This is a genomic window from Corynebacterium tuberculostearicum (genome assembly GCF_046097465.1).
In the GTDB taxonomy this organism is placed as follows: Bacteria; Actinomycetota; Actinomycetes; order Mycobacteriales; family Mycobacteriaceae; genus Corynebacterium; species Corynebacterium tuberculostearicum_I.
Genome location: NZ_CP175799.1, coordinates 2,464,081 through 2,521,751, shown reverse-complemented (window position 1 = coordinate 2,521,751; position 57,671 = coordinate 2,464,081). Strand labels below are relative to the sequence as shown.

Annotated in this window: 48 protein-coding genes (2 of these 48 only partly in view); 31 read left to right on the top strand and 17 right to left on the bottom strand. The window is 60.5% G+C overall.

Annotation, left to right across the window (positions count from 1 at the left end; translation table 11 throughout):
• On the bottom strand, nt 1-619 hold the 5' portion of the coding sequence (locus tag ACKFRX_RS11775; protein ID WP_408927941.1) for an MFS transporter. It extends 533 nt beyond the left edge of the window; the window shows 619 of its 1,152 coding nt (coding positions 1-619); its start codon is at nt 617-619; the stop codon falls past the left edge of the window.
• Nucleotides 620-690: 71 nt separating this feature from the next.
• On the opposite strand from ACKFRX_RS11775, the gene ACKFRX_RS11770 reads away from it, so the two are divergent.
• On the top strand, nt 691-1,545 hold the full coding sequence (locus ACKFRX_RS11770) for a LysR family transcriptional regulator (RefSeq protein WP_408927940.1): 855 nt from the start codon (nt 691-693) through the stop codon (nt 1,543-1,545).
• A 42-nt stretch (nt 1,546-1,587) separates the two neighbouring features.
• Here the strand turns inward: ACKFRX_RS11770 and ACKFRX_RS11765 are convergent, their stop codons facing one another.
• Complete coding sequence (locus ACKFRX_RS11765) at nt 1,588-2,190, bottom strand: superoxide dismutase (protein ID WP_408921755.1); 603 nt, start codon at nt 2,188-2,190, stop codon at nt 1,588-1,590.
• Nucleotides 2,191-2,354: 164 nt separating this feature from the next.
• Between ACKFRX_RS11765 and msrA the strand changes: the two genes are divergently transcribed.
• Nucleotides 2,355-3,002: a peptide-methionine (S)-S-oxide reductase MsrA gene (gene msrA / locus ACKFRX_RS11760; RefSeq protein WP_408927939.1), complete on the top strand. Its 648-nt coding sequence runs from the start codon at nt 2,355-2,357 to the stop codon at nt 3,000-3,002.
• Here the strand turns inward: msrA and ACKFRX_RS11755 are convergent.
• Nucleotides 2,999-4,741 carry an alpha/beta-hydrolase family protein gene (locus ACKFRX_RS11755; RefSeq protein WP_408927938.1) on the bottom strand — a complete coding sequence of 581 codons (1,743 nt, stop codon included), beginning with the start codon at nt 4,739-4,741 and terminating at the stop codon, nt 2,999-3,001. The two genes, msrA and ACKFRX_RS11755, sit on opposite strands and share 4 nt — an antisense overlap.
• An 87-nt stretch (nt 4,742-4,828) precedes the next feature.
• Here ACKFRX_RS11755 and ACKFRX_RS11750 point away from each other — a divergent pair, with 87 nt between their 5' ends.
• The 3 genes from ACKFRX_RS11750 to ACKFRX_RS11740 are packed head-to-tail and all read left to right on the top strand — an operon-like array spanning nt 4,829 to nt 7,421.
• A complete protein-coding gene (locus ACKFRX_RS11750) occupies nt 4,829-5,776 on the top strand; it encodes an L-lactate dehydrogenase (RefSeq protein ID WP_299140379.1) in 948 nt (315 codons plus the stop codon).
• Entirely contained in the window at nt 5,776-6,480 is a 705-nt protein-coding gene (locus tag ACKFRX_RS11745) for a glycerophosphodiester phosphodiesterase family protein (protein ID WP_408927937.1), read from the top strand. The genes ACKFRX_RS11750 and ACKFRX_RS11745 overlap by 1 nt, the downstream gene beginning before the upstream one ends.
• Nucleotides 6,481-6,500: 20 nt before the next feature.
• The gene (locus tag ACKFRX_RS11740; RefSeq protein ID WP_408927936.1) at nt 6,501-7,421 is read left to right on the top strand and encodes a DUF5926 family protein; all 921 of its coding nucleotides are present in this window, start codon (nt 6,501-6,503) and stop codon (nt 7,419-7,421) included.
• A 50-nt stretch (nt 7,422-7,471) separates the two neighbouring features.
• Here the strand turns inward: ACKFRX_RS11740 and ACKFRX_RS11735 are convergent, their stop codons facing one another.
• From ACKFRX_RS11735 to ACKFRX_RS11725, 3 genes are all read right to left on the bottom strand, one after another.
• Nucleotides 7,472-8,716 carry an LCP family protein gene (locus tag ACKFRX_RS11735; protein ID WP_408927935.1) on the bottom strand — a complete coding sequence of 415 codons (1,245 nt, stop codon included), beginning with the start codon at nt 8,714-8,716 and terminating at the stop codon, nt 7,472-7,474.
• 63 nt (nt 8,717-8,779) lie between these two features.
• Entirely contained in the window at nt 8,780-9,478 is a 699-nt protein-coding gene (locus ACKFRX_RS11730) for a CPBP family intramembrane glutamic endopeptidase (RefSeq protein ID WP_408927934.1), read from the bottom strand.
• Nucleotides 9,475-10,611 carry an amidase gene (locus tag ACKFRX_RS11725; protein ID WP_408927933.1) on the bottom strand — a complete coding sequence of 379 codons (1,137 nt, stop codon included), beginning with the start codon at nt 10,609-10,611 and terminating at the stop codon, nt 9,475-9,477. Before ACKFRX_RS11725 ends, ACKFRX_RS11730 begins: the two co-directional genes overlap by 4 nt.
• Nucleotides 10,612-10,644: 33 nt before the next feature.
• On the opposite strand from ACKFRX_RS11725, the gene pheA reads away from it, so the two are divergent.
• Both pheA and ACKFRX_RS11715 read left to right on the top strand, forming a co-directional pair.
• Nucleotides 10,645-11,541 (top strand): prephenate dehydratase, encoded by an 897-nt coding sequence (pheA, locus tag ACKFRX_RS11720; RefSeq protein ID WP_408927932.1) that lies wholly within the window; start codon nt 10,645-10,647, stop codon nt 11,539-11,541.
• Nucleotides 11,542-11,550: 9 nt separating this feature from the next.
• On the top strand, nt 11,551-12,204 hold the full coding sequence (locus ACKFRX_RS11715; RefSeq protein ID WP_408923179.1) for a histidine phosphatase family protein: 654 nt from the start codon (nt 11,551-11,553) through the stop codon (nt 12,202-12,204).
• Here the strand turns inward: ACKFRX_RS11715 and ACKFRX_RS11710 are convergent.
• The 3 genes from ACKFRX_RS11710 to ACKFRX_RS11700 are packed head-to-tail and all read right to left on the bottom strand — an operon-like array spanning nt 12,201 to nt 14,407.
• A complete protein-coding gene (locus ACKFRX_RS11710) occupies nt 12,201-12,548 on the bottom strand; it encodes a metallopeptidase family protein (RefSeq protein WP_005325385.1) in 348 nt (115 codons plus the stop codon). The two genes, ACKFRX_RS11715 and ACKFRX_RS11710, sit on opposite strands and share 4 nt — an antisense overlap.
• Nucleotides 12,548-13,621 (bottom strand): septum formation family protein, encoded by a 1,074-nt coding sequence (locus ACKFRX_RS11705; protein WP_005327041.1) that lies wholly within the window; start codon nt 13,619-13,621, stop codon nt 12,548-12,550. Before ACKFRX_RS11705 ends, ACKFRX_RS11710 begins: the two co-directional genes overlap by 1 nt.
• Nucleotides 13,622-13,657: 36 nt before the next feature.
• Entirely contained in the window at nt 13,658-14,407 is a 750-nt protein-coding gene (locus ACKFRX_RS11700; protein WP_005325388.1) for a GntR family transcriptional regulator, read from the bottom strand.
• A gap of 65 nt (nt 14,408-14,472) precedes the next feature.
• Here ACKFRX_RS11700 and serS point away from each other — a divergent pair, with 65 nt between their 5' ends.
• The 6 genes from serS (at nt 14,473) to ACKFRX_RS11670 (ending at nt 22,559) form a co-directional block, all read left to right on the top strand.
• Nucleotides 14,473-15,729, top strand: coding sequence for a serine--tRNA ligase (gene serS / locus ACKFRX_RS11695; RefSeq protein WP_408927931.1), 1,257 nt, complete (start codon nt 14,473-14,475; stop codon nt 15,727-15,729).
• Between the two features lie 23 nt (nt 15,730-15,752).
• Nucleotides 15,753-17,366 (top strand): lysophospholipid acyltransferase family protein, encoded by a 1,614-nt coding sequence (locus ACKFRX_RS11690; protein ID WP_408927930.1) that lies wholly within the window; start codon nt 15,753-15,755, stop codon nt 17,364-17,366.
• A gap of 298 nt (nt 17,367-17,664) precedes the next feature.
• The gene (locus tag ACKFRX_RS11685; RefSeq protein ID WP_408927929.1) at nt 17,665-19,389 is read left to right on the top strand and encodes a glycerol-3-phosphate dehydrogenase/oxidase; all 1,725 of its coding nucleotides are present in this window, start codon (nt 17,665-17,667) and stop codon (nt 19,387-19,389) included.
• A 3-nt stretch (nt 19,390-19,392) separates the two neighbouring features.
• Nucleotides 19,393-20,130, top strand: a complete 738-nt coding sequence (locus tag ACKFRX_RS11680; protein ID WP_005327044.1) for an MIP/aquaporin family protein — start codon at nt 19,393-19,395, stop codon at nt 20,128-20,130.
• A gap of 28 nt (nt 20,131-20,158) precedes the next feature.
• Nucleotides 20,159-21,706 (top strand): glycerol kinase GlpK, encoded by a 1,548-nt coding sequence (gene glpK, locus ACKFRX_RS11675; RefSeq protein ID WP_408927928.1) that lies wholly within the window; start codon nt 20,159-20,161, stop codon nt 21,704-21,706.
• Between the two features lie 22 nt (nt 21,707-21,728).
• A complete protein-coding gene (locus ACKFRX_RS11670) occupies nt 21,729-22,559 on the top strand; it encodes an HAD family hydrolase (RefSeq protein WP_316971391.1) in 831 nt (276 codons plus the stop codon).
• On the opposite strand, the gene ACKFRX_RS11665 is transcribed toward ACKFRX_RS11670, so the two are convergent.
• Nucleotides 22,556-24,454: an N-acetylmuramoyl-L-alanine amidase gene (locus ACKFRX_RS11665; RefSeq protein WP_408927927.1), complete on the bottom strand. Its 1,899-nt coding sequence runs from the start codon at nt 24,452-24,454 to the stop codon at nt 22,556-22,558. The genes ACKFRX_RS11670 and ACKFRX_RS11665 overlap by 4 nt on opposite strands.
• A gap of 146 nt (nt 24,455-24,600) precedes the next feature.
• Between ACKFRX_RS11665 and glf the strand changes: the two genes are divergently transcribed.
• From glf to ACKFRX_RS11650, 3 genes are all read left to right on the top strand, one after another.
• The gene (gene glf, locus ACKFRX_RS11660; protein WP_408927926.1) at nt 24,601-25,797 is read left to right on the top strand and encodes a UDP-galactopyranose mutase; all 1,197 of its coding nucleotides are present in this window, start codon (nt 24,601-24,603) and stop codon (nt 25,795-25,797) included.
• A gap of 40 nt (nt 25,798-25,837) precedes the next feature.
• The gene (locus ACKFRX_RS11655; protein WP_200288542.1) at nt 25,838-26,038 is read left to right on the top strand and encodes a DEAD/DEAH box helicase; all 201 of its coding nucleotides are present in this window, start codon (nt 25,838-25,840) and stop codon (nt 26,036-26,038) included.
• Between the two features lie 65 nt (nt 26,039-26,103).
• Complete coding sequence (locus tag ACKFRX_RS11650; protein WP_408927925.1) at nt 26,104-26,691, top strand: three-helix bundle dimerization domain-containing protein; 588 nt, start codon at nt 26,104-26,106, stop codon at nt 26,689-26,691.
• Here ACKFRX_RS11650 and ACKFRX_RS11645 read toward each other — a convergent pair.
• Complete coding sequence (locus tag ACKFRX_RS11645) at nt 26,688-27,950, bottom strand: hypothetical protein (RefSeq protein WP_408927924.1); 1,263 nt, start codon at nt 27,948-27,950, stop codon at nt 26,688-26,690. The genes ACKFRX_RS11650 and ACKFRX_RS11645 overlap by 4 nt on opposite strands.
• Before the next feature lie 106 nt (nt 27,951-28,056).
• Between ACKFRX_RS11645 and ACKFRX_RS11640 the strand changes: the two genes are divergently transcribed.
• The 13 genes from ACKFRX_RS11640 (at nt 28,057) to ACKFRX_RS11580 (ending at nt 48,666) form a co-directional block, all read left to right on the top strand.
• The gene (locus ACKFRX_RS11640) at nt 28,057-30,009 is read left to right on the top strand and encodes a glycosyltransferase (RefSeq protein WP_408927923.1); all 1,953 of its coding nucleotides are present in this window, start codon (nt 28,057-28,059) and stop codon (nt 30,007-30,009) included.
• Nucleotides 29,999-30,514 (top strand): phosphatase PAP2 family protein, encoded by a 516-nt coding sequence (locus ACKFRX_RS11635; RefSeq protein WP_005325407.1) that lies wholly within the window; start codon nt 29,999-30,001, stop codon nt 30,512-30,514. The genes ACKFRX_RS11640 and ACKFRX_RS11635 overlap by 11 nt, the downstream gene beginning before the upstream one ends.
• A complete protein-coding gene (locus tag ACKFRX_RS11630) occupies nt 30,507-31,487 on the top strand; it encodes a decaprenyl-phosphate phosphoribosyltransferase (RefSeq protein WP_408927922.1) in 981 nt (326 codons plus the stop codon). The genes ACKFRX_RS11635 and ACKFRX_RS11630 overlap by 8 nt, the downstream gene beginning before the upstream one ends.
• Nucleotides 31,488-31,540: 53 nt before the next feature.
• Nucleotides 31,541-33,235 carry a hypothetical protein gene (locus ACKFRX_RS11625; protein WP_408927921.1) on the top strand — a complete coding sequence of 565 codons (1,695 nt, stop codon included), beginning with the start codon at nt 31,541-31,543 and terminating at the stop codon, nt 33,233-33,235.
• A 137-nt stretch (nt 33,236-33,372) separates the two neighbouring features.
• On the top strand, nt 33,373-34,386 hold the full coding sequence (locus ACKFRX_RS11620) for an alpha/beta hydrolase (RefSeq protein ID WP_408927920.1): 1,014 nt from the start codon (nt 33,373-33,375) through the stop codon (nt 34,384-34,386).
• 159 nt (nt 34,387-34,545) lie between these two features.
• The gene (locus tag ACKFRX_RS11615) at nt 34,546-35,691 is read left to right on the top strand and encodes an HNH endonuclease signature motif containing protein (protein WP_408927919.1); all 1,146 of its coding nucleotides are present in this window, start codon (nt 34,546-34,548) and stop codon (nt 35,689-35,691) included.
• Between the two features lie 21 nt (nt 35,692-35,712).
• Nucleotides 35,713-37,113, top strand: a complete 1,401-nt coding sequence (locus tag ACKFRX_RS11610; protein WP_408927918.1) for an NAD-dependent succinate-semialdehyde dehydrogenase — start codon at nt 35,713-35,715, stop codon at nt 37,111-37,113.
• A 137-nt stretch (nt 37,114-37,250) separates the two neighbouring features.
• Nucleotides 37,251-39,197, top strand: a complete 1,947-nt coding sequence (locus ACKFRX_RS11605) for an alpha/beta hydrolase-fold protein (protein WP_408927917.1) — start codon at nt 37,251-37,253, stop codon at nt 39,195-39,197.
• Between the two features lie 2 nt (nt 39,198-39,199).
• On the top strand, nt 39,200-39,640 hold the full coding sequence (locus ACKFRX_RS11600; RefSeq protein WP_408927916.1) for a hypothetical protein: 441 nt from the start codon (nt 39,200-39,202) through the stop codon (nt 39,638-39,640).
• 22 nt (nt 39,641-39,662) lie between these two features.
• Nucleotides 39,663-40,577 carry a cutinase family protein gene (locus ACKFRX_RS11595; protein ID WP_408919507.1) on the top strand — a complete coding sequence of 305 codons (915 nt, stop codon included), beginning with the start codon at nt 39,663-39,665 and terminating at the stop codon, nt 40,575-40,577.
• Between the two features lie 59 nt (nt 40,578-40,636).
• Entirely contained in the window at nt 40,637-42,349 is a 1,713-nt protein-coding gene (locus ACKFRX_RS11590; protein ID WP_408919508.1) for an AMP-binding protein, read from the top strand.
• Nucleotides 42,350-42,428: 79 nt separating this feature from the next.
• Entirely contained in the window at nt 42,429-47,135 is a 4,707-nt protein-coding gene (locus tag ACKFRX_RS11585) for an alpha/beta fold hydrolase (RefSeq protein WP_408927915.1), read from the top strand.
• Nucleotides 47,110-48,666: an acyl-CoA carboxylase subunit beta gene (locus ACKFRX_RS11580; RefSeq protein ID WP_005325422.1), complete on the top strand. Its 1,557-nt coding sequence runs from the start codon at nt 47,110-47,112 to the stop codon at nt 48,664-48,666. Before ACKFRX_RS11585 ends, ACKFRX_RS11580 begins: the two co-directional genes overlap by 26 nt.
• Nucleotides 48,667-48,855: 189 nt before the next feature.
• Here ACKFRX_RS11580 and ACKFRX_RS11575 read toward each other — a convergent pair whose 3' ends face one another.
• Genes ACKFRX_RS11575 through trmB form a run of 5 tightly spaced genes read right to left on the bottom strand, consistent with a single transcriptional unit; the run spans nt 48,856 to nt 53,735 of the window.
• Nucleotides 48,856-49,185, bottom strand: a complete 330-nt coding sequence (locus tag ACKFRX_RS11575) for a DUF3054 domain-containing protein (protein WP_005325424.1) — start codon at nt 49,183-49,185, stop codon at nt 48,856-48,858.
• Complete coding sequence (locus ACKFRX_RS11570; protein ID WP_408927914.1) at nt 49,182-50,198, bottom strand: YbhN family protein; 1,017 nt, start codon at nt 50,196-50,198, stop codon at nt 49,182-49,184. Before ACKFRX_RS11570 ends, ACKFRX_RS11575 begins: the two co-directional genes overlap by 4 nt.
• Nucleotides 50,199-52,352 carry an MMPL family transporter gene (locus ACKFRX_RS11565; protein ID WP_408927913.1) on the bottom strand — a complete coding sequence of 718 codons (2,154 nt, stop codon included), beginning with the start codon at nt 52,350-52,352 and terminating at the stop codon, nt 50,199-50,201.
• Between the two features lie 12 nt (nt 52,353-52,364).
• Nucleotides 52,365-52,958 (bottom strand): NYN domain-containing protein, encoded by a 594-nt coding sequence (locus ACKFRX_RS11560; RefSeq protein WP_005325427.1) that lies wholly within the window; start codon nt 52,956-52,958, stop codon nt 52,365-52,367.
• Nucleotides 52,959-53,735, bottom strand: a complete 777-nt coding sequence (gene trmB, locus ACKFRX_RS11555) for a tRNA (guanosine(46)-N7)-methyltransferase TrmB (RefSeq protein WP_005325428.1) — start codon at nt 53,733-53,735, stop codon at nt 52,959-52,961.
• A 349-nt stretch (nt 53,736-54,084) separates the two neighbouring features.
• On the opposite strand from trmB, the gene ACKFRX_RS11550 reads away from it, so the two are divergent.
• Entirely contained in the window at nt 54,085-55,908 is a 1,824-nt protein-coding gene (locus ACKFRX_RS11550; RefSeq protein WP_179387083.1) for a phosphoenolpyruvate carboxykinase (GTP), read from the top strand.
• 45 nt (nt 55,909-55,953) lie between these two features.
• Here the strand turns inward: ACKFRX_RS11550 and ACKFRX_RS11545 are convergent, their stop codons facing one another.
• Nucleotides 55,954-56,697, bottom strand: a complete 744-nt coding sequence (locus ACKFRX_RS11545; protein WP_408927419.1) for a class I SAM-dependent methyltransferase — start codon at nt 56,695-56,697, stop codon at nt 55,954-55,956.
• A 24-nt stretch (nt 56,698-56,721) separates the two neighbouring features.
• Here ACKFRX_RS11545 and ACKFRX_RS11540 point away from each other — a divergent pair, with 24 nt between their 5' ends.
• Nucleotides 56,722-57,671: the 5' portion of a glycosyltransferase family 4 protein gene (locus ACKFRX_RS11540; RefSeq protein ID WP_408927912.1), read on the top strand. The gene runs 160 nt beyond the window's last position; 950 of the gene's 1,110 nt are visible here — the first part of the coding sequence; the start codon lies at nt 56,722-56,724; its stop codon lies off the right edge, out of view.

Genomic DNA, 57,671 nt, shown 5'->3' with positions numbered 1-57,671 from the left:
TGGCCCAGTGGCCCAAAAGCGCCCGGCTTTCGGTCTTGAGATGGATGGATTTAGGCCGGAAATTGCGTTGGGTAGGAAGCAGCAGCCAAGACGTAATGGCAAAGGCGAGTGAGACCAGCGCCGAGCCGAAGAGCGCCCAGCGCCACGTGGAAATCTCCACCAGTCCAGTGGGAATGAGGCGGCCGGTAAGGCCACCGACGGAGGTGCCTGCAATGTATAGGCCCATAGCCCGCGGCAGGGCTTTGTCATCGAGTTCTTCAGAAAGCCATGCCATTGCCGTGGCGGGGGCGCCGGACAGCAGCGCACCCTGCAGGCCGCGTACCACGATGAGCTGCCACCCCTCCTGGGCGAGGGGAACAATGAGCCCCACGCCGGTCGCGGCAACGGCCGAAATGAGCAGGATACGTCCGCGGCCGAAACGCTCGGAGAGGATCGATGCGGGCACCACGCATAGGGCCAGCGCGCCCGTGGCGGCCGATACGGTCATGGCCGCTGCAGTGGAAGAAAGGCCCATGTTGCGGACCAGCGTGGGAAGAATGGCTTGGGTGGAATACAGGCTGGAGAATATAGCCAAGCCCACGAGGAGCATGGCTACCGTTGCACGCCGCGTTCGAGTCATATCATTTAGCCTGCCCGGACATGCAGCATGTGTAAAATGTGGAAAATTACACTAAACGATGCGGAGTATGCATGAATGTGGAGGATGTCCGCGGCTTCCTCGCCGTGGTGGATCAAGGTCGCGTGGGTGCTGCGGCCGATGAACTGGGAATCTCCCAATCCGCGCTGACCCGCCGCGTACAGCGCGTAGAAGCTAGTCTTGGCGCCCGCCTTTTCGAGCGCACTGGGCGCACCCTGCACGTGAATTCGCGCGGGAGGGCCTTCGCTGCGGCTGGGCGGGAAATGCTCCGCGCCTACCAGGTAGGGCGGGACGATGTTGCCCGCCTCATGGATCCAGAACGCGGCACCGTGCGCCTAGATTTCATGCACTCGCTGGGCACCTGGCTAGTTCCGGACCTGCTCAAGAGCTATCGCGCGCAGCACCCGCACGTAGATATTCGCCTGCATCAAGGCGCGGCGCAAGAGCTGGTGAGCAGGGTGGAAAACGGCGAATCCGACCTTGCCCTCGTGGGCCCGCGGCCTGATGCAGCCCTGGGCTGGCACCAGATTAAGGTGCAGCGACTAGGCCTTGCTGTGCCGGAAGGCCACTGGGCAGCGAACCGGCGGGAGGTGAAACTAGCGGAATTCGCTGCAGACCCGTTCATCGGCATGCGCCCAGGCTATGGCACGCGCATGCTTCTCGATGCCCTTGCAGACGACGCTGGCTTTAGCCCCCATCTCGTCTTCGAATCGATGGAACTTACTACCGTTGCGGGGCTGGTAGCGGCAGGACTCGGGGTGGCGCTTTTGCCGCTGGATGATCCTTATCTACAGGTGGGGAGCCTGATCCCCCTTACGCCGCCGGCGTACCGCGAGCTCGGTTTAGTGTGGCGCGCTGGGGACGATGCGCCCCCAGTGCAGCAATTCCGGGAATTTATCCGGGCATAGAAAAAGCCGCCCCGAAGGGGGCGGCCGAAGTAACAAAAGGAGTTACTTGGTGGCTGCAGCGAAACGCTCAGCAACGTCATCCCAGTTGAAGACGTTCCATACGGCCTTAACGTAGTCAGCCTTAACGTTCTTGTACTGCAGGTAGAAAGCGTGCTCCCACATATCCAGCATCAGCAGCGGGGTGAAGTTGATGGAGGTATTACCCTGCTGGTCAGTCAGCTGCTCGATGATGAGGCGGCCAGCAATGTGGTCGTAGCCCAGAACGGCCCAGCCGGAGCCCTGCAGGGAGGTAGCAGCAGCGGAGAAGTGAGCCTTGAACTTCTCAAAGGAGCCGAAGTCGCGGTTGATGGCCTCTGCCAGCTCGCCGGTTGGCTCGCCGCCACCGTTCGGGGACAGGTTCTTCCAGAAGATGGAGTGGTTGGTGTGGCCACCCAGGTTAAACGCCAAGTTCTTGGAGAGGGCACGGATGCGATCCGGGTTAGCCTCGCCGTTGCGCTCTGCCTCGAGTGCCTCGAGTGCAGCGTTAGCGCCAGCAACGTAGGTTGCGTGGTGCTTATCGTGGTGGAGCTCCATGATCTCTGCGGAGATGTGTGGCTCCAGTGCGTCGAATGCGTATGGGAGGTCAGGAAGTTCGTAAACAGCCATTTGTTAAATCCTTTCTTCGGGTACGTGTCCCGATGATAGGCACGGTTGAAAGATTTCGCCATGATTAATTCGAATCGTGGAACTAGCGCGAATATTAATTGGCCGCGGAATAGCTTTTCGCAGTACAACGTTGGGAAGAAGGAATAAGGAAGGAGCTATACCTTATGTGGATGTTTAAGCCGGAGCCCAAACTTGTTGCTGCAGATGAGGCTCTGCCGGGTCGACCGGAACCGATCTTGGACCCCGCCCCGCACGCAGTTCTAGGAACGCCGATTACCGGACCGTGGAAGGACGGGCAGCGCTCCATTCTCATTGCGTTGGGATGTTTCTGGGGTGCGGAGAAGATGTTTTGGGAGACCGAAGGCGTGGAATCCACCTCGGTGGGCTATGCAGGCGGTACCACCCCGAATCCCACGTACTACGAGGTGTGCCGTGGGTTAACCAAACACGCCGAGGCGGTGGAGGTGGTCTATGACCCGCAGCGCATCAGCCTGCGCGATCTTGTCGTACAGGCCCTAGAAGCGCACGATCCCACGCAGGGCTTCCGCCAGGGCAACGATGTGGGAACGCAATACCGCTCTGCTTTCTACCCACGCACGGAGGAAGAGCGCGCAGAAATCCAGGGCATCGTGGATTCCTATGCAGAGAAACTCAAGGAATTCGGATTCGGGGATACCACCACGGAGGTCAAACTCCTCTCCGAAACTGATTCTGGGGAGTACTACCTGGCTGAGGATGAGCATCAGCAGTACTTATATAAGGTGCCTAATGGGTACTGCCCGCACCACAGTACTGGGGTGAAATGCGACTAAGCGTCGCGCCGGATAAAGTGGGCAATCTTCTTGGCTAACTTCGGCGTGAGCGATTGGCGGGATTGTGATCCTAAGACCTCATCCCAATACCAGAGCATTTCTTCAAAATAGTTGTGTCCGTGCCCGCCAGGGACGTTGAGGGAATTGATCTGGTCCAAGCCAATTTGCCACCAGGTAATAAACGGAACCCAATGCAGCTGCCGGAAGGTATCCGCGTGCAGCGCTTCCGGCTGCGGTTCATGAATCCAGGTGGGCCTGCGCACGAGAAGGTTGAGATCCCACCACACGATGGCGTCGGAAGCATGCTGGGCAATGAGCATGCGGGGTCGGCGCCAGGTATGGGCGTAGTCATTGCCAAAGGCGTCGTGCAGCGTATGGTCAGGAGCCGCCGCGTAGCGCACATGCTTGCCACCGTCGATAACGGGCAGGCGTTCTAGGGAACCAATATCCCGGCGCAGGCGCTGAGTAAAGTGCGTCATGCGCGGGGGGCCGGAAAAAACTGCGCCATTGCACGCGGAAAGTAGGTCTTCCACATTATGGTAGTTATCCATAATGGCGTAGGCGCCAAGCGATTCACCTGCGAAGTAAAGCCGCGGGCGGTTTTCTTTAGGCAGCTTATCTATTTCTTCTTGTATGACCCGAATCAATTCGCGGGCTGCCTGCTTCGGTGCGTTCTTATCTACGAGGTAGGAAAAAACCGAAGGCAGGTAGGAGTACTGCATGGTGACGGTGACGCAATCACCGCCGGTCAAAAACTCATAAGAGCACGCACCCCAATTATTGATCCACCCCGAGCCGGCGGGCATTTGGATGACGATAGTCTCTCGCCGCAGGGCACCAGTGCGTTCGAGTTCGGCGCGGATCTTCTCCGCGGATTGCTGGAAGGAGCGCCCTGGAATGTATCCGGCGTAGATACGGATGGGTTCCTTTGCATCGATTCCCGTCGCTGTGCGGATATCGCGGGCGCGGGGGCCATTGGAGACAAACCGTCGTCCCTGCTGTCCCAACGCCGACCACGGCTCGAGCGACCACGGGCTGCCGGAGCGCTCCGGCTCCCACGGCATAGAGGTGCCGGGAAAAATCTGTTTATTAATTCGCTGCGCTTGGTGCGATAGTGAGCGCAGCCAGCGTCGAAAGACCACGCGATCAGAAAGTGCAAACGCCGTGAGGCTCAGACCTGCGGTAACCACCGGCCAAGCAATGAGTGCAGGCACCCAGCGGCCTAGCTGACGTGACAGTTTAGTGACGGCAAGCTGCGTGGCTTCCCCGATGAGTAGGAGAGTGCCGTAGCCCGCGGTGCCCGCGGCCAAGCCGATGGCCGCCGTGGCGGGCCCACGCACGAGTTGCTTATTGACCAACTCCGCCTGCTTTTTCTGGTTGCGCAGCGAAAGCACGGCATTAAATGCAGTCCCAGCGCCAATAGCAAGGTGCATAATTTGTCGATGTTGAGGGCCAAGGCGGTCCTGCGGGCGCTTGCCAATGCTATTGAGGACAAAGCTTGTCGACGCCGCCCCAAGATGCCCAATGCCCTGACCAATTGCCACGTTGGCGGCGGTCACCCACCACGGGCGGGGGAGTAAGGAGGGTGAAACAGCAGCCCACGTAGCTAATTCCGCACCCAAAATTCCAGCCGACATATTGGGCGGTAAGGTTTGCCGGCTGGTCATACGGATGATGGGCGTGAGATCCGCGGCTACGCCAAGAGCGATTAGTGCAGCGCGGCGGAGAGCGCGTTTCATAATGTCCGATTGTCCCAGATTTCGGTGGGAATTTCAGCGTGAGATTTAGCCCGTGCAAAAATCTCCACAAAGTTGCACAATGGAGTCATGGCAAATCATGTTGGAAACAAAGTAGTTCTCATCGGCGCCGGCGATGTGGGAGTCGCTTACGCTTTCGCTCTCATCAACCAAAGCATCGTTGACCACCTGGCAATCATCGACATCGATGAAAAGAAGCTAGAAGGCAACGTCATGGACCTCAACCACGGTGTTGTCTGGGCCCCTACCCGCACTCGCGTCACCAAGGGCACCTACGCCGATTGCGCAGACGCCGATATGGTCGTCATCTGCGCCGGTGCCGCACAAAAGCCGGGCGAGACCCGCCTGGACCTGGTAGGCAAGAACGTCAAGATCATGAACAGCATCGTCTCTGACGTCATGGCGAATGACTTTGATGGCATCTTCCTGGTTGCCTCCAACCCAGTGGATATCCTGACCTACGCCGTATGGAAGGCTTCCGGTCTGGACCACAAGCGCGTCATCGGCTCGGGCACCGTGCTGGACTCCGCTCGTTTCCGCTACATGCTGGGCGAGCTGGAAGATGTTGCACCGAAGTCCGTACACGCCTACATCGTGGGCGAGCACGGCGATTCCGAGCTGCCGGCCGTCTCCACTGCCAATATCGCCGGTGTCCCGTTGTCCAAGAAGCTGGACTCGGATCCGGAGTATGCAGAGCGCATTGAGAAGATCTTCGAAGAAACCCGCGATGCCGCCTACTCCATCATTGACGCTAAGGGCTCTACTTCCTTTGGCATCGGCATGGGCCTGGCCCGCATTACCGCCGCCGTTATCCAGAACCAGGACGTGGCACTGCCAGTATCTGCTTACCTGCAGGGCGAATACGGCGTAGAGGATCTCTACATCGGCACCGCTGCCATCATCAACCGTTCCGGCATCGTGCGCGCGATTGAGCTGCAGCTCAATGAGCACGAAAAGGAGCGTTTCGATGCTTCTGCTAAGACCCTGAATGACATCAAGGAAGAGTTCTTCGGCTAGTGAAGATTGTCGCTCATAGGGGATACTCCGGAAAATATCCGGAGCTATCCCCTCTAGCTTTTGAAAAAGCCCTAGATTTGCCAATTCACGGCGTCGAGTGCGATGTGCGCTTGACGCGCGATGGAAAAGTAGTGGTTCAGCACGATCCCACGTTGGACCGCACCGCGGGGCGCCCCGGCCGCATTTCCAAGATGGATTGGGAAGAATTGCGTGGCGTTGACATCGGTTCGGGCCAGCGCATGATGCTTCTCGACGAACTCTTGGAACTACTCGAGGGCACACCGCACCACCTTTATATCGAGACTAAGCACCCCTCCGGGCAGGGCGACATCCTGGAGGAGCAAACGGTGCTGCGCTTGCGTTATGCGGGGCTTTTTGACGACCCCCGGATCCACGTCATTTCCTTTTCCCACCACGCCATCCGCCGCATGCAGAATTTGGCGCCGCACATGGACCGGATTTATCTCCGCCGCGATTGGGAGCGCCACGTCAACCGTCCCGATGTAATGCTGTCCAAGCCCACCGCGCTCGGCGTATCGCTGCTGCGCGCGAAGCTGCAGCCGGAAATTATCGGCGCGCAGGGATTGCCTACCTACCTGTGGACCGTAGACAAGCCGGAGGACATGAAGTGGGCGTGGGCTAACGGGGTAGATATGCTCGCTACCAACCAACCCGAAGTGGCCCTACATGCCATTGAGCTCTAGTAAGCAGGTATCTTGGAGGCATGGCCAAGAAGAAAAAGAACAAGGAACAGCTGCCTGAGGGCATGTCCCGCCGCCAGGCAAAGCTCGCTGCCCGCGCCAAGGAGCGCGCCGCCCTGGAAAAGGATCCCCGCCCCTACGGCGGACTTGCTGCGGAGGCCTCCCTGGTCGCCATGCAGGAGTTCGTCCCCTCCGCTTTTGCCAAGCTTGAGGTCACAGGCTGCGATAAGAACGTGTATGTAGCCACCGTCCTGCCGGGTGCTTCTGCTGCGCTTATTCGGGACACCGAATTTGGCGGCGATGCCTTCGTGGGCCTGCAGGTGCAGTCCCACACCCACAACCCGGGCCGCGACCTCGCCTTTGCCCTTAACTGGGTGAAGAATAACGAGCCGGGCGCCACCCTGGAATCCACCGCGGCCGACGGCTCGGAGCCGAAGCTGGAGGAGCTTATCGACGCCTCCGCTACCCTCGACGTGCAGGTTCACCAGGACTTCGATTGGTGGATTCCGGAGGGAGCACAGGTCACCCCGCAGATTGCGCAGTCGCTACGCGCCGCAAATGATTCTGTCATTGAGTCTCACCAGGTAGGCGAGAACATCACTGGTGCGGCCTTCTGGGCAAATGCCGGTGGCGGCAAGGCCCACATTCGTTGGGTCCGCCCGAATGACGATGAATCCGCATTCCTGAACGCGCTGGCGCGCGTCGCCGCCCGCGGCGAGCTGAACTTGGGCGAGGGCACCAAGTTCGCCGGTGTTTTCCGCACCCACGGTCTCATCGCTCCGGTCTTCGACTTGGATCCAGAGGTTGACCACGCTTCTTATGAGGACCACCTCACCCGCGTGGACAAGGCCTTGGAGGAAGAAATCTCTAATGATGCTCAGCTGAGCGCCGATGAGCGCAAGCAGCTAGAAAACATTAAGTCCCGCCAGGTGACCCTGCGCTAAAGACAAGAATATGGCCCTTCCCCGGTAGAGGAAGGGCCATTTTTTGATCGCTATTTGAGGGAATCCCACAACCCAGCGGCTGCTTCATCGTCCCAGAGGACGACGTTTCCTACCTCGGTGTCTTGGAAACCGCCGATGGGGACGGTCTCGGTGTCTACACCGGAGCCCATGGCAAGTGCCACGCGGGCGAGGTGCCAAACGTGGTCGCCCTCGCCCACGATGAACGAGGAGGCGGTGTGGTTGACCAAGGAGAAGGCGCGGAATGGGTTGATCAGGGTGGCTGGGGAAGCAACCTTATCCAGCAATGCGGAGAAGAATTCGCGCTGGCGCTGCACGCGGTCGAGGTCACCCATAGCGGTGGCGCGGGTGCGCACGTACCCGAGGGCGTCGCGGCCCTTGAGCTTCTGGCAGCCGTCTTGGAGATCAATGCCGGCCAGAGGGTCATTGATGGGTTCCTTCACGCATACGTCTACGCCGCCGACGGAGTCGACCACATTGGCTAGGCCACCCATGCCGATCTCGGCATAGTGGTCGATGCGCAGACCGGTCGTGCCCTCGACGGTCTGGGCAAGGAGCTGCGGTCCACCGTAGGTAAAGGCAGCATTGATCTTGTCCATGCCAAAACCGGGGACTTCCACGTAGCTATCGCGTGGGATGGAAACGAGCTTGGCCTTGCCGGTGCGTGGGATGTGCAGCAGCATGATGGTATCGGTGCGGCCCTCGCCCACATCACCACCGGTGCCCAGTTCAGCCTGCTGTTCCTCGCTGAGGCCTTGGCGGGAATCGGAACCCACGAGCAACCAATTGGTGCCGGCGGTATTAGAGACTTGTTCTTCTGGTAGTGCCTCCACGCGGGTGAGGCGGGCATCGGCCCAGAACATGAAGACGAGGTTGAATACCAGCAGGACGACGAGCGCCAAGCCAACGCACCCGAGGGCGCGCTTGGCCGGATTGACCTTCTTGCGGCGGCTATGTGGGCGCTGGCGGGGCGCCGGGCGCGGCGCGGTGCGACGAGGCGGGCGCTGCTGCGCGCGATACTGGCTGGGGTAGCGGCCCGGCGTTGGCGGCGGAGTGCGCCGCGGGGGCTGTTGCTGCTGTTCTGGTTGCGGAGCGCGGAATGTTTGTTGCTCCGGTTCCACCCGCCGCGGCGCCGGGCGGGCGGAGGAACGGCGTCGAATGGGGCGGCCGTATCGATCCTTGAGGGGACGTCCATCGGCCCCAAGGACGAATTCAGTGGGGGAGTCGTCGCCGGCGCGGCGGGCCTCCCTATGCGGATCTCGTCCTGATTCAGTCATGCGCTATACCTTACAAGGAGCAGGGAGCAACGCCTGCTTCGCGACGTCCCCTTAAGGGCATTTTCACAGGAAGGAATAACCCACGAAAGCGACGGCGTCGATAAGAAAATGCGCTATGACCAACGGCCATACCCGCCCCGTGCGGTGGTAGTAATAGCCGTAGATTAACCCCATGATGATATTGCCACATCCAGCGGAAATACCCTGGTAGAGGTGATAAGAACCGCGGAGAATGGAGCTTGCGGCCAGCGTGGCTGGCAGCGACCAGCGGGCCTGGCGCAAGCGCGTCATCAGCCACATCACCACCACGGTTTCCTCCGCGAAGGCGTTGGCAGCGGCCTTGAGGAGGGAAACGGGGATTTCCACCCAGGCATTGGCGAAGTCGCCGGGAATGACCTCCTTGCTCCACCCAAAATGCACCGCCGCGAAATACAGAGCGAGTCCCGGGATGCCAATGAGGGCGGCAAGCCCTGCGCCTTCGAGCCAGTCGCGGGCGCGGTAGGCCCGGGGCACTATGTGCTCCTTGGCCAGCAGGAAAAGCGCTAAGGCTCCATAGGAAAAGAGCACGGCGGCCGAGCACAGCTGCAGGCCCATATCCACCCAAGCAAGGGAGGACTGGCTGGAATTGAGCGTGACCGATTGCTCGTCGAGCCGCTGCGGTGCGGCCAGGGAATTGATGAGGTTCAACACCGCCCGCACCCCGGAAATGCCAAAGGTGAGGGTGAGGACGATGAGCAGCTCGGCGCGTAGGGACTTGGTCATGGGTGGAGGATGTGGGCGAGGCCGAGGAGGGCGGCGTCGGAAAGCGTAATGCCTCCCAGGTGTACGCCCACCGGCGGGTGATTGGGTACGGCCCACGGTACGGAAATGGCTGGCAGACGGGCCATGTTGAACAGGGAACCCCACGGCGACCACCGGGTCTGGGCTGCGAAATTCTCCGCATGGGGCAGGGACAGGAAGTGGCCGGTGCGCGGCGGATCCGCGGTGAGCATCGGCGTAAGGATGGCATCAACGCCCCATTCCTGGGCCAGCAAGCTGGGGAGCTGCCGGATATGCGCCCGCGCCGCGGCCAGCTCAGCGGAGCTAACGCGCCGGCCCTGCTGAGCAATCCACTCGGCGTAGCCTGCCGCCGGGTTGAGCCCCGCCAAGCGGGAGGTAAAGGTCGTGCGGAAATGCGCAAAGGTGGCCCGGGCCTGCGGATACGGGGAAATGGGCACCACGGTGAAGCCGGCTGCCTGTAGGCGTTGGGCGGCCTCGCGGGCGGCGCGCAGGTGGTGGGCATCGACGCTGGCATCGCAAAACAGCGGCTCTACCAGCAGGCCGATGCGGACGCGCGGGGTGATCATGCGGTGGCCATGCAGAAAGGCATTATCGGCCACGGTCCGGGTGATAAAGCCCTGCACACCCAATTCTTTTCCTGCTGGCTTAAAGCCCACCACGCCGCAGGCTGCGGCCGGCACTCGGATGGAACCGCCACCATCGCTGGCGTGTGCCGCGCGCAGCAACCCCCGCGCGACCTGTACCGCCGCACCGCCCGAGGAACCACCCGGTGTGCAGCCGGGATAAAGGGGATTATCGGGATGGGGCAGGCCCACCGGTTCCGTATCCACGCGCAGGCCCAACTCCGGCGTGGAGGACTTACCGATGATGCGCGCACCTTGCTTCTCCAAGGCCTCGATGAAGGCATCGCTGTGCTCGGGGTAGTAGGTGCGATCTATATTTCCCAAGGTCGTGGGCATGCCGCGGACATCGCAGAGATCCTTGGCGGAGAGGACCCAGCCGCTCAGCCGGCCGCGGCCGGAGGGCTCGCGGTCCACATCCAGGTAGGTGAAACCGTGCTCCTCGGGGGTAAGGCCGTGCAGATCCGCGCGGAGTTGTTCTACGGAAAAGTCCATGGGGCACCAGTCTAGTGGGCTAAGGTGACGTGCATGACTACCACCATCGCCTTCCTGGGGCCGGCCGGAACCTTTACGGAAGCGGCCGTGCATAAGTTTGCCGCGCACCTGCCGCAGGTAGAGACCATGCCGGTTGGCTCGCCTTCGGAGGCCGTGGCCGCCGTGCGCGCCGGGCAAGCCGAGTACGCCTGCGTAGCCATTGAAAATTCCGTCGACGGCGCGGTCACCACTACCTTTGATGCGCTCGTTGAAGCCGAACCGGTACAGATTTACCGCGAGGTGGATATCCCCGTGGCCTTTAGCGTCATGATCCGGCAAGGCGCGGGCGACATTGCGCGGCTGAGCACCCACCCGGTGGCGTTCCAGCAAATCCGCGGCTGGGTAAAAGACAATCTGCCGAAGGTAGAGTTCGTGCCGGCCAGCTCCAATGCCGCTGCGGCCGAGGCTGTAGCCCGTGGGGAAGCGGATGCGGCCGCAGCGCCGGCGCGGGCCGCCGAGATCTTTGGGCTGGAGACCATCGCCCAAGGCGTGGCAGATGTCGAGGGCGCCGCAACGCGCTTTGTCCTGGTGGGGCGTCCGGGAAAACCCACTGCAAGGACTGGCCAGGACCGCACCAGCGTCATCTTCACCCTGCCAAATGAACCGGGCAGCCTGGTGGGGGCGTTGCAGGACTTTGCGCACCGCGGGGTGGACCTGTCCCGGATTGAGTCGCGCCCCACGCGGGAGGCCTTTGGCACGTACCGCTTCTACGTGGACCTTATCGGGCACATTGACGATCAGCCGGTGGCGGAGGCGCTGCGGGCCTTGTGGTTGCGGGCAGAGGACCTGCTTTTCCTCGGCTCCTGGCCGGCGGCAACCCCTGCGGGCAAGCCACCGCGCGATCTGGCAGCGGCGGATGATTGGGTAGCGCGGGCGCGCAGGGGCCAATAATCTAGAAGCATGCCCGGAAGAATTATCCTGCTGCGTCACGGCCAGACCTATTCCAATATTTCTCGCTTCCTCGATACCCGCCCGCCCGGGGCAGAGCTTACCGAGCGCGGGCGCGACCAAGCCACGGAGGTAGGCCGAGAGCTAGCGCAGTTGGTGGGCGAGCGCGAGGTGGAATTTAAATGCTCCATTGCCCTGCGCGCTCAGCAGACCGCGATGCTGGCGGCACGCGCCTTTGAGCAGGAGCGCGGTATGCCGGAATTTTCTCAGCGCGTTGATGTAATCTCCGGCGTGCACGAAATTTTCGCCGGTGACTGGGAGATGGACGGTAGCGAAGATGCCCATCGGTCGCACATGGTGGCTATGCGTGGCTGGTGCGATGGCGAGCGCGGCGCCGGGATGGAAGGCGGCGAGACCTTGGATGATGTGCTGGCGCGCTACCAGCCCGTGCTGGAGGGCATTGCGGAGCAGCTTGCCGACGACCACGATGTCATCCTTGTCAGCCACGGCGCCGCTATCCGCGTGGTCACCAAGCACGCCACGGGTGTTGACGCCGACTTTGCCTATACCGGCTACCTGGCCAATTGCCGCTTTATGGTGATGGAACCGCGCGGCAAGGACTTCGGTGAGTGGACGTTAACCCGGTGGGCGGATACGGAGCTCTAGCCCCAGCCCAAGCGGTGCAGCTCCTCTTCTTCGAGGCCAAAGTAATGGCCGAGTTCGTGGAATACGGTGACCTTAACCTGCTCTGCTAATTCTTCCTCGCTGCCGGACCAGCGCTGCAGCGTGTTCCGGTAAATGAAGATCGCATCGGGCAGGAAACCGGTGTGATCGAAGGTGCGGCGCGGCAGTGCGACGCCCTCGTAGAGCCCTAGCAACATAGGGTTATCGGGATTTTCATCTTCGACCAAAATGACGAGGTTGCGCATGCGGCGCACGAATTCCTCGGGGACTTGATCCAGCGCCTCGTTGACCATCTCATCGAAGCGCTCTTCTGATACCTCGACCATTAGGGCGCTGGGGCCGGGGCGGGGGCGGCAGACTCGGGTGCCGGGCTCTTGTCCTTGTCCTCACGCAGTGGATTGCGCTCGGGGCGTTCCTCCGGCGGTTGGCCGTCGATAGTCAGCGCCTGGCGTCCACCGGTAGCGGAACCGGTGATGGCAGAGAAACCGCCGCCTTTGCGGGCATGCACAAGGGAGCAATTGACGGACTTGGTGCCGCCGTTCCACGAGGCCTCGGTGATAGAGCCCCAGAATGGTTGCAACGTGGACTGGTAGAGCTGCTCCTCGCCGCCAAGGTAGTCCTCGGTGGCAGCGGTACACGTATCGGATAGGAACTTGTCCATATCCTTGCCGTCCGGGTAGCCGTCAGGGAACTGCTTGCCCACATCGATGACGGAAACGGTCTCCATCTGGTGGGGCTTGGCGCAGTCAACGACGTGCGGAACCTGCTTGTCATCGATGGCCAAGCACTCGCCCGGCTTGGCGAGGTTTGCCTGCTCGGAGGCCTCGACGTTGCCGGTAGTAAGCTGCGGTACGCCGTGATCATCGGTGGTTTGCAGGCCGCACAGCAAGGTGCGGTCGCCGCGATCCCAGGCGGACTGCGGCGGCAGAATGGACGCCACATCGTACTTACCATTCGGATCCCACTTACCGTGCAGGTAGCCCACAGTGGCGGATTCGCACAGCTCATCGCGCAATTGGTGTTGGCGGGTAAGCGCTGGGCGGTTGGCATCAGGGCCGAATTCGCTGGTGGGGTAGACGCTCAGGTCTTCGGTCTTGGAAACCTCGAAGCGGTGCTGTTCAGAGCACGGTACTTCCTTGAACCCAGTGGCGGAGCCATCCTGGGCGATGTCCCACGTCAAGCAAGCGCCGGCGGCCGCAGCGGTGAAGGGCTCCGGTTTAGGAGCGGCGGTTTCTGAAGTATCCCCGCTATTGTGCTGCTGGGCAGCGGTAGTGTCTTCGCCGCCCGATTTGTGGGAGCTGATAACGCCATAGATGCCCATAAAAACGGCCGCCGCGATTGCCGCAATCAAGACAATCTGGACGGCCACAGCGGAACGCCACGCAGGTGATTTCTTCATAAGGCCTTTAATCTTACCTTTTAAGCAGGGTGCTGGCTAGATACTGTTCTCCCTAGCCACCCGGGTAGTCAGCCGGTAGCGGTCGGTGCGGTAGACGGAGGAACACCACTCCACCGGCCTATCGCCCGAGCGGGAGTAGCGCACGATGTGTAGCAGTGGGGTGCCCACGGGGACGTCGAGAAGCGGAGCAGTGTCCGCATCGGCTGAAATCGCCGAGACCGTTTGATCCGCATCGGTGATGGGGACGTTAAAGACGGAGTCGAGGATGGCGTAGACCGAATTGTAGGTGTCATTTTCTAGCAGGCTGGGCGCATACGTGGAGTTATACCAGCCGTCATCAATGGAGTAGGGCTCGCCATCGCCCAAGCGCAGGCGGCGCAGGTGAATATGTTCGGTTTGGGCAGGAGTATCAAAAAAGAGGGCGGCATCCTCCGGGGCGCTGCTGCGTCCGCTGGTAAGGATTTTGGAGGAGGCAGTGACGTCTTGTGCGCCCATCTCATCCGAGAATGAGGCTAGGTGGAGCCGGGAGACAAGGGGATTGGGCGCTACGAAGGTGCCCTTTCCGCGGACGCGCCGCAGTTTTCCGGCCGCGACAAGATCCCCGATGGCGCGGCGTACCGTGATCCGTGACACGCCATAGGTTTCTTCAAGAAGCCTCTCGCCGGGCAGGATATCGCCGGGTTTGAGGGTCGTGCGGCACAATTCTTCGAGGATATCGTGCAATTGGGTGTGTTTTGGAACGGGACCGTCCGTAATTGTGCGGGCGGGGAGCTGAACGGCGGACATAAAGCCATCATAATTCGCTGGTTATTACCACCGCAAGAGGTTGCCAATACGCTAAACTTACATTCGTGATTGATCTCAAGCTACTCCGCGAAAACCCCGACGTTGTCCGTGCTTCCCAGGTGAACCGAGGTGAGGATCCCTCCCTTGTAGACCAGCTCTTGGAAGCTGATGAGCAGCGCCGCGCTGCTATCCAAAAGGCCGACGAACTGCGCTCTGAGCAGAAGGCTTTTGGCAAGAAGATTGGCCAAGCCTCCCCAGAGGAGCGTCCGGCACTGCTGGAGGGCTCTAATGAGCTGAAGGCCAAGGTCAAGGAGGCGGAAGAGGCACAATCTGCCGCTGAGGCCAAGGTGGAAGAGCTGCAGTACAAGCTCGATAACGTGGTCGAAGGTGCCCCGGCCGGCGGCGAAGATGACTTCGTAGTGATTGAAGAAGTAGGCCAGATTCCTGAGTTCGACTTCGAGCCAAAGGATCACCTTGAGTTGGGCGAGTCCCTCGGTCTCATTGACGTCAAGCGCGGCGCTAAGGTAGGCGGCGCTCGTTTCTACTACCTCACTGGCGATGGTGCCTTCCTACAGCTGGGAATGCTGATGCTCGCGGCGCAGAAGGCGCGCGAAGCCGGTTTCAAGCTGATGATCCCGCCAGTTCTGGTTCGCCCAGACATTATGTCCGGCACCGGTTTCTTGGGCCAGCACTCCGATGAAGTTTATTACCTACCGGCCGATGATATGTACCTGGTAGGTACCTCTGAGGTGGCCCTTGCCGGTTACCACAAGGATGAGATCATCGACCTCTCCAATGGCCCGCTGCAGTACGCCGGCTGGTCCTCCTGCTTCCGCCGTGAGGCTGGCTCCCACGGTAAGGACACTCGCGGCATCCTGCGCGTCCACCAATTCGACAAGCTGGAGATGTTTGTCTACTGCAAGCCGGAGGACGCGGAAGAAATGCACCAGCGCCTTCTGTCCATGGAAAAGGACATGCTTGCAGCCATGGAGCTGCCCTACCGCACCATCGATATTGCCGGTGGCGACCTCGGTTCTTCGGCGGCCCGCAAGTTCGACAATGAGGCTTGGGTTCCTACCCAAGACACCTACCGTGAGCTGACCTCCACCTCGAACTGCACCACCTTCCAGGCACGCCGCCTGTCCACCCGCTACCGCGACGAGAACGGCAAGACCCAGACCGCAGCTACCCTGAACGGCACGCTGGCGACTACCCGCTGGCTCGTTGCCATTCTGGAAAACCACCAGCAGGCCGACGGCTCCGTCGTTGTCCCTGAGGCCCTGCGCCCGTTCGTGGGCAAGGATGTCCTGACCCCGCAGTAAGTCCGCCGTCGTCCTGGAGAGTTATGAACGCTGCGACGAATTTCCTGTACCGCCAGATCACCCACATTGGCAGGGGGGTGACTCTGGCACAGGGATTAAAAATGCGCCTTTCGGGGGAGGAAAATATCCCCGATAAGGGCGGCGCGGTGTTGGTTTGTAACCACACCGGCTACATGGATTTCCTTTTCGGCGCCTTTTTGGCGTATCGCAAGAAGCGTCTCGTACGCTTCCTGGCTAAAGCTGGAATCTTTAAAGCCCCGGTGGCAGGTCCGTTGTTGAGGGCCATGCATCACGTGCCAGTTGATCGTATCGATGGCAGCGCCTCCTTCCGCCAAGCGGTACAGCTGGCCAAGGACGGCGAACTCGTGGGCGTGTTTTCTGAAGGCACAATTTCTCGCAGCTTTGAAATCCGCAGCATGAAAAGTGGCGCCTCCCGCATTGCCTATGAGGCGGGGGTGCCGGTAATCCCACAGGTCATTTTTGGTTCGCAGCGCCTGTGGACCAAGGGGCACAAAAAGAACCTGGGACGGACCAAGACCCCTGTCTTTATTACCGCCCTCGAACCGTACTATCCCACCGGCGATGCGGAGGCTGATACCGCGGAGATTCGACGCCGTATGCAAGAGGCGTTGGAAGGACTATGGGAGCAGTACGAAGCCGAATTTGGACCCATGCCTGCCGGTGAATACTGGGTGCCCGCCCGTAAAGGTGGAGGGGCTCCTACCCTTGAAGAGGCAGAAGCTCGCGATGCCGAAGTAGAAACCGAACGTCACCGCGTGCGCCGACTGCGCGACGATCTGATGGGCCTCAAAGAACGCGTCTCCGTTACTACGGTTGACTTGGTGCGCAACCACATGGCCGCCGCTAAGGGAACGGACGGGGAGGAGCCAAAGAATAAGGCGCGTACCGCCCCTGAGACCTTGGAGTGGATCAAGAACAACCTCAACGCCGTGGTTGAAGAGGCAACCCGCGGCTTGGATGAAGGTCGCGATAAGGTCGCGGATGTCATGGCGCAGCTGAAGTCGGATGTGGCGCAAACCCAAGCGTCCATCACGGCCAGCAGTAAGGAGATATGGGCCGGTTCCGTAGCAGAGCAGGGCCTGTTGGCGGCAGCTACCCAATCCCGGCTTATCGTCTCGCGCTTGCCGCACCGCATGAAGGCACAATTTTCTTCCATCCCCCGCGTAGTAGTGGCGCACAGCAGCGCGCTGAATTGGGAAGATGGCGCGCTGACTCCGCGATTGCACAAGGCTTTGGCGGAGATCTACCCGGCGGCCGAAGTCCTGATCGTGATATCACCCGCCGGTGAGGTGGATGTTCCGCAAGCCGTGTGGAGCGTTGTCATTGATGAGGATGCTGTGCAGCCGCGTCTCGATACCGGCGCCCTGTCCGTCACCGCCGCCACCGCGGCACAAGGCGTGGAGCGCATTCTCGAGGATCTGCAGGATGGGCCGGAAGAGGCTCTGGTCTTTGCTAATGAGCCGGGGGATGAGGATTTCCTTGGCTGGATGCCGGTGGTGGCTTTGGAAACTGCCCCTATTGAGGTGGTCAAGGGCGCCCAAGCAGTCACATATTCTGCGGAGAAAGCCGGAATGTCCGAAGTGCTTGAAGTGATGGCGCGGTTAGCGCAGAAATAGCGCGGGCTTTGCGTCTGCTTTGCACCCCCGCGAGGGGGTGCTTTTTCTTTTCGGGTGGCTAAGTATTTTAGGGAAAGTTACTGCTTATGGGCCTGAAACCTACGTGTGAGTAACCGCCTGTGTAACTGACGTCCGTGACTCCTATCATAGGTTTAAGGAGATAAAGTCTCTGCAGCCGCGGTGTGAATCTTTCCACCGAAACCACAATTTAACTGCTTTTAGCTGTGCTTTTGCCATCTCATTCATGGATTTATGGCGCAGGCACATGCAAGCACCAAGGAAGGAGATGCGGTCAGCAATGACCCAGCAAAGCAACCAAGCCTTTAACCCCGAATACTTTGAAAATCTATGGAATGGATACGCAGATGAGGACTACGACGTAGTCATCATCGGTGGCGGTTCCGTAGGCGCCGGTGCGGCAGCGGACGCCGCTACCCGTGGCCTCAAGACCGCCGTCATTGAGGCGCGCGACTTCGCCGCAGGTACCTCTTCTCGATCCTCCAAGATGTTCCACGGTGGCCTGCGCTACCTGGCCATGTTTGACTTCCGCCTAGTGGCGGAGTCCCTCAAGGAGCGCGAGCTCAATATGTCCACCCTGGCACCCCACCTAGTGAAGCCGCTGAAGTTCATCTTCCCGCTGACCCACCACGTATGGGAGCGCGTGATGATGTTCGGTGGCTTTACTCTTTATGACCTCATGGGTGGCGCCAAGAGCGTCCCTATGCAAAAGCACCTGACCCGAAAGGGCGTGCTGAAGGTAACCCCGGGTCTGAAAGAGGATGCCATTGTGGGCGGCGTGCGTTACTACGACACCCTGGTTGATGACGCCCGCCACACCATGACCGTGCTGCGTACCGCCGCCGAGTATGGTGCCGATGTTCGCACCAATACCGAGGTCATTGGCTTTGACAAGGACCGCGGGGGCCGCATCGTAGGCGCGAAGGTTCGCGATACCGCTACCGGCCGCGAGACCACCGTGCGCGGCAAGGTCTTTATCAACGCCACCGGCGTGTGGAATGACAAGATTCAAGAGATGGCCGGCGTGGAGGGCAAGTTCACCGTTCACGCCTCGAAGGGCGTGCACATCGTTGTGCCCAAGGATGCGCTTGATGCAGAGGCAGCCCTGTGCTTCGTCACCGAAAAGTCCGTCCTCTTCGTTATCCCATGGGGCGAGTACTGGATCATCGGTACCACCGATACCGATTGGGAAAAGGGTCTCTCCTTGCCGGATCCGGCGCCGACCAAGTCCGATATTGACTACATTCTGGACCAGGTAAACCAGCGCGTACGTCGCCAGATCACCCGCGATGACATCGTGGGTGTTTACTCCGGCCTGCGCCCGCTGCTGTCCGGTAAGTCTGACTCCACCACCAACCTTTCCCGCAACCACGCCGTCGCACGCGTGGCCCCAGGCATGGTCTCTGTCGCCGGCGGTAAGTACACCACGTACCGCGTCATCGGTAAGGACGCCGTGGACCTAGCGGTGAAAGAACTGGGTACCAAGGTCCCAGAGTCCATCACCGAGCAAACCCCGATCCTGGGTGCCGCCGGCTATCACGCCTTGGCCAACCAGGTCCCGTCCTTGGCTCGTCGCTACAACCTGAGCGAGAAGTTCATTGAGCACCTGCTCGGCCGCTATGGCTCCCTGCTGGGTGAGGTTCTGGCACCCGCAGCTGAGGATGCCTCCCTGCTCGAGCCAGTTCCTGGTGCCGAGTCCTACCTGTGGGCCGAGGTCCGCTACGCCGTCACCCACGAGGGTGCATTGCACTTGGAAGACATCCTGTCCCGCCGCCTGCGCATCGCCATCGAGTTCGGCGACCGCGGTGTGAACGCCGCCCCGGCCGTTGCTGATTTTGTAGCACCGCTGCTGGGCTGGAGCGACGCCGACAAGGAGCGCGAGGTATCCCAATTCAAGGCCCACACCCAGGCCGAACTTGAAGCAGAAGCTGCGGTAACTGACCGTGAGGCCAATGACATTGTGGTCCGCGCAGGATCCGCCCGACCCACCCAAAACGAGGTATAAGTTATGACCGGATTTGATGCATTCCTGTGGGAGTTTATCGGCACTGCGTTGCTGCTCCTTCTAGGTAACGGCGTATGTGCGCTGGTAAACCTGCGCACCTCTGGCGCACGCGGTTCCGACTGGGTCGTTATCGCCCTGGGTTGGGGTATGGGTGTCTTCGTCGGTGCCAGTGTGGCCGATCCCACGGGCGGGCACCTTAACCCCGCCGTCACCGTAATGTTGGCCGTCAATGGCTCGCTCGAGTGGTCTCTGGTGCCGTACTACTTCCTGGGCCAGATCCTCGGCGCTATCCTCGGTGCCATCCTGGCATGGGCTGCCTTCAAGCAGCTTTTCGACGCCAATAATTACGACGACGCCGGAAACGTCACCGGCGCCAATAAGGACACGAACGGTATCTTCTTTACCAAGCCGGCACATCCTAAGAACGGCTGGAATGCGGTGACGGAGTTCATCGCTACCTGCGTGCTGTTGATGTTCATCGCCTTCGGCCCCACCGGCGGCGAGCTTGGCCCAATGAGCTACTTTGCCGTTGCTTTCGTTGTGGTGGCGGTTGGCCTGTCCCTGGGTACCCCTACGGGTTATGCCATCAATCCGGTCCGTGACCTGGGCCCGCGAATTGCTTATGCATTCATCTTGCCCATCCAGGACAAAGGCAGCGCGAACTGGGGCTATGCTTGGGTTCCCATCGTGGCCCCATTGGTCGCGGCCGTAGCCGTTGGCCTGTTGTCCGTTGCGCTCTAATTCCATCTTCGTATAGGAGACTAGACACATGACTAACAAGAAATACGTCGCCGCTATCGACCAGGGAACCACGTCGACGCGCTGCATCATCTTTGACCACAACGGCGAGCAGGCTGCCGTTGGCCAGCTCGAGCACGAGCAGATCTTCCCGGAAAAAGGCTGGGTAGAACACGATCCGGAAGAAATCTGGAGCAATACCCGTCGCGCCGTCGGTGAGGCTCTTGCCAATGGCGACATCACCGTGGAAGACATTGACTCGGTAGGTATCACCAACCAGCGTGAGACCACCGTGGTGTGGGATAAGCACACCGGCAAGCCGGTCTATAACGCCATTGTCTGGCAAGATACCCGTACCACCGCCATCTGTAAGGAACTCTCGGGTGAGGAAGGACCAGAAAAGTGGCGCCGCCGCACCGGTCTGATCATCAACTCCTACCCGGCGGGACCGAAGGTGAAGTGGATCCTCGATAACGTCGAAGGTGCCCGCGAGCGTGCTGAGGCAGGCGACCTGCTCTTCGGCACCATCGATAGCTGGCTGCTGTGGAACCTCACCGGCGGCGCCGAGGGCGATGCCGGCCGCGAAGCGCTGCACGCCACCGACGTCACCAACGCCTCCCGCACCCTGCTGATGGACATCGAAAAGCTGGAATGGGATGAGGAACTGTGCAAGGAAATGGGCATCCCGATGTCCATGCTGCCGGAGATCCGCCCGTCCCTGGGTGATTTCCGCACCGTGCGTGAGCGCGGCTCGCTTTCCGGGGTGCCTATCCGCGCCATCCTGGGTGACCAGCAGTCCGCGATGTTCGGCCAGGGTTGCTTCCGCGCAGGTTCCGCAAAGAATACCTACGGAACCGGCCTGTTCCTCCTGCTGAATACGGGTACCACCCCGAAGTTCTCCGAGAACGGCCTGCTGACCACCGTCTGCTTCCAGCGCGAGGGCGAGCGCCCCGTGTACGCGCTTGAGGGTTCTGTATCCATGGGCGGTTCCCTGGTGCAGTGGCTGCGCGATAACCTGCAGATCATTCCCAACGCTGCGTCCATCGAAAACCTCGCGCGCGAGGTTAAGGACAACGGCGGCGTTTATATCGTGCCGGCCTTCTCCGGACTCTTCGCTCCGTATTGGCGCCCGGATGCCCGCGGCGTCATCGTGGGCCTGACCCGCTTCGCTAACCGCAAGCACTTGGCTCGCGCCGTGCTCGAATCCACCGCGTACCAGACGCGCGATGTTGCCGACGCCATGGTGGCGGACTCCGGCGTGGAGATTACCGAGCTGCGCGTGGATGGTGGCATGACCATGAATGAACTGCTGATGCAGTTCCAGTCCGATATCCTCGGCGTGGAAGTACACCGCCCGAAGAATATCGAGACCACCGCCACCGGCGCGGCCTTCGCGGCAGGCTTGGACCATGGCTTCTGGGATGATCTCAGCGTCCTGGGCAGCCAGACCGGAGACATGAAGGTATTCAAGCCGAAGCGCGATAAGGAAGAGGTAGAGGGGCTCTACCGCGACTGGAAGCGCGCAATTAAGCGTTCCCTGGAGTGGGAGGATAATGAGGACGAGGACCTGAACATCTAAGTCCTGACGTAAACTCGCGGGTATGGAGAATTTCCCAGCCCGCGCGCCTCGCCTCATCGCGAGCGATATTGACGGCACCCTGCTGGACCGCAACCACCGTGTCCCGCGTCGCAACCGTGACGCCGTGGCGCGGGCAGTCCAACAGGGTGCTTATTTTGCGCTTTCTACCGGCCGTCCGTTCCGCTGGATTGCCCCGGTGCTGGAGCAGCTGCCCGTGCGGCCGGTATGCGTGACCTCGAATGGCGCTGTGTTGTATGACTCCGCGGAGGATCGGGTGATGTCCGCCCACGAGCTTTCGCCCGCCGCGTTGGCGGAAGTGGTGGACGTGGCCCAGACCGTACTGGGCACCGTGGGCTTTGGCGCGGAGCGGGCTGGGGGCTCGCTTGCCGACGCCGTCGAGGACCTCTTCGTAGTCGAGCGCCACTACTCCGAAAACGCCTTATTTGAAGGCTTTGGCGTAGTCAGTATGGGCGAACTTGTAGGGCAGCCGGCGGTAAAATTCCTCATCCGCAATACCGATTATTCCGCGCCGGAACTCTACGACCTTATTTCCCCGCACATTGATCCAGAATTGGCCCATGTGACCTACTCGATTAATGAGGGCATGTTGGAAGTTGCCGCACCGAAGGTCACCAAGCGTCGCGGCGTGGAATGGCTCGCAGATCATGCAGGCGTGGATCAGGCCGAGGTCATCGCGTTTGGGGATATGCCCAACGATATAGAAATGCTGCAGTGGGCAGGCTGTGGTGTGGCTATGGAAAACGCCCACCCGGAGGTTAAGGCGGCCGCGGATGCGGTCACCGTGGCTAACCACCAGGCGGGCGTCGCTAAGGTGCTAGAGCGCTGGTTCTAGTCGGTGAAGATGTCTACCTTTTCCGTTTCGGTGTTGTAGACAATCTCGCCACCCTGGAACTTCACGCGGATTTCCTTGCCATTCTTTTCCTCGTTGGAGGTAGGCAGGCCGAGCTTGGAGGCATTATCGCCCTCGGACCACTTCTTGGCAATCTCACCCGTAAGCGCCTTGGTGCCGGACTCCTTGGAGGAGAGCACCACGCCATTTTGGAAGAGCTGGTAGAGGATCTTGCCGCCATCGGTGGTATCCGGGCCTCCGACTGCCAGGCCTAGGACTGGGCCGAAGGCATTGAGAACGGAGGTCCAGGATTCCTTCAAGCCCTCGTTGCTGGAGACTTGGACAACCTTGTTGACAATCTCCGGGATATCCCCGGTGGTCAAGTTGCCCGCCACCTTCTGATCGGTATCAGGCTTCTGCAGGCGGTCGTTGGCGATGAGCACCCCGAAGACGGCGGCAGCGATGCCGGCAAGGGCGGAGATAGTGGAGACCGGTACCTCAACATCGCCTAGCGAGGACATGATTTCTTCGCCCGTCTGCTGCGGGGTCTTGGGGGTATTTGGCTTCGGAGACTCTTGCCAGTTCAGGTCCGTGCTGTTCTTGCCGGACTTGATGGCATCCGCCTTGCGCTTGGTATTCTTACGGATTTCATCCCAATGGCGCGTGGTGTACTGACCAGGGCAGGCCGTGTAGTGGAAATCGTTGTGGCCCGCGAAGGCCGGCACGGTGGCCGTGGTTCCTGCAGGGAACTTGGAGCCGTTGAATCCGCCGGAGTACAAGCTGGCCTTGCCCATTGGATCGATGCCAGAAATAGCGGCCTTCCAGCCGGCAATCTCCGCCACGGAGTTGAGCATCTCACGAGACGGCTCTGCTGTCTCGTAGTTGCCAATCATGGAAATGCCCCAGTTATTGGAGTTGAAGCCACCCACGTGGGCGCCCTGTACGGCCTTGTCCAGACCGCCGTAGCGGCCTTCGTAGATGGTGCCGAATTTATCCACCAGCACGTTGTATCCGATATCGCACCAGCCTAGGGTTTGCGCGTGGTACTCGTAGGCGCCGCGAACCTGTGCCGCTGCCTGTGCGCGGGTGTAGTTATTGGTACCCGCGGTGTGGTGCAGGGTCAAGGCTTTCAAGCCATCGTCGTAGGTTGGCTGCTGGCAGCGCTTAGATTCGTCTGCTCCCCAGCCGGCGCGGGTGACTACCTTGGGCATGCCCGCGGTTTCTGCGGTGGGCTCGATGGCTTCGCCTTCTTGGGCGTTGCCGTCGATAAACACGGCGTCGAGATCCGCAACCTGGGTGCGCTCATCGGCCACGGGGGAGATATCGCCGACGTTGTACGCAAGCGGCGCGGGGCGGTTGGCATCTGCGCCCTTGGCAGCCTTGTCCAGGAGGGAGTCTTCCTTCTTGTCGAGGTTGGAACCGGTCACGAGGTCAACGTTGGCCATGGAAACCTGCACATCGTTGGTATCGCCCACGAAGATGAGTTCGGTGCCGTTCTTGCCCTCGGTGTAATTCATTGCATCCATGGGCAGCCACTCGCTCCAGGAACCGTCCTGCTGCTTGGAGCGGACGAAGGAGTTGATATCTCGCTTGCCCTCCCAGGTGACGGCGAACATGTTGAAGGTTTCGTCGCGGTGGAACTGCTTGACCGCGCGGCGGCTTTCGCCGTCGCCCTGAGCGGCTACGGCTGGGTCATCGACGACGATGGATTCGCCGTCACTGAAGCTAGAGGAGGAATTTTTGACCTCAATGGGACCGCCGTTGCCGGAGTCTTGGGTCTTGAGAACTTGCTGTCCGCCGAATGCGGCCGTCACGGCGAGCGCGATGGAGGTGACCGCCGCGATGACGGGGGTAGACCATTTTGACCTAGTGGGTACTAGTCGACGTCGTTGTTGCACTGTTATCTCCCTAGGGTTGTGCAGCTGTAAAAACGGTTGCCAAAAGTTAAGAGTTGATAGTGATGGTACGTTTGTGACTTCTGTGAAATCTGTTCCGACACGCCGATGCGCCGTGTCAGCTGCCGTAGTGCAATAAAGTGGAGGCCATGACTTCTTATGACCTCATCGTTGTTGGCTCTGGATTTTTTGGTCTAACGGTTGCCGAGCGCGCCGCTAGCCAGCTGGATAAGAAGGTGCTCATTGTGGAGCGCCGCAATCACCTCGGCGGCAATGCCTACTCCGAGGCCGAACCCACCACCGGAATCGAGGTGCACAAGTACGGCGCGCACCTCTTCCACACCTCTAATAAGCGCGTGTGGGATTACTGCAATAAGTTCACCGATTTCACCGACTACCAGCACCGCGTCTTTGCCATGCACGATGGCACCGCCTACCAATTCCCGATGGGCCTGGGTCTTATCAACCAGTTCTTCGGCCGCTACTACTCCCCGCATGAGGCCCGCCAGCTCATTAAGGATCAGGCCGGCGAATTCTCCCCGGAAGAGGCGCAAAACCTGGAGGAGAAGGCCATCTCGCTCATCGGTCGCCCGCTGTATGAGGCCTTCATCCGCGATTACACCGCAAAGCAGTGGCAGACCGATCCGAAGGAGCTGCCGGCCGCGAATATCACCCGCCTGCCGGTGCGCTATACCTTCAATAACCGCTACTTCAACGACACCTATGAGGGCCTGCCGGTCGACGGCTACGCGGCATGGCTAGAAAACATGGCTGACCACGACAATATTGAGGTCCGCCTGGATACCGATTGGTTCGAGGTGCGCGAAGAGTTGCGCGCCGAGTCCCCAGATGCGCCCGTGGTCTACACCGGCCCACTGGATCGCTACTTTGATTTTGCCGAGGGCGAGCTGGGTTGGCGCACCCTCGACTTTGACTTGGAGGTGCTGGATACCGGCGACTTCCAGGGCACCCCGGTGATGAACTACAACGATGCGGACGTGGACTATACCCGCATCCATGAGTTCCGCCACTTCCACCCGGAGCGCAAGGATAAGTACCCGAAGGATAAGACGGTCATCATGAAGGAGTATTCGCGCTTTGCCGATAAGGGCGATGAGCCGTACTACCCAATCAATACCCCAGAGGATCGCACCAAGCTGGAGGCCTACCGTAAGCTCGCCGCCCAGGAGTCGAAGGATAATAAGGTTCTCTTCGGTGGCCGCCTGGGTACCTACCAGTACCTGGATATGCACATGGCTATCGGTTCAGCGCTGTCCATGTTTGATAATAAGCTTGCGCCCTTCTGGAACGAGGGCAAGGCTATTGAGCAGGAGCGTGGCCACTAAGCGCTATGCTTGATCACCTCTGAGGAAAGGAGGTGACGGTATGGCTGACCGCCGCATGTGGAAAATGTCGCCAGAGCGGCTGCAGGAGCACCTGAAATTGCGTAGCCGCGCATCGCGCATTCCCGATAAAAAGAAGGAACAGTCCAAGAAGGCCTGCCGGAACACCCGGCGGGCCTTTCCGCTTTCTTGGTGCAGAAAACTATTGGGTTATTCCCAACCGTTTGACTTAACCCAACGTTAACTATTAAAGTTAACGGTAGGTTAACAATTAGCAAACGGGACAATAATCCGAGAAAGGGGATAACAATGAACCAGTTTGAAACCCTGCGCCAGGATCTGCACGAGAACTACGGCCACGACTACACGGCCGCGGAAATCGATGCCAAGCTCGATGAGGTTATTGCCAAGCACACCAACAAGGCGGAGCTCGATGAATTCGTGCCGCTTTTGGTGGAGCGTGAGGTGCGCGATTACTTCGGTGCTCACCGCCTGCACGTACGTTTTGCCGCCGGTACCAATAATGCGCTGGCCCAAGCCGCAGCGGAACTGACCCGCAAGCACGCCGGCGAAGCCCTCTTTGTAGATACCGCCGTTGCTCACCCAGAAAACGAAGCGGAAGGCCACCTTGCCCACGTCATGAACGAGCGCGGCATGGGTGAGGCCCCGAATAAGTACCTCGATGAGGTGCGTACGGTAGCGATGCCGGATTACATCGTGTTCATGGGCCGCGAGGTAGAACGCGATGAGGCGGGCAAGGACATCAAAATTTGGGATATTCCTGCCGCGGATACCGTGGAGGAGGCGCGCGAATTGGCTGATGACCTCGAAGCCCGCGTACTCTACATGCTCAACAAGCTGGGCATCGATCCGGTAACCGAGCCGGTCAACGCCTAGAAGCGGTACGGGTTGGGCAGCTGGGAGGAGACGTTATTATTGGCCACCCAGAAGCCCGCAAACCTATAGGGCATGTAGTGCGTGCCCATGCCGGGGCGCCATTCCGGCGTGCCCAGGAGTGGGGGAGTTTTGCGGTCGCGCTGCGGATATAGCCGTTCTGGCAGCGCGCCCACCATGGGGTGGTAGTCCTCGAGGACGCGAGCGAAGGCGGAATCGAAGTCTTCCCGCGACAAATCCTGGGACAGGTCATTAATGCGCTGCGTTATCTGGCGCAAGCTGGCGTTGTCGGGCTGGCGGGAGAGGGCCGCTTGGGCGTCGCCAAGCAGCCATTGCACCTCGCCCGCGCGCACCGCAGTATCGCCGGCGCAGAAATTTTCTAGGGAATCTATCTGTGCTGCGGCCGTATTGATCTGCTTAAGCGCTTTGTATGCCTCCTTGATGGAGACGGCGTGCAGGGAATAGTCCTGGATGTTTTCCAGCGCCTTCAGTGTTGGCCGCGCATCGGTGTACTGATTGACCAGAGAGCGCCACTGTACCTTCAGGTAGTCGCCCGCCAAGGGGGAATGCAGGGCGTCAATCCGTGCCTCCGTGCGCTTGATGAGTTCCTCAGCCCCGTCGCGAGCGCCCTTAATATAATCGAAGCGCTTGCGCACTCGGGCGCGGCGGATGAACAAGTAGGTAATGAGGCCGACCACGCCCAGAACCACGAGCACCACAGTGGCTGCGATGAACACGGACCACGTGGGCACATCCTGCGTATTTTGCCGGCGCACGGTGGTATCCGCGGCGGCGCGCGTCGCCAGGATCATGCCGACGGTATAGTCATCGTCCGCCAGCGCCGGCCGCATCTGGTCCAAGATGCCGTCCATGCGGCCCTCGTCATAAATCTTGATGTCCTGGCACACCTCTGTGCCGCAGTGCACAGCCATACTATTGGGCTCAAAACCTACCGCGATGACGAGCACATTTTTCTGTAACCCACTTCCGTTGATGAAATGTGGATGCTCGCGGTCCAAGTCATGGAACAGAGTCCGGGAAAATTCCTCGCCCGAGTTCGGATACGTAGCGTAGACGACCTCGTGCACGGAATCCGGCAAATGCATGGACTGTGCTTGCGATTTGATGGCGTCTTCGTCCGAATTGCTGAGGATTTCGGCGTGGTCCAGAAACTCCACCGCGGGTTTTTCCTCTGCGATAGCGGCGGGGGCGCTGGCTACAGCGAGAAGACCTACTGCTGCCGCGCAAGGAACCCATCTCATGATGTTCCATCATACGGGCTCCGCGTGTAAACCGTAGTACTTATGCAAAAGCAACTACGCTAAATCGCTGACTACTGTTTATACCGTTTGGAGAATCGAAGCTATCGTGACTGCCAACAACACTCAGGCCCATGAGCCCCTGCAGCGCATCCTGCTGCCTAAGCGCGGCGAGCCCTTTGATGTGCGGATGCTCTACCTCATCGAGGCCGAGCAAAACCGCGAACGCCTCAGCTGGTTTAACCGCACGTCCGTCACCATTCCCGCCGGCGAGGAAGCATCTTTTGAAACCTACTTCAACGCCTTCCCAGCTTCCTACTGGCGACGCTGGTCCCAGCTGCGCTCCGTGATCCTCAGCCTGGACATTGAGGGTCAAGCAAATATTTCCCTCTACCGCTCCAAGCAGGATGGCCAGCGCATTTCCGTGGCCAACCACCTGGTAGGCACCGGCCACCACGAGTTTGAGCTGCCGCTTAAAAACTTCGAGGACGGCGGCTGGCTGTGGTTCGATATCACCACCGAGCAGGAAACCACGCTTGCCGACGCCGCCTGGTGCTCCCCCCACGCCCCTGGCCCACAGCTGCTGCCGGACGGCACCGAACAACCGGCGCAGGACAAGCGCGTAGCGGTCGGCATTCCTACCTTTAACCGCCCGACCGATGCCGTGGCAGCACTCCAAGCACTGGCCGAGGACCCAGTGGTAGACGAGATCATCGACTTCGTCCTCATGCCGGATCAAGGCAACCAGCACCCGGCCGATGAGCCGGGTTACGACGAGGCGGTGGCCCACTTTGGTGAGCGCTTCCGCGAATTCCGCCAGGGTAACCTGGGCGGCTCTGGCGGCTACTCCCGCATCATGTACGAGGCGCTGGAAAATACCGATTCGCCCTTCATCCTGTACATGGACGATGACATCGCCATTGAGCCGGACTCCGTGCTGCGTGCGGTTCAGGCGGCCCGCTACGCCGCCAAGCCCATTGTCGTCGGCGGCCAGATGCTCAACCTGCAGGAGCGCTCCCAGCTGCGCACTACCGGCGAGCAGGTTAACCGTGCCGATTTCATGTGGGGCGCGGCGCCGCACGCCGTCTACGACCACGACTTTGCCAAGTACCCGCTGCGCGCCATCGGCACCCGCGAGACTCACTTGGATCCCAAGAAGTACGATTCCCGCGCGCTGCATCGCCGCGTTGACGTGGAATACAACGGCTGGTGGATGTGCCTCTTCCCGCGCATCGTGGCAGAAACCAACGGCCAGCCATTGCCGCTGTTTATCAAGTGGGACGATACCGAGTACTCCCTGCGAGCAGCGCGCAATGGCTTCCCCACGGTGACCTGGCCGGGTGCCGCCATCTGGCACATGGCCTGGGCCGATAAGGACGATGCCATTGACTGGCAGGCCTACTTCCACCTACGCAACCGCCTTATCGTGGCCGCGATGTACCACGAGGGACCGGTCAAGGGCATTACCAAGTCCATCTTTAAGTCCACCCTCAAGCACACCATGTGCATGGAATACTCCACCATGGCCATCCAGATTGAGGCTATGCGAGACTTCCTGGCCGGGCCGGACCATCTCTTCGACATCCTGGAGTCTTCGCTGCCGCGCATCGCGCAGATCCGCAAGAACTACTCCGATGCCGTCATCCTGGAATCCGCCGATGAGCTCCCGGCTCCCACCGGCGCGCCGGGCGTGCCCACCCGCAATATCGGCGGCCGCCTGGCCAAGATCAAGAAGATCCCGTGGGCCATCAAGGGCCTCAAGCATCTCGTCAGCAAGGAAGACGCTGCGCACCATGAGGCGCCGCAGCTCAACCTCACCCCGGACGAGGCCCGCTGGTTCACCTTGTCCCGCGTAGATTCGGCCACCGTGTCCACCGCGGGTGGCACCGGCGTGGCCTTCCGCAAGCGTGATCGCGATCTGGCCAAGGACCTCGTGACCCAGACCCGCGAATTGCTGAAAGAAATCGAAGAGAACTTCGACGACCTGCGCGCCGAATACCGCGCGGCCCAGCCGGAGCTGACCTCGCGCGAGTCGTGGAAGAAGGTCTTCGATGCCCAATAAGCTTTCCGTAGCCGAATCGCGCGTCCTCGAGTCCATCCAGGGTGCGGCCTTCGACGTGCCCGGCGTGCTTCCCACCGCCCGCGGGCTTAGCCACTGGGGCGAGCATGCCTTAGGTTGGATGGGCAGCGCTGCGGTAGGGGCGGGCATCGACAAGCGCCGCCGCGAAGGCTGGGTCCGTGTTGGGGCCGCCGCCTTCCTCGCGCACGCCGCCAGTGTGGTGCTCAAGCGCATCGTGCGCCGCAAGCGCCCGGATTATCCGTACGTGCGCGTGGGGGTAAAGACGCCCTCCACATTGTCTTTCCCTAGCTCGCACGCGACTTCGACCACCGCATTCCTGGTGGCGGTAAGCCGCCTTACCGGCCGCAAGGCGCCCCTTCTCGGCGTGCCGGTAATGATGGCATCGCGTATGGTGCTCGGAGTGCACTATCCAACAGATACGGCCGTGGGTGCGGCCATCGGCGCTGCTACCGCGGAGGTCGTGATGAAAGGAATGAAGCATGAGTGATGATGGAAACCAGCACTTTTTCCATTCGGAACCGCACACCTCCGGCGTAGATACCGGCCGCAAGCGCAAGCCGCCGAAGAACCTTGCCGATGGCATGATTAAGGCCCTGCGCCCCAAGCAGTGGGTCAAAAACGTCTTGGTGCTGGCCGCCCCCGCCGCGGCCGGCGCCGATGCGTTATTCCACAGCCGCGTGCTTCTCGACGTCCTCTTGGCCTTCGTCGTCTTTTGCCTCGGCGCTTCCTCCATCTACCTGATTAACGATGCGAAGGACTGGCGCGAGGACCAAGAGCATCCGACCAAGCGCTTCCGCCCGATTGCCTCGGGCGTGCTGCCGATTAAGCTCGCCTATGTCATGGCCGTGGTGCTCATCGGCCTGTCCATCGGCCTGTCTTTCCTTGCCACTGCTGGGCCGCAGCTGGCTATCGTGATGGCGATTTATATCGCGTTGCAGTTGGGCTATTGCTTTGGCTGGAAGCATATGCCGGTGATCGATATTGCCCTGGTGTCCTCCGGCTTCATGCTGCGCACCATGGCCGGTGGCGTAGCCGCAGGCATCGAGCTATCCCAGTGGTTCCTGCTGGTGGCGGCCTTCGGCTCGCTGTTTATGGCCTCCGGCAAGCGCTACTCGGAGATCCTGTTGGTAGAACAGACCGGCGCGAAAATCCGCAAGTCCCTGGAGGGGTATACGCCCACTTACCTGCGTTTCGTGTGGACCCTAGCCGCCACCGCGGTGGTCATCTGCTACACCTTGTGGGGCTTCGAACTCGCAAACGGCGCCCAGACCGGTGGCGTGTGGTACCAGATTTCCATGGTGCCGTTTACCATCGCCATCCTCCGCTATGCGGCCGACGTGGACCGCGGCCAGGGCGGCGCGCCGGACGAAATTGCACTGGAGGACCGCACTTTGCAGGTTCTCGCCTTGGCTTGGCTCGCCTGCATTGCCATGGCGGTCTATATCACGCCGTTGTTCTAGACACAGCGGAATCGATATAGAAATTTACTGCGGGGCTGATAAACTTTCTCCCCGTGCTTAACACCGACCACAAGAGTATCGCCCGCTGGAGTGCCCCGGCGGCCGTTCTTGTGATCGGTGTTTTATCTTTCTGGGGCGGCTTCGCGCGGCGCTGGATTTCCGATGACGGCCTCATCGTCCTGCGCACCGTGCGCAACCTTGAAGCCGGAAACGGGCCCGTGTTCAATATGGGCGAGCGTGTAGAGGCCAATACCTCCACGCTGTGGCAGTACCTCATCTTCCTCGTGCGCTGGATTTCCCATGCAAATCTGGAAGGCATCGCCATTTACTTGGGCCTCTTCTTGGCGGTAGCAGCAATGGTTGTCGGCACGGGGGCGTCGGCAAGCGTGCGCTCTGGAGCCGTCCTTCCGGCCGGCGCACTTGTGTATTTGGCCCTGCCACCAGCCCGCGACTTCTTTACCTCCGGCCTGGAATGGGGCCTGTGCATCTTCTACCTTGCGGTGCTGTGGTGGCTGTTGCTGCGGTGGTCGCGCCCGCGCCGCCACTCCGGGAGTAATAGCGAAGCCTATTGGCTCGCCTTCTGGGCTGGGCTGTCCTGGCTGGTGCGCCCGGAGCTCGCCCTGTATGGCGGCCTGGTGGGAATCGTGCTGCTCGTATCCCACCGCTGGTGGAAGATTCTTGCCGTCGCAGTGCCGCTGCCGTTGGCCTATGAGATTTTCCGCATGGGTTACTACGGCCTGTTGACCCCGCACACGGCCGTGGCCAAGTCCGCGGCGGGTTCCGAATGGGGTAAGGGCTTTACCTACCTGGCGGACTTTGCTGGACCGTACTGGCTCTTCCTGCCGCTCATCGTGCTTGCCATTGCAGGTCTGTGGAAGGCGGACCTGCGCCCCGCCGCTCTGCGCTCCACCGCCACTGCCACGTATCTTTTTGCGGGTGCGGCGCTCTTCCATACGCTTTACGTCTTGCGTGTGGGCGGAGACTTTATGCACGGCCGCATGCTGCTGCTGCCACTTTTTGCGTTTCTGCTTCCAATCTTTGTCGTTAGCGTACGCATGTGGATCGTCTCCGTCCTCTGCGCGGTGTGGGCGCTGGTTATCGTTCTACGCGGCCATCCGGTGGATCGCAGCGTCTATGCGGATGAAATTTCCATCGTGGACGAGCGCGATTTCTGGACCTATACCACCCAGCGCCAGGATCCCCCTATACGGGCCGAAGAGTTCCTCGGCGCCAAGTTTATGGAGGACTACCAAGAGGGCATCGACGAGCTAGAGGCCGGCGACGCCATGACCTTCCGCTATATCAAGGGCGAAGATAGGTTCTCGTGGACGGCCACGCCTGCGGACCCTTCGCGCACCGATCCGCCGACCGTTTACCTGATCAATTTGGGCATGTCTTCCATGAATGCGCCGCTGGATATTCGCGTGCTGGACAATATCGGCCTCAGCAATCCCTTGGCGGCGCGCCAGCCGCGCATCGTGGGCGGGCGCATTGGGCACGACAAGAGCTTGGATATGTCGTGGCAGGTGGCAGATTCCGCGGCCGATATCGACGAGATCCCGGCGTGGATTGATAAGCACGAGGCGGCCAAGGCTCGCGCCGCGCTTGGCGACGCCGATTTTCAGAAACTCTTCGCCACATACAGGGAACCCCTAACTTGGGACCGTTTCTGGAAAAATATTAAATTCTCCCTGACCGATGGCCGGACCCTCACTTTTTCTTCTAATCCCTCTGACTACCTGCGTTAATCCCTTTAAATGCAGACTTTAGGGGCAACCTAAGTTACACTATTCTGTGATATTGTTATCGATCCGTGACGTTAACGGTATACAGGTTCCGGACGATAGAACTTAGTGACAATCACCGAGTAGTTTGAAGGAGAAAGATGACTGCATCCATCAAGGGTCGCGTCCTTTCAGTCATCATGGCAGTTGCCGTAGCTTTGGGCCTGGCCGTCGTGGCAGGGTCCCAGCCGGCAGAGGCAGCCAACCGCGACTGGCTGCGCCGTGACGCCACTGGTACGTGTGAGTGGGACAAGGTCGGCTGGTGGGTCCAGCGTTGCGACGTATGGTCCCAGGCAATGGGCCGCACCATTCCGGTGCAGGTTCAGCCGGCAAAGCGTGGCGGCAATGCTGCCCTTTACCTGCTGGATGGCCTGCGCGCTACCAATCGCACCAACGCGTGGGTAAACGACGTCAATGCTGCCAAGACCTACGAGCCGCATAACATCACCCTCGCTATGCCCGTCGGTGGTGCCGCTTCCTTCTACGCTGACTGGCAGGGTCCTGCTACCTACGACCTGGAAAATCCGGTCAACTACAAGTGGGAGACCTTCCTGACCAGCGAGCTCCCTGGCTACTTGGAGCGTAACTTCGGTGTTGCCCGCAACAATAACTCCATTGCTGGCCTGTCCATGGGCGCCGGTGCCGCTCTGACCCTCGCCGCAAAGCACCCGAACCAGTTCCGCCAGGCAATGTCCTACTCCGGCTTCCTGACCACCACGGTTCCCGGTGCTCAGACCATGATGCGCTTTGCCATGCTGGATGCGGGCGGATTCAACATCAACGCTATGTACGGTTCCTTGTTTAATCCGAAGCGTTTCCAGAACGATCCGCTGCTGCTTATCCCGCGTCTGCGCAATACCAACCTGTACATCTCCGCTGCCTCTGGCGTCCCAGGTGCTGGCGATGGTCACTACCTGCCGGAGCACCAGGCCGCCGGTGCTGCACTCGAGTTCGGCTCCAATATCACCACCCGCGTGTGGGAGGGCGCTGCTCGCCTGCAGGGCCTGAACCCGACCGTGGACTACCCGGCACAGGGTCTGCACAACTGGGAGCAGTTTGGCTACCAGCTCAACCGCTCTAAGCCACAGGTGCTTAACGTCATGAACGCTTGGTAATTCTTGCGGCCGAATCCCCTTTCTCACGGAAAGGGGATTTTCTTTTGCGGGTCGTATCGAACAAATATGCGCCTAGCTATTGCGGGTGTCTCGGTGTTGCGCTAATCTAGGGGTGTCAGTTCGATTGGGTGTGCGAATTTATTTAGAGGGGGAGCTTTTGTGACTACTGCTACCGCACCACCAAAACAGGCGTATTTTTCTACCAATGACATGGAAGACACCGTGTGTGTCATGGCCATGGTGCAAAGAATTCAATCATGGCAACTGTTCCAGGCAGTGTTGCCACAGTTGGAAGACGACGTTGATTGCACACTGGCTGTATTGTCCAAGAAACTCGGTCTTTCGCGATGGCGGGTGTCGAGTGCAATCCAAGCCCATTTTCGGATGCGCGAACTGCCGCTTACTACCGCAGTACAAACAGAACATTGGATTTTGGACCTTCCGCGACTCCAAGTTATTGACGTGGAATTGCGCCCCCTCGGCGGGGATGAAGCGCAGATCCAACTGGTTGATGCGGCCTTGGCAGATTTTCTCACGCCCAAAGACCCAGGACAGCACGTACCGACGGAACCGGAAATCCGAAATTTCCTGCGCGGATTCATTGATGGGCTGCTGAAGCCGGATTTGTCGGCGCAAATCGAGCGCGCGGTGTCGGTGTCCTATTCGGGTGGACAAGCCACCATCGTGTTGAAGACAGATAAGGCCACTGCGGCGGCGATTTCCCGGCATGTTGATAAAGCGGCAGCAGAAGACGGAGTTTCAAAGGCGGAAGCGCTGGAAAATCTGATCTTTAACCGCACTAGTACCAAGGTGGTGATTAACACCTATCGCACCGGCGAGGATCCTTCCCGCGTCTTTATTCCTAGCGCAGGATGGTGCGATCTGGGGGAGGAGTTAGCACATGACTCTGCAGTGCAAACTCTTACCGCCGAGGACGTCAAAAAGTATGTTCCCTCAGACGAAATCCGTGCCTGGGTACAGGGGCGGGACGCGACCTGCCGGTGGCCGGGGTGTTCAATGCCAGCGCACTATTGCCAACTGGATCACCGAGTGGAGTACGGCGACAAAGGGCCTACCAGTGTGGGAAATCTGGTGAGCCTTTGTCAGCATCACCATAACGTGAAGACGGATGGTCGGGTGAGATACATCATGGACCCGTTTACCGGCGATATTGTCTGGATGTTTGAGGATGGCACTTATGAGGTGGACCGAGCGGCAGGTCCTCTGGCGCCCCGGAATATTCATTGGAAGCTGACGTGGGAGCGATTCCTCAAGCTCAGGAGGGGCTCATTGCAAGGTATGTGAGTTGGGACTATACAGGGGCGCATGTTCGCTATTGAGAATCCAAACACAGGCAAGAGTGAAGACCAGTTTGAACGTATCGATGATTCGCAGCGCGATGACATCCTAGACCGTTCCACCGCGGCCTACGATGCATGGCGGAGCACTCGCATCGAGGAGCGTGCTGCGGTGTTGTCCCGCGCAGCTGACCTTTATGAAGAGCGCATTGATGAGTTAGCCGATCATATCGGACGCGAGATGGGCAAGCTGACCCGTTGGGCCAAGGCCGAGGTACAGATTGTTGCCGATATTTACCGCTACTACTCCGAGCATGCTCACGAGCTGCTTGCCGACGAGTACCTGCCGGCACAGAATGCCGACAAGACCGTAGTGCGCAAGGAGCCGATCGGTCCACTGCTGGGCATCATGCCGTGGAACTTCCCGTACTACCAGGTAGCCCGCTTCGCGGCGCCTAACCTGTTGCTGGGTAACACCATTGTGCTCAAGCACGCCTCCATCTGCCCGCTGTCTTCCCAGGCATGCCAGGACATCCTGGAAGAGGCTGGTCTGCCGAAGGACGCGTACATCAACATCTACGCTTCCGGCTCCCAGATGGATGCCTTTGTAGCGGACAAACGCATTAAGGGTGTTTCGCTGACCGGCTCGGAGGGTGCGGGTTCTGCCGTGGCCAAGACCGCTGGCGAAAATTACAAGAAGTCCGTGCTGGAGCTGGGCGGCAACGACCCGTTCCTGGTTATTGATGATGAGAATCTGGAGTGGGTACTGGATCAGTTCAACTTGATTCGCATGTACAACACCGGCCAGGCCTGCAACGCACCAAAGCGCCTCATCGTTCTGGAGGACTTCTACGACCGCACTGTGGAATACCTGGAGAAGAAGATTGGGGACATGAAGGTCGGCACTTATGACGACGAGAATGCCGACATTGGTCCGCTGTCCTCCATCGGTGCTCGCGATGAGATCGTGGAGCGCCTGGAAAAAGCCGCGGCCAATGGTGACGCCAAGATTCGCGTAGGCGGCAAGAAGATTGACCGCGAGGGCGCCTACATGGAGCCTGCGCTGCTTACCGACGTCGACCCATCCACCGACGTAGGCTGCAACGAGATCTTCGGCCCTGTGGCTATTGTCTACAAGGCCAAGGATGTTGAAGAGGCCATCGAGATTGCCAATAACTCGGAGTATGGTCTGTCCAGCTCCGTGTGGGGCACCGACCTGGATGCCGCATTCGAGGTGGCAAACCAGCTCAACGATGGCATGACGTTTGTCAACGAGGCCTCGGTAACCGCAGCAGGCCTGCCTTTCGGTGGCGTGAACCGCTCCGGCTACGGCCGCGAGCTGGCACGCTGGGGCGTCGGCGAGTTTGTCAACGAGCACCTGTACCGCGTGAGCGGACAGGATAACCCGGGCAATTCCCCGGCAATGTAGCGGCGTGTCAGTCTAGCGTAAGTCTCAAGTTCAACTTAAACTTGAGCACACGATAGACAGCTCACGCCGCAGGCATCGGTCCGGGGGAGGGGAACCCTCGGAAAGGTACCGCGGCAAATCTTCAAGGACGTTTACCTATGCGCAAAAGCACTTCCCCGAGCAAAGCTCGCAAGGGCCTTGCAGTGGCCGCAGTACCTACCGCTATTGCCGTGGGTTTGGCTCTGCTGCCAAACGCCACCGCACAATCTTCCGTAGGCGATCTCTCTTCCGCAATCGGCGGCGATTCCAGCCTGTCCGATCACTTCGCACCGAAGGATCCGCCCGCTCGCACCCCGCTGAACACCGAATACCCGGATGTTAAGGGCCTGCCGGAGGGTGTCAAGATCAACCGCGTGGAGTACCTGACCAACCGCCACTTGATGGTCTACATCAAGTCCGCGGCGATGCCGGATAAAGAGCAGAAGGTGCAAATCCAGCTGGCTCGTGACTGGTACTCCCACCCGGAAAAGAAGTTCCCAGAGGTATGGGCGCTCGACGGCCTGCGTGCGCGTGACGATGAGTCCGGCTGGACCATCGAGACCAATATTTTGAACCAGTATGCTGACCGCAACGTCAACCTAGTTATGCCGGTTGGCGGCGAATCTTCCTTCTACTCGGACTGGGAGCAGGCAGACCGCGGTAAGCGCTACATGTGGGAGACCTTCCTGACCAAGGAATTGATCCCCATCTTGGACAATGAGTACCGCTCGAACCACAAGCGTGCGGTCACCGGCCTGTCCATGGGCGGCACCGCCGCGATGAACTTGGCTGAGCGCAACCCGCACCTGTTTAACTTCGTGGGCTCCTTCTCCGGCTACCTGGACACCACTACGCGCGGCATGCCGGAAGCCATCATGGCTTCGCAGCGTGATGCCGGCGGATATGATTCCCGCAAGATGTGGGGCGAGCCAGGTTCCCAAAACTGGATCGACCACGATCCAAAGTTGGGCATTGAAAACCTGAAGGACATGACGGTGTATGTCTCTGCAGGTTCGGGCAAGGATGACTTTGGTAACGCCAACTCTGTAGCCAAGGGTCAGGCCAATCTCGCCGGTGTGGGCTTGGAGGTCATTTCCCGCATGTCCACCCAGACCTATGTGGACTACGCAAAGCGCGCCAAGATTGACCCAGTGATTAAGTTCCGACCATCCGGCGTGCATAGCTGGGAATACTGGCAGTTTGAGATGCAGCAGGCATGGCCCTACATCGCAGATGCCCTCGAGATGGACAAGGCTGATCGCGGTGCGGACTGTGAGACCATTGGTGCCATCGCCAAGGAAACCAAGAGCGGCGTCATTGGCTCTTGCTTGAATAACGAGTACGACGTCGCCAAGAAGGGCAAGGCCCAGGACTTCGAGTCTGGTACCGCTTACTGGTCCCCGGATACCGGTGCGCACGCCCTCTTCGGCCGCATTGGTGCCCGCTACGCCGAAATCGGCGGGCCTACCTCCTGGCTGGGCTTCCCTAAGACCGGCGAGTCTAAGACCCTGGACGGCAAGGGTCGCTTCGTGCACTTCGAGCACGGCTCCATCTACTGGTCCCCGGAGTCCGGTGCTTGGGAGATTACCGGCGATATGTTCCAGGCCTGGGGCAAGAACGGCTACGAAAAGGGCGATCTGAAGTACCCGACCGGCCCGGTCAAGAAGGTCGGCGAGGGCTACATGCAGGAATTCCAGGATGGCATCCTGACCCGTAACCCGGATGGCTCCAACCAGGTAGTCCACGGTGCTATCGGCGCCAAGTACAAGGACATGGGCGGCGCTGAATCTGCGCTCGGCTTCCCGACGTCCGGTGAGAACGCCGTCAACGGCGGCTTCTTCCAGACCTTTGAGAAGGGCAACATCTACTGGTCCCCGAAGTCCGGTGCGCACTACATTCTGAAGAGCAAGATCATGGACCGCTGGGGCCAGGCTGGCTGGGAGCAAGGCGAGTTCGGCTGGCCTACTTCTGACTATTCTGAGATTGCCGCTGGAGGCCTGAGCCAGGAATTCCAGCACGGCAAGATCAGCGAGGTCCTCGGCCAGGTTCGGACCGAGAAGAAGTAGCTATGCGCAAGCTAGTAGTTGTGGGCGCGGCGCTGTGCTTGGGTCTTGCGGGCTGCGATTCCGCCACGGTGGATAGCGAACCGCCGCAAGAGACCGAGATCGCGCCCCTCGAGCGGGAGTCCGAGGCCCCTTCCTCTGCAGACGAGACGTCCAGCGCCACCTCTAAGTCGCAGGAAGACCGCGGTGCGCGTGAGATCTCTGAAATCCCGTCCGCTGAGGTGCCGGAACCAGACGCCAAGTACTTGGACAAGCTCAAGGACGCCGGCGTAAACGTCGATGGCGTTGAGGATCAGCTCCTTGGAGCCGGCAAAGCGGCCTGCGACGAGAATGAGGTCACCATTTCTGTGGTTGCTGGCCAGCTCATTGAGCAGCAGCGCACCACGCAGAGTTTTGAGGAGCTTTCCCAGCTCATCAAGGATTCCGCACGTTCAGGGATTTGCTAGGTTTAGCTGGTACAACTAATCCATGCGAAAAACTATTACCGTCGTCGCGGCCCTCGTCGTATTAGCTGTCATTGGCGTGGGCGCGTCGCGTTACCTCAACCAAGGCACCGATTCCCCTGCTCCGCACACCACGGAGCAGGCAGCGCCGCCGCAACCGCAGCAGCCCGAGTGGTGCCCCCGCGTGGAGTTCATTTCTGCCCCGGGCACCTGGGAGTCCGCGGCTGACGACGACCCCATTAATCCTTCTGCCAACCCGCGCTCGTTCATGCTGTCTATTACGAAGCCGTTGCAGGAAGCCTACGGGGACGACGTGAAGGTCTGGACCCTTCCCTATACCGCGCAATTTAAAAACATTAATGCGCAACATGAGATGAGCTACGACGATTCCCGCAATGAGGGAACCGCCAAGATGAATGACGAGCTACGTAGCGTTCACCAAAGCTGCCCAGCTACCAAATTTATTTTGAGCGGCTTTTCTCAGGGTGCGGTGATTGCTGGCGACGTTGCCGATGAGATTGGCGGCGGCCAGGGAGTGGTTCCGGCGGAATCCATCGCAGGCGTGGCCCTTATCGCGGACGGCCGCCGTCAAAACGGCGTCGGGCAAAACCCAGGCCGCAAGGTGGCTGGCGTCGGCGCTGAAATTGCCCTTCAGCCGGTATCCGGATTGGTTCAGCCCATCGTGCCGGGTGCCTCCATGCGTGGTGCGCGCCAGAATGGGTTCGGTAGCCTCGCGGATCGCACCTTCCAGATTTGCGCGCCCAATGATTCGGTTTGTGATGCCCCGCCAAACGTGACCAATGCACTTGAGCGCGCGCAGGGTTTGATTGCCGCGAATGGCGTGCATGCGCAATACGCCTCCAATAGTGGCGTTATCGATGGCACGACTGCCAACCAGTGGGTAGTGGGCTGGGCCCGCCAGCTTATCGACGCCGCGTAACAACCATTCCCCCAACTCCGATAGTTTTATTACCGAAACCATTTACCTAAGGAGAATCGATGGATCTGAAAGCGCAGATGGGGCAGTTCCTAGCGCCCGAGTTCACCTTGGCCCAGTTGGCAGAGAATCTCTTCCAAGCGGAGACCGACCCAGACCGCGTGGTGATGCGCCAGTGGATCTACGGTGAGGAAGAAACCTGCCGGGAGCTTACCCGCGCGCAGGTCAATAACCGCATCAAGGTGGTGGCGGCGCGCCTGCAGCAGGTGGCAGATCCTGGTACCCGCGTGGCCATCTTGGCTGGTAATTCACCGGAATACGTCTTCGGCTTCTTAGGCGCTCTTTATGCGGGCATGGTGCCGATTCCGCTATATGACCCCAACGAGCCGGGCCACTCGGACCACCTAAAGGCCGTATTTGGTGACTGTGAACCGTCCATCGTGGTAACTAACCGCGTATCGGCGGCGGCAGTGCGCACGTATTTTTCCGCTCAACGCGAGCGCCCGCGCATCATTTCCCTCGACGCCCTTCCTGATTCTTTGGCGTCCTCCTGGACTCCTGTTGAGGGAACCGCAGAGGACACTGCCTTCCTGCAGTACACCTCCGGTTCCACCCGCACCCCGGCCGGTGTGGAGCTCACCAATCGCGCGATTATTACCAACGTGGCGCAGATCTTCCAGGCCGTGCAGCTGCAGATGCCTGCCCGCATCGTTTCTTGGCTGCCGATGCACCACGATATGGGCATCATCCTTGCCGTATTTGTCACCATCTTGGGCCTCGACTTCGAGGTGATGACCCCGCGCGATTTCATCCAGCACCCGGATCGCTGGGTCCGGCGCCTCACCGCGGGCAAGCAGGCCACCTATGCTGCCATCCCGAACTTTGCCTTGGAACTCGCTGCGCGCCATGCCGAGGATGCAGATTTCTCGCACGTGGCCGGCATCATTATCGGTTCCGAGCCGGTGACGGAATCGGCCGTGGACTCCTTCCTCGATGCCTTCAGCGTGGACCGTTCCGTACTGCGCCCGGCCTACGGTCTGGCAGAGGCAGCACTTATTGTGTCTACCCCGCAAACTGACAAGCGCCCGGTCATCGCGCACTTTAACCGCGCGGAGCTGGCCGCAGGTCGCGCCGTCATTGAGGATAAAACCGAAGATACCGTTGCCTACGCCTCCAATGGACAGTGCGTGCCGCACCAGCACCTCGCCATTGTGGATCCGGAAACTCGCACCGAGGTGAAGGACGGCGTTATCGGAGAAATCTGGGTCCACGGTCCCAATATGGCCACCGGCTACCTCAACCGCCCAGAGGAAACTGCTGCGACCTTCCGCAATACGCTGGGTGAGCGCCTGCAGGATGGCCTGCCGGAAGACGATTACTGGATGGCCACCGGAGACTTGGCAACCATCGTGGACGGGGAACTGTATATCACCGGCCGCCTGAAGGATCTCATCGTTATTGCTGGGCGCAACCATTATCCGCAGGATATTGAGGGCACGGTGCAAGCAGCTTCCGCACAGGTTCGCCCGGATTCCGTTGCAGCCTTCTCCGTGGAAGGCAATGATTCTGAGTCCCTCGTCCTGCTGGTGGAGCGCGCCGATGATGCGCAGCCGTCCGGCGATGCCGAGGCAACCGAGGCCATTCGCACCGCGGTCACTGCCCACCATGGCATTACTCCGGATGACATCGTGTGGAAGGCACCTGGCGAAATCAACCGCACGTCCTCCGGCAAGATTGCGCGCCGCGTAGCCAAGAAGAATTATGTGGGATTCTGATTTGTCGCTAACAAAGTGACAAAATATAGCGATATACCCCTACGCCATTTAGTATTTTTCCGTAACGAAAGACCTTTTTATGACCATCGAGCAACTGCGAGCATGGCTGCGTGACTGGGTCGCCCAGGCCACCGGTGTTTCCGCCGAAGAGATCCTAGATTCCAAACCTTTGGAAAATTATGGCCTCTCCTCGCGGGATGCTGTAGTGCTATCCGGCGAGCTGGAAAACCTTCTGGGCACCCGCCTCGATGCCACCGTGGCATATGAGTATCCCACCATCGAGCTGCTGGCGGACCGCCTGCTGAACACACCGGCGGCGCCCCAGCCCGAGGAACACGCGCCGCGGATCGCGCAGGGATCCGACGTTGCGGTCATTGGTCTTTCCGGCCGCTTCCCGGGCGCCAAGAATGCCCAAGAGTTCTGGTCCATGTTGGCGGAATCCCGCGCGGGCACCGGCCCGTTGCCAGTGGGCCGGTGGTCCGAGTACTCCGCCGATCCGGTCATGAGCGAGAAGATTGCCCAGCAAAATACCGACGGCGGCTATATCGAAGACATCGCCTCCTTTGATGCGGAATTTTTTGGCCTGTCCCCACTTGAGGCCGCCAATATGGATCCGCAGCAGCGCATCCTGCTCGAGCTGGTGTGGGAAGCGCTAGAAAACGCTGGTGTTCCCGCCAATGAGCTGCGGGGCACGCAGACCGGCGTGTACATGGGCTCGACCAATAATGACTACGGCATGCTCATCGGTGCCGATTCCGCCGAGATGCACCCGTATGCGCTGACCGGCATTTCTTCCGCCGTGGTTGCCAACCGCATTTCCTACGCCCTGGATTTCCGCGGCCCTTCCATCAACGTGGATACGGCTTGCTCCTCCTCCCTCGTGGCGGTGAACCAGGCGATGAAGGATTTGCGCACGGGGAGCGCAGACGTGGCGCTGGCCGGCGGCGTGAATATTCTGGCCGCCCCGCATGCGTCCACGGCGTTCTCGGAGTTGGGCGTTACCTCTCCAACGAGCGCCATTCACGCCTTTTCGGACGACGCCGATGGCATCGTGCGTGCCGACGCCGCCGGCGTCCTCGTGCTCAAGCGCTTGGAGGACGCGGAAGCGGACGGCGACGATATCCTGGCCGTCATCAAGGGCTCGGCCGTCAACTCCGATGGCCACTCTAATGGCCTGACCGCCCCGAACCCGGAGGCACAGGAGGATGTGCTGCGTCGCGCGTATGCTGATGCGGGCGTAAATCCGCAGGACGTGGACTATATCGAAGCTCACGGCACCGGCACCATTCTGGGTGATCCGATCGAGGCCTCTGCCCTGGGCCGCGTGCTCGGTGCGGGCCGCGGGGTCGAAACTCCAATTTTGCTCGGCTCTGCCAAGACCAATATCGGCCACTCTGAATCCGCCGCGGGCGTGGTCGGCCTCATCAAGGTCATCCAGGCCATGCGCAATGACGTGATTCCGGCCAATATCAATTACTCGGCGCCGAATCGCTATATCGATTTCGAGGCCGAGCACCTTGAGGTAGTCGAGGATCCGCGCGAGTGGCCCGAGTACTCCGGCCACAAGGTCGCTGGCGTATCCGGCTTTGGTTTCGGTGGCACCAATGCGCACGTCGTGCTCACCGATTACCGCGGCACCCCGGCTGAACGCGCGCCGCAGCTTTCCACCGACACGGTGGCGTTGCCGGTCTCTGGCCTCTTGCCTTCGCGCCGGGCACGCGCTGCGGCCCTGCTGGCAGACTTCATTGAGGCGGAAAAGCCCGCGCTTGTCGACGTCGCCCGCACCGTCGCCCGCCGCAACCACTCCCGTTCCCGCGCCGTCGTGATGGCTAGCTCCACCGAGGAAGCAGTCAAGCGCCTGCGCCAGGTGGCTGAGGGCAAGGTTTCCGTTGGCATCGCCGCTGCGGATTCCCCGCAGGTTCCGGGACCCGTATTTGTTTACTCCGGTTTCGGATCCCAGCACCGCAAGATGGCTAAAGACATGATTGCGATCTCGCCGCAGTTCAAGACCCGCTTGGAAGAGCTGGATGCCATCGTGGACTTTGAGTCCGGCTGGTCCATCCTGGATATCGTCAACGACGATGCCCAAACCTATGACACCGAGACCGCCCAGGTGGCCATTACCGCCATTCAGATTGCATTGACGGACCTGCTTGCTTCCTTTGGCGTGCGCCCGGCCGGCGTGATGGGCATGTCCATGGGCGAGATCGCCGCGGCCTATGCCGCAGGCGGCATCTCCGCAGAGGACGCCATGGTTATTGCCTGCCACCGCGCGCGGTTGATGGGTGAGGGTGAGGCGTCGCTAAGCGATGCCGAGCAAGGAGCCATGGCCGTCGTAGAGCTCTCGGCCGAGGATATTGCCGCGCTCGACGGCAATATCGAACCTGCCGTGTATACCGGACCCGGTATGACCACCGTGGGCGGCCCGCGCCAAGAGGTGCTGGACCTGGTGGAAAAGCTCGACGGCGAGGGCAAGTTCGCCCGTGCGCTCAATGTGAAGGCCGCCGGGCACACCTCGGCCGTGGACCCCATCCTGGGTGAGCTGCATGCAGCCATTGCCGGCATGGAGGCTAAGCCGCTGCACACCCCGCTGTTTTCCTCCGTGGATAAGGGTGAGGTCTATCGCCCTGGTACCACAGTGCACGATGAGGACTATTGGCTGCGCATGACCCGCCACTCGGTCTACCTGCAGGATGCTACCGAGGCGGCCTTCAACGCCGGCCACACCCAGCTGGTGGAAATCTCGCCGAATCCGGTGGCGCTGATGGGCCTCATGTCCACCGCCTTCGCCGTGGGCAAGGCCGATGCGCAGTTGCTGTATGCGTTGAAGCGCAAGGTGGATCCCACCGAGTCCTTGCTGGATCTGCTCAGCAAGCTCTATGTCGCTGGCATGCCGGTGGACTTCGGTGCGGTATTTGGCTCCGGTGCGCGCGTGGAGGCGCCCTATACCCAGTTCAACCGCCAGCGCTTCTGGACCAACGCGCGTCCGTCGGCCGGCGTATCCAGCCTGCCGGGCGCACGCGTCAACCTGCCAGAGGGCAAGGTGGCCTTCTCCACCAATGCGGATCAGGCGCCATCCGCGCTGGCCATCGTGGAGGCCGCGGCCGAGGCCGTCAAGCCTGGGGCGCGCATCATCGCCACCGAGGAACATGCCGACCTGCCACCGCGCGGTGAGGTCACCACGGTGGTAAGCCAGTCCATCGGTGGTATGTCCGTAGCCGTCTACGCCGTCCGTGGCGCACAGACGGAGCTCCTGGCGGAAGGCTTTGCCTCCGCCTTGGACTTGGGCGCGGCGCCTATCCCGGGCGTGGCCGATGTGCCTGAAAGCGAGCCTGCAGCAACCGCAGAGGTTGATGCCGTGCGCTGGGATCCCGCGGAGGAAACCGTGGAGGATCGCCTCGCACTCATCGTGTCGGAATCCATGGGCTATGACGTCTCTGACCTGCCGCGCGAGCTGCCGCTCATTGATTTGGGCCTGGATTCCCTGATGGGCATGCGCATTAAGAACCGCGTGGAAAATGACTTCCAGATTCCGCCGCTGCAGGTGCAGGCGCTTCGCGACGCCTCTTTGGCCGACATCATTGCCATGGTGGAAGAGGCCGTAGCCGGCGGCAGCGTGGATACCAGCGACATTGCTTCTGTGGATACGCCTGCACCAGAAGAAGACGAACCCGGCCAGGGCGTCGGCGTTGCCCCGCGCGATGCCTCGGAGCGCATGGTCTTTGGCACCTGGGCCACCTTCACCGGAAAGGCAGCGGCGGGCGTTACCTCGGCACTGCCAGAGGTGAGCGACGAGGTTGCCACCCAGATTGCCGAGCGCCTCACTGAGCGCGCCGGCATCGAGGTCACCGCCCAGCAGGTCCACGAGGCCGAGGCGCTAGAGACCTTGGCCGACCTCGTCCGCGAAGGCCTGGAGACCGAGGTAGAAGGCAATATCCGCGTCCTGCGCGAGGCTGATGGTCCGGCCGTATTCATGTTCCACCCAGCCGGCGGCACCACTGTGGTCTACCAGCCACTAACCCGCCGCCTGCCCGAGGACGTGGCAGTCTACGGCGTAGAGCGCGTCGAGGGTTCGCTGGAGGAGCGCGCCGAGGCTTATATCGAGGACATCCTGCACTACGCTCGCGGCCGCAAGGTCGTGCTCGGCGGGTGGTCTTTCGGTGGCGCGCTAGCCTATGAGGTGGCCTACCAGCTGCATCAGCGCACCCAGCGCGGCCAGGATTCGGTGGACGTGGCGTTCATCGCGCTGCTGGATACCACCCAGCCGTCGAACCCAGCGCCGGATACCCCGGAAGAAACCCGTGCCCGCTGGGAGCGCTACGCGGCCTTTGCGAAGAAGACCTACGGCCTGGATTTTGAGCCACCGTACGAGATGCTTGAGACCATGGGCGAAGATGCGCTCATGACCATGTTGGCGGAGTTCCTCGCTACTACCGACGCCTCCGAGCACGGCCTTGCCGCCGGCGTCCTGGAGCACCAGCGCGCTTCCTTCGTGGATAACCAGATTCTGGCCAAGATTGACTTCCATCGCTGGGCCGATGTCACGGTGCCGGTGCTGCTTTTCCGTTCCGAGCGCATGCACGACGGTGCGATTGAGCTGGAGCCGCGCTACGCTGAGATTGATCCCGACGGAGGTTGGGGAGTTATCGTTAAGGATCTAGAAATTGTGCAGCTGCAAGGCGATCACCTTGCAGTGCCAGACGAGCCAGCCATCGGCATCGTGGGCAAGCATATGGACGAATGGATCGAGGAGAAGATACGTGGCGGCCAAGCAGACAACCGCTGAGAAACTCGCTGACCTGCGCGAGCGTCTGGACAAGGCGCAGGACCCAGGCAGTGAGCGCTCCCGCAAGCGCCGCGACGAGGCTGGGCGTACCACGCCTCGTCAACGCATCGATGAATTGCTAGATGAAGGTTCCTTCGTCGAAACCGGCTCCTTGGGCAAGACCCCGGGCGACCCTGACGCCATTTATTCCGATGGTGTGGTCACCGGCTATGGCCGCATCTCCGGCCGCCCCGTGTGTATCTACGCCCACGATAAGACCGTCTACGGCGGCTCTGTCGGCGTGACCTTTGGCAAGAAGGTCACCGAGGTCATGGACATGGCCATCAAGATTGGCTGCCCGGTCATCGGTATTCAGGACTCCGGCGGCGCCCGCATCCAGGATGCGGTGACCTCGCTGGCCATGTACTCCGAGATCGCCCGCCGCCAGCTTCCGCTGTCCGGCCGCAGCCCGCAGATTTCCATCATGATGGGCAAATCCGCCGGTGGCGCCGTCTATGCTCCCGTGACCACGGACTTTGTCATTGCCGTGGACGAGGAAGCGGAAATGTATGTTACCGGCCCGAACGTCATCCGTGAGGTTACCGGTGAGGATATTACCTCCGCTGAGCTGGGCGGTGCTCGCCAGCAGGAGCTCAACGGTAACGTCTCGGCGGTCGTCCCTTCCGAGGATGACGCCTTTGATATGGTCCGCGATCTCCTCGATCACCTGCCGCTGACCTGCTTTGATGAGTCACCGGAGTTCGCTGCGCCTTCCGACGCCGAAGTGGCCGAAGACGAAGAGCTCAATGCCTTCATGCCGGATGACACCAATGCTGGCTACGACATGATGGACTTGTTGACCCAGTTGGGCGATGACGAGGACCTCATTGAGATTCAAGAAAACTTCGCGCCCAATATGATCACCGCTTTCGGTCGCATCGATGGCAAGACCGTTGGCTTTGTGGCCAATAACCCCATGCACCTTGCGGGCTGCATTGATGCCGACGCCGCCGATAAGGGCGCGCGCTTCATCCGCATCTGCGATGCTTACAATATTCCGCTGGTCTTTGTGGTGGATACCCCGGGCTACCTGCCGGGCGTGGAGCAGGAGAAGGTGGGCCTTATCCACCGCGGCGCCAAGTTTGCCTTCGCCGTGGTGGAAGCCACCGTGCCGAAGGTCTCGCTCATCGTGCGTAAAGCCTACGGCGGTGCCTATGCGGTGATGGGCTCGAAGAACCTGACCGGCGATATCAACCTGGCGTGGCCGACCGCGCAGATCGCCGTGATGGGCGCGGCCGCTGCCGTGGTGATGATCGCCGGCAAGCAGCTCGAGGCCGCCGAGACCCCGGAACAGCGCGAAATGACCAAGAAGATGTTCATGGACTTCTACGATGAGACCATGACCGCTCCTTATGTCGCGGCCGAGCGCGGCTATCTAGACGCGATGATTCAGCCGAATCAGTCCCGGTTGGCGCTCCGTCAGGCACTGCGCCAACTGGCCACCAAGCAGGAAAGCGATCTGCCGAAGAAGCACACTATTGCCCCGATGTAATGCCTTGTGCTTGGATAGCATATAAAGAGCTAATCCTAGTGAAGGAGTTATCTATGATTCTGTCTAGTGCCGTGGACATCGTCAGCGAGATCATCGGCTTTGTGGTCGATATCCTGAATCAGGCAGGCATTCAGGTAAGTTCCAAGTAAAAGGAGCAAAAAAGAAGGAGGGTTAAACCCTCCTTCTTTTTTATTTGCGGGCGAAAAGCCGCCAGCCAAAGAAAAATAGTGCGGACATCACCGTAGCCACGATGAGGAAGCTCCAGTGTGGCAGGCGGCCGTTGACCAGCATCCACAGGGCCATGCCGCCCACGACGGTGCTCAGCCAGACGATGCCGCCTTCCTTCCACTTGCCGTGCGCTTTGGTAGCCAGGATGATGACCCAGCCGATAAGCGCGCCTACGGCCCAGGGCCAAAAGGCATCTACCCAGGTGGAAAAGCTCAAGCCGCCGTGGGCGAGGCGGGCAGCCACGGCGAAGAGCATCAGGGCGATGATATCGATTACGGGGGCGATTCTCATGCGTTTTCCTTTCGGTTCAAGGCGGCGTAGGTAATGCCCTTGCGGGCATAGTGCCAGAAGTAGATTACCCAGCCAATGATGGTGATCAAGGCGAAGGAGATGAGGCGGTAGATGATGGCCGCGCCGGTAGCGTCCACCGCGGTCATGCCCGTAGCCACCAGGGTGGCGATGATGGCGGCTTCCACCGTTCCGAGGCCGGCCGGCGTGACCTGAGCAGAGCCGGCAAGCTTAGCGGTGAGATAGGCCAGCGCCACGCCGGCCATCGTCGTGGTGTCCTCGCCAGCGTGCAGGGCGGGCAGGTGGCCGGTAACGGCCCACACACAGCCCCAAAGCGATACCATGTCGATCAGGCGGTTGGCCAAAGAGTAGAAGGACACCCAACCGAATTGGCGGCGGGTGAGGTGAACTTCCTCCAGATTCTTGACCTGGTCCACGAGGGCTTCGCGCTTGGAGCCCTTTATGAGCTTTTGGCGGTTGAGCCAGCGGATAATGGTATCTGGATGATTGGTCAGCCAGAACAGGCCGCCAGAAAGCGCCAGCATGAGCACCAAGGTGCCGATGAGGGACCAGAGCGCCATATCCGCGTTGAGGAAGAGCACGCCGCCCAAGCCGATGAGCACGAGCCACATCGTAGAAATGGCAGAGGACAGCACGAAGAACCAGCCACACAGCATGACGGACGCGCCCCACGTGCGTTGCACGTAGAAGGTGAGGATGGCGGAAAAGGCTGGGCCGGCCGGAAGAGTGGTGGACCAGGCATTAGCGGCCAACGTCAGTGCCGCGGTTTCTGAGGCCGGTACCTTGACGCCGCCGGCGCGAATGAGCAGGCGCATGACCTCGCCCATGGCGAGTACCGCCACGATGGAGGCGATGACCACGAGTGCTATCGCGGCTGGGTTGGAATGAGAAAGCCGCGAGAAGCCTTCGCGCAGGAAGTCCAGCTCATCGCGGAAGACATAAACCAAGACCAGCAGGACGATGAGCGAGGCGATAAGGCGCAGCCACTTCTTCACTTACTTACCCCCTTCGAGGCGTTGTTTGAGCTCAGTGAAGGGAACAGTCTTGCCGCGGTGGGTCGCACCGCCGGTCAAAGTGGTGGTGGCGTGGCGCAGCCAGCTAGGGGCCCACCAGTTATCTTCGCGCAGCAAGTGCATGACGGCCGGGACGAGGAGCATGCGGACAATGGTGGCGTCGATAAGCAGGGCAAAAATCATGCCGTAGGCAATGTATTTCATCATCACGATATCGGAGAAGCCGAACGCGCCGGAGACCACGATCATGATGAGCGCCGCCGCGGTAATAATGCCGCCGGTATGCGCGGTGCCGGCCGCAATGGACTCGTCGGTGGAAGCGCCGCGCCGGCGGGCCTCTACCATGCGGGAGACCAAAAAGACCTCGTAATCGGTGGACAGGCCGTAGACAATGGCGATGATGAGCACCAAGATCGGGCTCATGAGCGGGCCGGGCGTGAAGTTGAGGATGTCCGAGCCCAAGCCGGCAACAAACATCAACGTCAGGATGCCCAGCGTTGCGCCCAAGGTCAGCAACGTCATCACAATGGCCTTGAGCGGCAGCACGAAGGAGCCGAAGACCAGGGCCATGAGCAGGAATGTAGCCAGCACCACGTAGAGCGCCATCCACGGCAGCGTGTGGAAGAGCGCATCGAGGGACTCCACCTCCATGGCGGGAGTACCGCCCACGTAGAGGTTCACGCCCTCAGGGGCCTTGACCTTTTCCAGCTCGTGCACGATCTTCGCGTAATCATCGCGGTCTTCAATGCCGGCGGAAAGGACGGTCGTGCCGTCCTTGGTGGCGGTCGTCGGCGCCATGGGCTCGGTGAGGCCGTCGAGGCCGCGGACTTGCATGACGACGTCGACAAGCTGCTGGTTCGAGGCATTTTCCACCACGAGCTTGACCGGCTCCGTGCGGAAGGCAGGGAACTCTTCGTTGAATTTGTCCTGTGCCACGCGGGTGTCCTGGTCGGGTGGCAGGTAGGACTCGTTGATGCCACCGAAGGTGATGCTCATGATAGGCAGGGTGAGCGCGATGAGCAGGCCGCACACGGCGATGGTCAGCCCGCGGGCATGGCGCATGGCCCAGCGTGGAAGCTTATACCACCAGGTGTCCTGAATGGTGCGAGCCGTTCGCGAGGTACGGCGCACGGACCAGGTATCGATCTTGGGGCCGAGCATGCTAAAAATGGACGGCAGCACGGTGACCGAAAGGAGCGCGGCCAAGCCGACCGCTGAAATGGAACCATAGGCCACGGACTTCAGGAAGGCCTGGGGGAAGAGGAAGAGACCGGAAAGCGCAACGGCGACCATGGCCGCGGAGAAAACCACGGTTTGGCCGGCTGTTGCGGTGGTGGTGGCCACGGCCTCCTCCGTGGATCGGCCCTTATCCAGCTCTTCGCGGAAGCGCGAAACCATAAAGAGGCCGTAATCGATGGCTAGGCCGAGTCCCAGGAGCGTGACGACGGCCTGGGCAAAGACATTGACCTGCGAGAAGCCGGCCAGGATGGACAGGATTCCCAAAGAGCCCAAGATGGAGAGGCCACCGACCACCAGCGGCATGCAGGCCGCAACCACCGAGCCGAAGACCACCAGCAGGAGGATGCCTACCAGTGGCAGGGCGGCCTTTTCGGCGCGGGAAATATCGTGGGACATTCCCTCATCCAGGGCATCAGCAACCGCGGTGGCACCCGCAATCTCCACCGGTGCGGTGGTATCCGTAAGCGCGCCTTCGATGGCGCGGAAATCCTTCAGCGTTTGCTCGTCATCGCCTTTGAGCCCGATGGCTGCGAAGGCCAGCGAATGATCAGCATTGACCAGGTTCGGGTTCTTCGTGTCGAAGTAGCTGGTCACCGAGTCAATCTGGTCCGGATACTCCGATTTCAACTGCGCCAAGTGCTGCTTGGCGGCGTCGAAGTTCTCGTCGGGGGAATGGAAGAGCAAGATGACATCGCCGGAGTTATCGCGGCCGAATGCTTCCTGCTCGATCTGGGCCGCGCTTGTCGACGCCGCATTGGGATCCTCCCAGCCCTCCTGGCTCATGCGGTCTTCGAGCTGCAAGCCAAAGCCGATGAAGAGCGCAAGGATAGCGGCGACGATGATGGCGGGGATGAGCCGGCGGTGCGCATAGGAAAAACGTCCCCATTTTTCAAACATTGGGGCAGCCTCCTAGCGGTTATTAAGCAGCGCAGCCAGGGGACGGAATGGCTGCAGCCATGCACCACCCTCCGGCAGATTATCCAGGTTCACGCGCGGTAGCGGCTCGCGGAATACACCCTCGATATCTTCCAGGTCCACAAAATTGATATCCGCGTGGCCTACGGCCCAGGCGGCATGCTCATGGAAACCGAGGACCGTTACCGGAAGGCCTTCTGCGATGAGCTCTTCCAATGGTTCCTGGAAATTCTGGCCATCGGCGGAGGCAACAATCACGCCGGCTAGATCCTCACGGAGGCTTTCGATGTGGTCGAGCATATCCGGATCCACGTCGTCGTCTTCGTGGATCTTGGGCTTGGCAAAAACGCCGAAGCCCACGTTGCGGATGGCTTCTACCCATGGGCGGATGACATCGGCGCCGCCCGGGGTGACATTAGTAAAGACATCGGCGCGCGGCTCCGCATCAACGTCCTGGGCAAGGTGTACCAGCCAGCGGCCGATGGCGTCGAAGCGCGGGCGGTGTGCGGCGGTGGGGCGGCCGCCGAGCAGGGAGCCCAGGCCCATGTCCATATTGGGCGCATCCCAGACAAGTAGGTAGGTGCTCATTTATTTCTTCTCCCAGAGATACTCCGTGATGACGTGTTCTTTATCTAGGCCCTTGCCCTCAAACTTGGTGATGACCTGACGATCCACCAACTGCGGGCACTCTGGCCATGGCCAGCCCTTGTAATCCAGGCTCGGCTCTACGTCCACAAGTTCATCGATCCACTCGGCGTATCCGGCGTGGTCGGTAGCAACGTGCAGCACGCCGCCCTTCTTTAGGCGGGACGCAAAAAGGTTGAGTGTGCCCGACTGGATGATGCGGCGCTTGTGGTGACGGGCCTTTGGCCAGGGATCCGGGAAGAAGACGCGGATGCCATCAAGGGATTCCGGCGCAAACATGCGCACCATGACCTCGATGCCATCGCCGCGAATCATGCGGATATTGTCGATGCCCTCGCGCTCGATCTGGCCCAGTAGCTTGGCCAGGCCCGGCTTGTAGAGCTCGACGGCGATGATATTGGTATCGGCCTCCTTCGGCGCCATGGCGGCGGTAGAGGTGCCGGTACCGGATCCGATTTCCACGATGGTCTTGGCGCCGCTGCGGCCAAACCAGGCATCGAGGTCAATGACCTCGTCTTCCAGCGTGCGGCCTAGTTCTGGCCAGCGCTTTTCAAAAAGCTCATGCTGATTTTCGGTCAGCGTGCCGCGGCGGAAGGTGACGTTGCCCAGGCGTGGGTAGTCAAGCTCGTTGTCGAATACGGCATTGAAATCGGTCTGTGGCGGGCGCCCTGGAGGCATTTCTCCAGCGCGGGTGTTTTGAGAGTTATCTGTGTTATTCATTGCGGCCTATTTTTCCCTGCTTAGCCTTGCCAAGCAATACGCCGCGCCGGGGATCACGTGTGGCGAAGCCAATCCTGGTATAACCAGTGGGCCCGGTTGGGGGTGGAAGATTATCGTTTTGGTTGCCGCTAGGGAGGGGAATAGACCCCCAGACAGGGGGATGGGAAAAGGCGATTTTTAACACAGTATCTGTGGTTGCGCTTGGTGAAGTTCTGGTAAACGCGGTGGATATAACCGGTGTGACAAAATCTGCGCAAATTATTCGGACAAGCACGTTAATCTTGAGGTGGAAGGCACAGTTGGGGATTTATTTCCCCAATTTTCACACCCACCCTCAGGAGAATTACTAATGACCGCCACTATCCCAGGGCTCGTCGGAGAGCTGCCGACTAAAAACGAAAAGCTTATCGGCTGGATCAGCGAGAATGTTGAGCTTTTCCAGCCGGACCAGGTGGTCTTTGTAGACGGCTCCCAGGACGAGGCTGACCGTTTGGCCGCAGAGCTGGTGGAAAAGGGCACGCTTATCAAGCTGAATGAGGAAAAGCGTCCTAATTCCTACCTGGCTCGCTCCAATCCTTCCGACGTTGCCCGTGTGGAATCCCGCACCTTCATCTGTACCGAGAATGAAGAAGGCGCCGGCCCGACCAATAACTGGGCGCCGCCAGCTGCGATGAAGGAAGAGATGACGGAGGCATTCCGTGGTTCCATGAAGGGTCGCACCATGTACGTGGTTCCCTTCTGCATGGGCCCTATTAGCGATCCGGAACCAAAGCTGGGCGTGCAGCTGACTGACTCCGCTTATGTGGTGCTCTCCATGCGCATCATGACCCGTATGGGTGCGGAAGCCTTGGACAAGATTGGTACCGACGGCGATTTCGTCCACGCCCTGCACTCCGTGGGTGCTCCGCTGGAGCCGGGCCAGGAAGATGTGGCGTGGCCGTGCAATGACACCAAGTACATCACCCAGTTCCCGGAGACCAAGGAAATCTGGTCCTACGGTTCTGGCTACGGCGGCAACGCTATCCTGGCAAAGAAGTGCTACGCGCTGCGCATCGCTTCTGTCATGGCCAAGGAAGAGGGCTGGATGGCAGAGCACATGCTCATCCTGAAGCTCACCAACCCAGAGGGCAAGAAGTACCACGTTGCGGCAGCTTTCCCTTCGGCATGCGGCAAGACCAACCTGGCTATGATTACCCCGACCATTCCGGGCTGGAAGGCCGAGGTCGTCGGTGACGATATTGCCTGGCTGCACCTGCGCGAGGACGGCCTTTACGCAGTTAACCCGGAAAATGGCTTCTTCGGCGTGGCCCCTGGCACCAACTACGGTTCCAACCCGATTGCCATGCAGACCATGGAGCCGGGCAACACCATCTTCACCAACGTTGCGCTTACCGACGACGGCGATGTCTGGTGGGAGGAGATGTCCAAGGAGGCGCCGGAGCACCTCATCGACTGGACCGGTCAGGATTGGACTCCGTCCTCCTCCACTAAGGCTGCGCACCCGAACTCCCGTTACTGCGTGCCGATTTCCCAGTGCCCGAGCGCCGCTCCGGAGTACGACGACTGGCAGGGTGTGAAGATCGACGCCATCCTCTTCGGCGGCCGCCGCAAGACCACCGTTCCGCTGGTAACCCAGGCCTTTGACTGGAACCACGGCACCATGATCGGTGCCCTGCTGGCTTCCGGCCAGACCGCTGCAGCAGAGGGCAGCGTCGGCACCCTGCGCCACGATCCGATGGCTATGCTTCCGTTCATCGGCTACAACGCCGGTGACTACCTGCAGCACTGGATCGATATGGGTGAAAAGGGCGGCGACCGCATGCCGTCTATCTTCCTGGTTAACTGGTTCCGCCGTGGCGACGACGGCCGCTTCCTGTGGCCGGGCTTCGGCGAGAACTCCCGCGTGCTCAAGTGGATCATTGATCGCATTGAGGGCAACGTTGAGGCCGAGGAAACCGTCGTGGGCCACACCGCCCGTGCCGAGGATATCGACCTCGAGGGCATCGACTTCGATATCGAGGACGTTCGCGCCGCTCTTGCCGTCAACCCGAAGGACTGGGAAGGCGATATGCAAGATAACGCTAGCTACCTCAACTTCCTGGGCTCCCGCGTGCCGTCTGAGGTGTGGGACCAGTTCCACGCTCTGAAGGAGCGCGTCGAGAACGCTTCTTAAGCACTAGGCCTAGCTAGCCTCCAGCGACGTCGGCGTTGCTGGGGGCTACTTTTGTAACACCAACGTCAGGTTAGACACCGCGAACTCCCGCACCCCTGGCACGCGGGTGAGCCACCAAGCCCAGCTGGGATGGTAGCGGGGGAAGGCGAGTTTGAGTGCGCCGGTGCGCTGTGCCCAGGCAAGGCCGGCGGAGCAGGGGACGTCGAAAAGCGAGGTGCCAAAGACGTTCTTGGGTGGATGTCCGTGGCGGCGGGTATAGCGGTCGCGGGCAAACTCGCCGCCAATGTAGTGCTCCCACAGGCCGGTTTCGTGGCCGCCAAAGGGGCCGAGCCACACCGTGTAGCTCAAGATGGTGAGTCCGCCGGGGCGGGTTACGCGCAGCATCTCCTCGCCCATATCCCAGGGATTGGGGATGTGCTCGGCCACGTTGGAGGAATAGACCACGTCAAAGGAATTATCGGCAAAGGGCAGATTGGTGCCATCGCCACGCACGGAATTGCTCAAGTGGATGCCAGCCGCAGACATTTCGCCGGCATCCGGCTCCAATCCCACATAGCGGGCGCCGCGCCGGGCAAAGGCATCCGCAAAATAGCCCGGGCCACCGCCGACATCGAGCACCCGTGCCCCAGAAAGCGGCACGCCTAGGTCGCGGCCGAGGTTCTCCACCAGCGCGGCCGTATCTTCCGCGAGCCCGCCGTAGAAAATCTCCGGGCGCGTCTGCTCGAAGCGGAAGGAACGCAGCAGCTGAAAGGAGCGGCGCAGCGTGGCCATCTCACGGGTATGTCTCATAACCCACTAGGCTAATACCTCACAATGAAGATTCTTTTACTATGCTGGCGCGATTCCACCCACCCGCAGGGCGGTGGCTCGGAGCGCTACTTGGAGCGCGTGGGCGAGTACCTGGCGTCCCAGGGCCACGAGGTGGTCTTTCGCACCTCCAAGCACATGAATGCCGCCCACCGTGAGGTGCGCGACGGCGTGCGCTATAGCCGCGGCGGCGCCAAATTCGGCGTATATCCGCGTGCTTGGGCGGCGATTCTGGCCGGCCGCCTGGGGCTGGGAGATCTGCGCGGCGTGGATGCGGTAATCGATACCCAAAACGGCATCCCATTCTTCGCCCGCCTGGTGTCCGGTGCGCCGACGGTGCTGCTTACTCACCATTGCCACCGCGAACAGTGGCCGGTGGCAGGCCCTCTCCTGGGCCGGCTCGGTTGGTTCCTTGAGTCCCGGGTGGCCCCGCGCGTGTATCGCGGCGCTCCCTATGTCACCGTGTCTGAGGCCTCCCGCCAGGATTTAGAGGCGCTGGGCATTAAGGGCGCGCACATCATCGCCAATGGCCTGGACCCGGTTCCGGATCACGTTCCTTCCCTGGAACGAGAGGCCGAGGTGCACCTGGTGACGCTCTCGCGCCTTGTGCCACATAAGCAGATCGAGCATGCCATGGATACGGTGGCGCAGACCCCGGGCGCGGTCTTGGACGTCATCGGCTCCGGCTGGTGGGAGGCTAACCTGCGCGCCTATGCCGAGGAGCATGGCGTAAGCGATCGCGTGCGCTTTCGCGGCCAGGTGACCGAGGACTATAAGCACGCCCTGCTCGCCCGCGCCGATGCCTTGCTCATGCCCTCGCGCAAAGAGGGGTGGGGATTGGCAGTAATGGAGGCGGCCCAACATGGGGTGCCCACCGTTGGCTATACATTTGGCCTGCGTGACAGCGTTATCAACGGCAGGACCGGCATCCTGGTAGAGCGCGAAGAGGACTTCGT

Bases quoted from the DNA above. Each gene is read 5' to 3' on its own strand.
- glpK (WP_408927928.1), top strand. From the start codon at position 20,159: ATGACTAACAAGAAATACGTCGCCGCTATCGACCAGGGAACCACGTCG.
- ACKFRX_RS11610 (WP_408927918.1), top strand. From the start codon at position 35,713: ATGTTCGCTATTGAGAATCCAAACACAGGCAAGAGTGAAGACCAGTTT.
- ACKFRX_RS11725 (WP_408927933.1), bottom strand. From the start codon at position 10,611: ATGGACTTTTCCGTAGAACAACTCCGCGCGGATCTGCACGGCCTTACC.
- ACKFRX_RS11630 (WP_408927922.1), top strand. From the start codon at position 30,507: ATGAGTGATGATGGAAACCAGCACTTTTTCCATTCGGAACCGCACACC.
- ACKFRX_RS11650 (WP_408927925.1), top strand. From the start codon at position 26,104: ATGAACCAGTTTGAAACCCTGCGCCAGGATCTGCACGAGAACTACGGC.
- ACKFRX_RS11770 (WP_408927940.1), top strand. From the start codon at position 691: ATGAATGTGGAGGATGTCCGCGGCTTCCTCGCCGTGGTGGATCAAGGT.
- ACKFRX_RS11645 (WP_408927924.1), bottom strand. From the start codon at position 27,950: ATGAGATGGGTTCCTTGCGCGGCAGCAGTAGGTCTTCTCGCTGTAGCC.
- ACKFRX_RS11560 (WP_005325427.1), bottom strand. From the start codon at position 52,958: ATGAGCACCTACCTACTTGTCTGGGATGCGCCCAATATGGACATGGGC.
- pheA (WP_408927932.1), top strand. From the start codon at position 10,645: ATGACTACCACCATCGCCTTCCTGGGGCCGGCCGGAACCTTTACGGAA.
- ACKFRX_RS11565 (WP_408927913.1), bottom strand. From the start codon at position 52,352: ATGTTTGAAAAATGGGGACGTTTTTCCTATGCGCACCGCCGGCTCATC.
- ACKFRX_RS11655 (WP_200288542.1), top strand. From the start codon at position 25,838: ATGGCTGACCGCCGCATGTGGAAAATGTCGCCAGAGCGGCTGCAGGAG.
- ACKFRX_RS11595 (WP_408919507.1), top strand. From the start codon at position 39,663: ATGCGAAAAACTATTACCGTCGTCGCGGCCCTCGTCGTATTAGCTGTC.
- ACKFRX_RS11730 (WP_408927934.1), bottom strand. From the start codon at position 9,478: ATGACCAAGTCCCTACGCGCCGAGCTGCTCATCGTCCTCACCCTCACC.
- trmB (WP_005325428.1), bottom strand. From the start codon at position 53,735: ATGAATAACACAGATAACTCTCAAAACACCCGCGCTGGAGAAATGCCT.
- ACKFRX_RS11670 (WP_316971391.1), top strand. From the start codon at position 21,729: ATGGAGAATTTCCCAGCCCGCGCGCCTCGCCTCATCGCGAGCGATATT.
- ACKFRX_RS11765 (WP_408921755.1), bottom strand. From the start codon at position 2,190: ATGGCTGTTTACGAACTTCCTGACCTCCCATACGCATTCGACGCACTG.
- msrA (WP_408927939.1), top strand. From the start codon at position 2,355: ATGTGGATGTTTAAGCCGGAGCCCAAACTTGTTGCTGCAGATGAGGCT.
- ACKFRX_RS11715 (WP_408923179.1), top strand. From the start codon at position 11,551: ATGCCCGGAAGAATTATCCTGCTGCGTCACGGCCAGACCTATTCCAAT.
- ACKFRX_RS11750 (WP_299140379.1), top strand. From the start codon at position 4,829: ATGGCAAATCATGTTGGAAACAAAGTAGTTCTCATCGGCGCCGGCGAT.
- ACKFRX_RS11605 (WP_408927917.1), top strand. From the start codon at position 37,251: ATGCGCAAAAGCACTTCCCCGAGCAAAGCTCGCAAGGGCCTTGCAGTG.
- ACKFRX_RS11685 (WP_408927929.1), top strand. From the start codon at position 17,665: ATGACCCAGCAAAGCAACCAAGCCTTTAACCCCGAATACTTTGAAAAT.
- ACKFRX_RS11710 (WP_005325385.1), bottom strand. From the start codon at position 12,548: ATGGTCGAGGTATCAGAAGAGCGCTTCGATGAGATGGTCAACGAGGCG.
- glf (WP_408927926.1), top strand. From the start codon at position 24,601: ATGACTTCTTATGACCTCATCGTTGTTGGCTCTGGATTTTTTGGTCTA.
- ACKFRX_RS11590 (WP_408919508.1), top strand. From the start codon at position 40,637: ATGGATCTGAAAGCGCAGATGGGGCAGTTCCTAGCGCCCGAGTTCACC.
- ACKFRX_RS11620 (WP_408927920.1), top strand. From the start codon at position 33,373: ATGACTGCATCCATCAAGGGTCGCGTCCTTTCAGTCATCATGGCAGTT.
- ACKFRX_RS11735 (WP_408927935.1), bottom strand. From the start codon at position 8,716: ATGACTGAATCAGGACGAGATCCGCATAGGGAGGCCCGCCGCGCCGGC.
- ACKFRX_RS11635 (WP_005325407.1), top strand. From the start codon at position 29,999: ATGCCCAATAAGCTTTCCGTAGCCGAATCGCGCGTCCTCGAGTCCATC.
- ACKFRX_RS11700 (WP_005325388.1), bottom strand. From the start codon at position 14,407: ATGTCCGCCGTTCAGCTCCCCGCCCGCACAATTACGGACGGTCCCGTT.
- ACKFRX_RS11705 (WP_005327041.1), bottom strand. From the start codon at position 13,621: ATGAAGAAATCACCTGCGTGGCGTTCCGCTGTGGCCGTCCAGATTGTC.
- ACKFRX_RS11680 (WP_005327044.1), top strand. From the start codon at position 19,393: ATGACCGGATTTGATGCATTCCTGTGGGAGTTTATCGGCACTGCGTTG.
- ACKFRX_RS11545 (WP_408927419.1), bottom strand. From the start codon at position 56,697: ATGAGACATACCCGTGAGATGGCCACGCTGCGCCGCTCCTTTCAGCTG.
- ACKFRX_RS11575 (WP_005325424.1), bottom strand. From the start codon at position 49,185: ATGAGAATCGCCCCCGTAATCGATATCATCGCCCTGATGCTCTTCGCC.
- ACKFRX_RS11585 (WP_408927915.1), top strand. From the start codon at position 42,429: ATGACCATCGAGCAACTGCGAGCATGGCTGCGTGACTGGGTCGCCCAG.
- ACKFRX_RS11755 (WP_408927938.1), bottom strand. From the start codon at position 4,741: ATGAAACGCGCTCTCCGCCGCGCTGCACTAATCGCTCTTGGCGTAGCC.
- ACKFRX_RS11740 (WP_408927936.1), top strand. From the start codon at position 6,501: ATGGCCAAGAAGAAAAAGAACAAGGAACAGCTGCCTGAGGGCATGTCC.
- ACKFRX_RS11550 (WP_179387083.1), top strand. From the start codon at position 54,085: ATGACCGCCACTATCCCAGGGCTCGTCGGAGAGCTGCCGACTAAAAAC.
- ACKFRX_RS11690 (WP_408927930.1), top strand. From the start codon at position 15,753: ATGAACGCTGCGACGAATTTCCTGTACCGCCAGATCACCCACATTGGC.
- ACKFRX_RS11600 (WP_408927916.1), top strand. From the start codon at position 39,200: ATGCGCAAGCTAGTAGTTGTGGGCGCGGCGCTGTGCTTGGGTCTTGCG.